This window comes from Paenibacillus sp. SEL3 (assembly GCF_054602585.1).
Map to the genome: position 1 here is coordinate 1,442,501 of NZ_CM137725.1, position 57,671 is coordinate 1,500,171.

61 protein-coding genes and 1 riboswitch (2 of these 62 running past the window's edge) are annotated in these 57,671 nt (G+C 45.7%); of the genes, 16 read left to right on the forward strand and 45 right to left on the reverse strand.

Annotated features, from left to right (window positions below; all coding sequences use genetic code 11):
• The 14 genes from ACYCS5_RS06915 to uptA all read right to left on the reverse strand — a co-directional run.
• Positions 1–829, reverse strand: the beginning of a protein-coding gene (locus ACYCS5_RS06915) for a glycosyl hydrolase family 18 protein (protein ID WP_069012010.1). 890 nt of this gene lie to the left of the window's left edge; 829 of the gene's 1,719 nt are visible here — the first part of the coding sequence; the start codon lies at positions 827–829; its stop codon lies beyond the left edge, outside the window.
• Between the two features lie 184 nt (positions 830–1,013).
• Entirely contained in the window at positions 1,014–1,445 is a 432-nt protein-coding gene (locus tag ACYCS5_RS06920) for a Fur family transcriptional regulator (protein WP_029517193.1), read from the reverse strand.
• Positions 1,446–1,553: 108 nt separating this feature from the next.
• Positions 1,554–2,957: a DUF4097 family beta strand repeat-containing protein gene (locus ACYCS5_RS06925; protein ID WP_029517192.1), complete on the reverse strand. Its 1,404-nt coding sequence runs from the start codon at positions 2,955–2,957 to the stop codon at positions 1,554–1,556.
• 7 nt (positions 2,958–2,964) lie between these two features.
• Positions 2,965–3,618: a hypothetical protein gene (locus ACYCS5_RS06930; RefSeq protein ID WP_029517191.1), complete on the reverse strand. Its 654-nt coding sequence runs from the start codon at positions 3,616–3,618 to the stop codon at positions 2,965–2,967.
• Positions 3,619–3,701: 83 nt separating this feature from the next.
• Positions 3,702–4,415 carry an MgtC/SapB family protein gene (locus ACYCS5_RS06935; RefSeq protein ID WP_029517190.1) on the reverse strand — a complete coding sequence of 238 codons (714 nt, stop codon included), beginning with the start codon at positions 4,413–4,415 and terminating at the stop codon, positions 3,702–3,704.
• Positions 4,416–4,510: 95 nt separating this feature from the next.
• A complete protein-coding gene (locus ACYCS5_RS06940; RefSeq protein WP_029517189.1) occupies positions 4,511–4,972 on the reverse strand; it encodes a GNAT family N-acetyltransferase in 462 nt (153 codons plus the stop codon).
• 129 nt (positions 4,973–5,101) lie between these two features.
• Complete coding sequence (gene gatB, locus ACYCS5_RS06945) at positions 5,102–6,547, reverse strand: Asp-tRNA(Asn)/Glu-tRNA(Gln) amidotransferase subunit GatB (protein WP_013311908.1); 1,446 nt, start codon at positions 6,545–6,547, stop codon at positions 5,102–5,104.
• A 26-nt stretch (positions 6,548–6,573) separates the two neighbouring features.
• A complete protein-coding gene (gatA, locus tag ACYCS5_RS06950; protein ID WP_023990257.1) occupies positions 6,574–8,031 on the reverse strand; it encodes an Asp-tRNA(Asn)/Glu-tRNA(Gln) amidotransferase subunit GatA in 1,458 nt (485 codons plus the stop codon).
• Between the two features lie 27 nt (positions 8,032–8,058).
• Positions 8,059–8,346: an Asp-tRNA(Asn)/Glu-tRNA(Gln) amidotransferase subunit GatC gene (gene gatC, locus ACYCS5_RS06955; protein WP_013311910.1), complete on the reverse strand. Its 288-nt coding sequence runs from the start codon at positions 8,344–8,346 to the stop codon at positions 8,059–8,061.
• Between the two features lie 304 nt (positions 8,347–8,650).
• Positions 8,651–9,037: a hypothetical protein gene (locus tag ACYCS5_RS06960; protein ID WP_025675434.1), complete on the reverse strand. Its 387-nt coding sequence runs from the start codon at positions 9,035–9,037 to the stop codon at positions 8,651–8,653.
• 80 nt (positions 9,038–9,117) lie between these two features.
• Positions 9,118–9,327 (reverse strand): hypothetical protein, encoded by a 210-nt coding sequence (locus ACYCS5_RS06965; protein ID WP_069012007.1) that lies wholly within the window; start codon positions 9,325–9,327, stop codon positions 9,118–9,120.
• A 241-nt stretch (positions 9,328–9,568) separates the two neighbouring features.
• Positions 9,569–10,198, reverse strand: coding sequence for an MBL fold metallo-hydrolase (locus ACYCS5_RS06970; protein WP_069012005.1), 630 nt, complete (start codon positions 10,196–10,198; stop codon positions 9,569–9,571).
• A gap of 3 nt (positions 10,199–10,201) precedes the next feature.
• Positions 10,202–10,771 carry a thioredoxin family protein gene (locus ACYCS5_RS06975; protein ID WP_029517186.1) on the reverse strand — a complete coding sequence of 190 codons (570 nt, stop codon included), beginning with the start codon at positions 10,769–10,771 and terminating at the stop codon, positions 10,202–10,204.
• 1 nt (position 10,772) lies between these two features.
• Positions 10,773–11,387 carry an undecaprenyl phosphate transporter UptA gene (gene uptA / locus ACYCS5_RS06980; RefSeq protein WP_029517185.1) on the reverse strand — a complete coding sequence of 205 codons (615 nt, stop codon included), beginning with the start codon at positions 11,385–11,387 and terminating at the stop codon, positions 10,773–10,775.
• Positions 11,388–11,532: 145 nt separating this feature from the next.
• Between uptA and ACYCS5_RS06985 the strand changes: the two genes are divergently transcribed.
• Positions 11,533–11,856, forward strand: coding sequence for a hypothetical protein (locus tag ACYCS5_RS06985; protein ID WP_029517184.1), 324 nt, complete (start codon positions 11,533–11,535; stop codon positions 11,854–11,856).
• Between the two features lie 80 nt (positions 11,857–11,936).
• On the opposite strand, the gene ACYCS5_RS06990 is transcribed toward ACYCS5_RS06985, so the two are convergent.
• Positions 11,937–13,151, reverse strand: a complete 1,215-nt coding sequence (locus ACYCS5_RS06990; RefSeq protein WP_029517183.1) for a class I SAM-dependent methyltransferase — start codon at positions 13,149–13,151, stop codon at positions 11,937–11,939.
• Complete coding sequence (locus tag ACYCS5_RS06995) at positions 13,138–13,764, reverse strand: DUF6483 family protein (RefSeq protein WP_245231603.1); 627 nt, start codon at positions 13,762–13,764, stop codon at positions 13,138–13,140. The genes ACYCS5_RS06990 and ACYCS5_RS06995 overlap by 14 nt, the downstream gene beginning before the upstream one ends.
• Positions 13,765–14,188: 424 nt before the next feature.
• Here ACYCS5_RS06995 and ACYCS5_RS07000 point away from each other — a divergent pair, with 424 nt between their 5' ends.
• Positions 14,189–14,755 carry a pyridoxamine 5'-phosphate oxidase family protein gene (locus ACYCS5_RS07000; protein ID WP_069011999.1) on the forward strand — a complete coding sequence of 189 codons (567 nt, stop codon included), beginning with the start codon at positions 14,189–14,191 and terminating at the stop codon, positions 14,753–14,755.
• Positions 14,756–14,909: 154 nt separating this feature from the next.
• Here ACYCS5_RS07000 and ACYCS5_RS07005 read toward each other — a convergent pair whose 3' ends face one another.
• Both ACYCS5_RS07005 and yyaC read right to left on the reverse strand, forming a co-directional pair.
• Complete coding sequence (locus ACYCS5_RS07005) at positions 14,910–15,704, reverse strand: alpha/beta fold hydrolase (RefSeq protein ID WP_165149399.1); 795 nt, start codon at positions 15,702–15,704, stop codon at positions 14,910–14,912.
• Between the two features lie 88 nt (positions 15,705–15,792).
• The gene (gene yyaC / locus ACYCS5_RS07010; protein ID WP_039273804.1) at positions 15,793–16,383 is read right to left on the reverse strand and encodes a spore protease YyaC; all 591 of its coding nucleotides are present in this window, start codon (positions 16,381–16,383) and stop codon (positions 15,793–15,795) included.
• A 120-nt stretch (positions 16,384–16,503) separates the two neighbouring features.
• Here yyaC and ACYCS5_RS07015 point away from each other — a divergent pair, with 120 nt between their 5' ends.
• Positions 16,504–16,731, forward strand: coding sequence for a DUF1128 domain-containing protein (locus ACYCS5_RS07015; RefSeq protein WP_029517178.1), 228 nt, complete (start codon positions 16,504–16,506; stop codon positions 16,729–16,731).
• Positions 16,732–16,790: 59 nt separating this feature from the next.
• Here ACYCS5_RS07015 and ACYCS5_RS07020 read toward each other — a convergent pair whose 3' ends face one another.
• Entirely contained in the window at positions 16,791–16,916 is a 126-nt protein-coding gene (locus tag ACYCS5_RS07020) for a hypothetical protein (protein ID WP_268988508.1), read from the reverse strand.
• A 7-nt stretch (positions 16,917–16,923) separates the two neighbouring features.
• Complete coding sequence (locus ACYCS5_RS07025) at positions 16,924–17,643, reverse strand: pirin family protein (RefSeq protein WP_459760991.1); 720 nt, start codon at positions 17,641–17,643, stop codon at positions 16,924–16,926.
• Positions 17,644–17,874: 231 nt separating this feature from the next.
• Between ACYCS5_RS07025 and ACYCS5_RS07030 the strand changes: the two genes are divergently transcribed.
• From ACYCS5_RS07030 to ACYCS5_RS07045, 4 genes are all read left to right on the forward strand, one after another.
• Entirely contained in the window at positions 17,875–18,579 is a 705-nt protein-coding gene (locus tag ACYCS5_RS07030; protein ID WP_069011993.1) for a phosphatase PAP2 family protein, read from the forward strand.
• Positions 18,580–18,714: 135 nt separating this feature from the next.
• Positions 18,715–18,972 carry a GlsB/YeaQ/YmgE family stress response membrane protein gene (locus ACYCS5_RS07035; RefSeq protein ID WP_013311925.1) on the forward strand — a complete coding sequence of 86 codons (258 nt, stop codon included), beginning with the start codon at positions 18,715–18,717 and terminating at the stop codon, positions 18,970–18,972.
• 41 nt (positions 18,973–19,013) lie between these two features.
• Entirely contained in the window at positions 19,014–19,415 is a 402-nt protein-coding gene (locus tag ACYCS5_RS07040; protein ID WP_029517175.1) for a YtxH domain-containing protein, read from the forward strand.
• A gap of 95 nt (positions 19,416–19,510) precedes the next feature.
• The gene (locus tag ACYCS5_RS07045; protein WP_049816975.1) at positions 19,511–19,987 is read left to right on the forward strand and encodes a DUF5665 domain-containing protein; all 477 of its coding nucleotides are present in this window, start codon (positions 19,511–19,513) and stop codon (positions 19,985–19,987) included.
• Between the two features lie 114 nt (positions 19,988–20,101).
• On the opposite strand, the gene ACYCS5_RS07050 is transcribed toward ACYCS5_RS07045, so the two are convergent.
• The 11 genes from ACYCS5_RS07050 to ACYCS5_RS07100 form a co-directional block, all read right to left on the reverse strand.
• Complete coding sequence (locus tag ACYCS5_RS07050) at positions 20,102–21,061, reverse strand: magnesium transporter CorA family protein (protein ID WP_029517173.1); 960 nt, start codon at positions 21,059–21,061, stop codon at positions 20,102–20,104.
• Positions 21,062–21,182: 121 nt separating this feature from the next.
• Complete coding sequence (locus ACYCS5_RS07055; protein WP_013311929.1) at positions 21,183–21,956, reverse strand: sigma-70 family RNA polymerase sigma factor; 774 nt, start codon at positions 21,954–21,956, stop codon at positions 21,183–21,185.
• Positions 21,953–22,405: an anti-sigma B factor RsbW gene (rsbW, locus tag ACYCS5_RS07060; RefSeq protein WP_013311930.1), complete on the reverse strand. Its 453-nt coding sequence runs from the start codon at positions 22,403–22,405 to the stop codon at positions 21,953–21,955. The genes ACYCS5_RS07055 and rsbW overlap by 4 nt, the downstream gene beginning before the upstream one ends.
• Positions 22,406–22,423: 18 nt before the next feature.
• On the reverse strand, positions 22,424–22,762 hold the full coding sequence (locus ACYCS5_RS07065) for an STAS domain-containing protein (protein WP_023990272.1): 339 nt from the start codon (positions 22,760–22,762) through the stop codon (positions 22,424–22,426).
• 99 nt (positions 22,763–22,861) lie between these two features.
• Positions 22,862–24,532: a response regulator gene (locus ACYCS5_RS07070; protein WP_459760992.1), complete on the reverse strand. Its 1,671-nt coding sequence runs from the start codon at positions 24,530–24,532 to the stop codon at positions 22,862–22,864.
• Between the two features lie 19 nt (positions 24,533–24,551).
• A complete protein-coding gene (locus ACYCS5_RS07075; RefSeq protein WP_029517171.1) occupies positions 24,552–25,421 on the reverse strand; it encodes a CheR family methyltransferase in 870 nt (289 codons plus the stop codon).
• A gap of 79 nt (positions 25,422–25,500) precedes the next feature.
• Complete coding sequence (locus ACYCS5_RS07080; RefSeq protein WP_459760993.1) at positions 25,501–29,220, reverse strand: response regulator; 3,720 nt, start codon at positions 29,218–29,220, stop codon at positions 25,501–25,503.
• Positions 29,204–30,385 carry a PP2C family protein-serine/threonine phosphatase gene (locus tag ACYCS5_RS07085; protein ID WP_029517169.1) on the reverse strand — a complete coding sequence of 394 codons (1,182 nt, stop codon included), beginning with the start codon at positions 30,383–30,385 and terminating at the stop codon, positions 29,204–29,206. Before ACYCS5_RS07085 ends, ACYCS5_RS07080 begins: the two co-directional genes overlap by 17 nt.
• 234 nt (positions 30,386–30,619) lie before the next feature.
• Complete coding sequence (locus ACYCS5_RS07090; protein WP_023990277.1) at positions 30,620–30,961, reverse strand: YflT domain-containing protein; 342 nt, start codon at positions 30,959–30,961, stop codon at positions 30,620–30,622.
• Between the two features lie 96 nt (positions 30,962–31,057).
• Positions 31,058–31,576 (reverse strand): hypothetical protein, encoded by a 519-nt coding sequence (locus ACYCS5_RS07095; RefSeq protein WP_029517168.1) that lies wholly within the window; start codon positions 31,574–31,576, stop codon positions 31,058–31,060.
• A 51-nt stretch (positions 31,577–31,627) separates the two neighbouring features.
• Complete coding sequence (locus ACYCS5_RS07100) at positions 31,628–32,149, reverse strand: DUF948 domain-containing protein (protein ID WP_029517167.1); 522 nt, start codon at positions 32,147–32,149, stop codon at positions 31,628–31,630.
• A 260-nt stretch (positions 32,150–32,409) separates the two neighbouring features.
• Between ACYCS5_RS07100 and ACYCS5_RS07105 the strand changes: the two genes are divergently transcribed.
• A complete protein-coding gene (locus tag ACYCS5_RS07105; protein WP_029517166.1) occupies positions 32,410–32,577 on the forward strand; it encodes a DUF1328 domain-containing protein in 168 nt (55 codons plus the stop codon).
• Positions 32,578–32,703: 126 nt separating this feature from the next.
• On the opposite strand, the gene ACYCS5_RS07110 is transcribed toward ACYCS5_RS07105, so the two are convergent.
• Complete coding sequence (locus ACYCS5_RS07110) at positions 32,704–33,870, reverse strand: C40 family peptidase (RefSeq protein WP_459760994.1); 1,167 nt, start codon at positions 33,868–33,870, stop codon at positions 32,704–32,706.
• 191 nt (positions 33,871–34,061) lie between these two features.
• Positions 34,062–34,931 (reverse strand): cation diffusion facilitator family transporter, encoded by an 870-nt coding sequence (locus ACYCS5_RS07115; protein ID WP_029517164.1) that lies wholly within the window; start codon positions 34,929–34,931, stop codon positions 34,062–34,064.
• Between the two features lie 454 nt (positions 34,932–35,385).
• On the opposite strand from ACYCS5_RS07115, the gene ACYCS5_RS07120 reads away from it, so the two are divergent.
• The gene (locus ACYCS5_RS07120) at positions 35,386–35,571 is read left to right on the forward strand and encodes a hypothetical protein (protein ID WP_029517162.1); all 186 of its coding nucleotides are present in this window, start codon (positions 35,386–35,388) and stop codon (positions 35,569–35,571) included.
• 182 nt (positions 35,572–35,753) lie between these two features.
• Here ACYCS5_RS07120 and ACYCS5_RS07125 read toward each other — a convergent pair whose 3' ends face one another.
• From ACYCS5_RS07125 to isdC, 8 genes are all read right to left on the reverse strand, one after another.
• Complete coding sequence (locus tag ACYCS5_RS07125; RefSeq protein ID WP_013311942.1) at positions 35,754–37,382, reverse strand: ABC-F family ATP-binding cassette domain-containing protein; 1,629 nt, start codon at positions 37,380–37,382, stop codon at positions 35,754–35,756.
• A 283-nt stretch (positions 37,383–37,665) separates the two neighbouring features.
• Positions 37,666–38,445, reverse strand: coding sequence for an ABC transporter ATP-binding protein (locus ACYCS5_RS07130; protein ID WP_029517161.1), 780 nt, complete (start codon positions 38,443–38,445; stop codon positions 37,666–37,668).
• Positions 38,435–39,418: a FecCD family ABC transporter permease gene (locus ACYCS5_RS07135; protein WP_241113419.1), complete on the reverse strand. Its 984-nt coding sequence runs from the start codon at positions 39,416–39,418 to the stop codon at positions 38,435–38,437. The genes ACYCS5_RS07130 and ACYCS5_RS07135 overlap by 11 nt, the downstream gene beginning before the upstream one ends.
• A 14-nt stretch (positions 39,419–39,432) precedes the next feature.
• Positions 39,433–40,392, reverse strand: a complete 960-nt coding sequence (gene isdE / locus ACYCS5_RS07140) for a heme ABC transporter substrate-binding protein IsdE (protein WP_459760995.1) — start codon at positions 40,390–40,392, stop codon at positions 39,433–39,435.
• Positions 40,393–40,672: 280 nt separating this feature from the next.
• Positions 40,673–44,656: an NEAT domain-containing protein gene (locus tag ACYCS5_RS07145; protein ID WP_459760996.1), complete on the reverse strand. Its 3,984-nt coding sequence runs from the start codon at positions 44,654–44,656 to the stop codon at positions 40,673–40,675.
• Positions 44,657–44,754: 98 nt separating this feature from the next.
• Positions 44,755–45,252, reverse strand: a complete 498-nt coding sequence (locus ACYCS5_RS07150; protein ID WP_039273678.1) for an NEAT domain-containing protein — start codon at positions 45,250–45,252, stop codon at positions 44,755–44,757.
• Between the two features lie 32 nt (positions 45,253–45,284).
• On the reverse strand, positions 45,285–45,752 hold the full coding sequence (locus tag ACYCS5_RS07155) for an NEAT domain-containing protein (protein WP_029519187.1): 468 nt from the start codon (positions 45,750–45,752) through the stop codon (positions 45,285–45,287).
• A gap of 72 nt (positions 45,753–45,824) precedes the next feature.
• The gene (gene isdC / locus ACYCS5_RS07160; protein ID WP_069012154.1) at positions 45,825–46,340 is read right to left on the reverse strand and encodes a heme uptake protein IsdC; all 516 of its coding nucleotides are present in this window, start codon (positions 46,338–46,340) and stop codon (positions 45,825–45,827) included.
• 397 nt (positions 46,341–46,737) lie between these two features.
• On the opposite strand from isdC, the gene ACYCS5_RS07165 reads away from it, so the two are divergent.
• The 4 genes from ACYCS5_RS07165 to isdG are packed head-to-tail and all read left to right on the forward strand — an operon-like array spanning position 46,738 to position 49,866.
• Positions 46,738–47,718 (forward strand): ABC transporter substrate-binding protein, encoded by a 981-nt coding sequence (locus tag ACYCS5_RS07165; protein WP_459760997.1) that lies wholly within the window; start codon positions 46,738–46,740, stop codon positions 47,716–47,718.
• A gap of 9 nt (positions 47,719–47,727) precedes the next feature.
• Positions 47,728–48,726, forward strand: coding sequence for a FecCD family ABC transporter permease (locus tag ACYCS5_RS07170; protein WP_459760998.1), 999 nt, complete (start codon positions 47,728–47,730; stop codon positions 48,724–48,726).
• Positions 48,723–49,514 carry an ABC transporter ATP-binding protein gene (locus tag ACYCS5_RS07175; RefSeq protein WP_459760999.1) on the forward strand — a complete coding sequence of 264 codons (792 nt, stop codon included), beginning with the start codon at positions 48,723–48,725 and terminating at the stop codon, positions 49,512–49,514. The genes ACYCS5_RS07170 and ACYCS5_RS07175 overlap by 4 nt, the downstream gene beginning before the upstream one ends.
• A gap of 1 nt (position 49,515) precedes the next feature.
• Positions 49,516–49,866 (forward strand): heme oxygenase, encoded by a 351-nt coding sequence (isdG, locus tag ACYCS5_RS07180; RefSeq protein ID WP_029519194.1) that lies wholly within the window; start codon positions 49,516–49,518, stop codon positions 49,864–49,866.
• Positions 49,867–49,987: 121 nt separating this feature from the next.
• Here isdG and ACYCS5_RS07185 read toward each other — a convergent pair whose 3' ends face one another.
• The 4 genes from ACYCS5_RS07185 to ACYCS5_RS07200 form a co-directional block, all read right to left on the reverse strand.
• On the reverse strand, positions 49,988–50,998 hold the full coding sequence (locus ACYCS5_RS07185; RefSeq protein ID WP_459761000.1) for an MBL fold metallo-hydrolase: 1,011 nt from the start codon (positions 50,996–50,998) through the stop codon (positions 49,988–49,990).
• A 211-nt stretch (positions 50,999–51,209) separates the two neighbouring features.
• A complete protein-coding gene (gene cydS / locus ACYCS5_RS07190) occupies positions 51,210–51,320 on the reverse strand; it encodes a cytochrome bd oxidase small subunit CydS (RefSeq protein ID WP_007432143.1) in 111 nt (36 codons plus the stop codon).
• A gap of 6 nt (positions 51,321–51,326) precedes the next feature.
• Positions 51,327–52,358 (reverse strand): cytochrome d ubiquinol oxidase subunit II, encoded by a 1,032-nt coding sequence (locus ACYCS5_RS07195; protein WP_029519198.1) that lies wholly within the window; start codon positions 52,356–52,358, stop codon positions 51,327–51,329.
• The gene (locus tag ACYCS5_RS07200; RefSeq protein ID WP_069012158.1) at positions 52,355–53,701 is read right to left on the reverse strand and encodes a cytochrome ubiquinol oxidase subunit I; all 1,347 of its coding nucleotides are present in this window, start codon (positions 53,699–53,701) and stop codon (positions 52,355–52,357) included. The genes ACYCS5_RS07195 and ACYCS5_RS07200 overlap by 4 nt, the downstream gene beginning before the upstream one ends.
• A gap of 351 nt (positions 53,702–54,052) precedes the next feature.
• Between ACYCS5_RS07200 and ACYCS5_RS07205 the strand changes: the two genes are divergently transcribed.
• The 3 genes from ACYCS5_RS07205 to ACYCS5_RS07215 all read left to right on the forward strand — a co-directional run bounded on the left by ACYCS5_RS07205 (position 54,053) and on the right by ACYCS5_RS07215 (position 57,354).
• Positions 54,053–54,607: a MarR family winged helix-turn-helix transcriptional regulator gene (locus ACYCS5_RS07205; protein WP_029519201.1), complete on the forward strand. Its 555-nt coding sequence runs from the start codon at positions 54,053–54,055 to the stop codon at positions 54,605–54,607.
• A 91-nt stretch (positions 54,608–54,698) separates the two neighbouring features.
• Entirely contained in the window at positions 54,699–55,931 is a 1,233-nt protein-coding gene (locus ACYCS5_RS07210) for an MFS transporter (RefSeq protein WP_459761001.1), read from the forward strand.
• Positions 55,932–56,220: 289 nt separating this feature from the next.
• Entirely contained in the window at positions 56,221–57,354 is a 1,134-nt protein-coding gene (locus ACYCS5_RS07215) for a virulence factor (protein WP_318628076.1), read from the forward strand.
• 121 nt (positions 57,355–57,475) lie between these two features.
• A riboswitch (Lysine riboswitch) is annotated at positions 57,476–57,671 on the forward strand (it continues 7 nt past the right edge of the window).

Below are 57,671 nucleotides of genomic sequence, written 5' to 3' on the forward strand. Positions count from 1 at the left end.
GATCAAACTTGGAAGGATCGGGCTTGCGATTATAGACGGCTTCCCAAGCGAGATTCACTGGTCTACCCTCCCAATGCTTCTCCGATATGGACAAATCGTCCTTAACCGAAGGAATCACAAGCTCTTCTCCTTCAGCGATATGGTCTGATTTAATGTATCCTGCATAGCCATTGTCTAACTGCACAAAATACCAATCACCCTGTTGGGACCAGATACGTACTTTCGTCCGCTGAGGTACATCTGTCAAAATAAAAGATAGGCTAGAGGCTTCTTTACGTAAGGCAATTCTAGCATCCTGTTGCCCATCCTTCTTTTCTACATTACCCAGCCTGACCTTCTCGCCGGCCTTCATCAAGATAACGGCACCCGTTACAGAGTCTTCGTGTATAGAAACGCCGTATACTTCACGTACAGCCTCTATCGGGATATATACCTCTCCACTGATCACCTGGGGGGCTGCGCTCAGCGCATATGTTTTACCATTCAATTCCCCTTGTGCCTTCGAAACCTTCATATAGAGCAAGCTTTGTCTCGTCGCCATAATGACGGTTTGGCTGTCATCCTCATAGCGAACCGAAGGATCAATTTGACTTTGCACCAATTTAAGCGGCATCAGCATGTTCTTGCCGGAGCTTTGAGCTTCATACCCAGTCAACTTGCCCTGCATAAAAATAGGACGGACACTGCCCTGCCAATCGGGTTTCTCATGAAGGGGATTACCAAACCATACGACAGTAATTGCGCATATAATCGCTGCAAATAATAGCAGGCTTGCCGCTCCTTTGAATCGTGAACGTTTACGGCGGCGTCTGGAATGATTTCTGGCCAATATTGAACCTCCATTGTATGAACTTTGAATTCCGTATTTTGTAACCTCAACAGATTACTTGAAACAAAAGTAAAGTGATTTAAACAAAAAAACGCGGTAAATCCCCGCTTACGGAGAATTGCTCACGTTTCCAATCCATTACAATATATACATACCGCACAAAAAAACTCTATTCCTTGTTTCGTTACGTTTGTTTGTTACTACAAGTTTTGCATACTCCGTGTAACTCCATACGATGTCCATGCACTTCGAAGCCTGTTTCCAACGCAGCATGACGTTCCACATCAGCCAAATAGGGATAACTGAAATCTTCAATTTTTCCGCATTTTTCGCAAATGATGTGATAGTGCTCCGAAATATTGGCATCATAACGACTGGCGTTATCTCCATAGGTCAACTCATGTACCATACCCGCTTCTATAAACATCTTTAAGTTATTATAAACCGTAGCCACACTCATACTTGGAAACTTGGACTCAAGCGCTCGATATATTTCATCTGCAGTCGGATGCCCCATGGTTTCCATCAAATAGTTTAATATGGCATGACGCTGGGGTGTTATGCGTACACCTGTCTTCTTTAGAAGTTCCAAAGCATGCTGGACGCGTGCTGCCATATATGTCCACCGCCTTATCCCTTACTTACGATCCTATCAATTACCACGCATCTATTTACAACTTACTTCTAAACCTACTCACATTGTACGGTCTACTCAAGTTTCTTGTCAACGCGCCGTATTGTCGCCGGATGCTCCTATAGAGGTATCTGTCTCGGGAGCTCTAGGTTCAGCCGGAGAGATTTCAGATGTATCGGGCGCAGTCGTACCCCCGGAATCTTCCAAGTCGGGTAACGACGGCATCAGTAACTTTTTAATGGTTAAATTACTGTTGCCCTCCACGTTGATCGCATACTTGCCTGTCCCGTTTTGGCCTGAAATACTTTTACTGTCTATTTTAAATGGAAAATCGGATTGAAGATTACCATAACTGCTTGAACCCTCTAACTGAAAATCTCCATTCGACGGAAGATCCAATACGATATCACCGACAGCACTGTATATTTTCCAATCTCCGCTCACCTGTTCGCTATGCACTTTGATAGAGCCATTAAGCGAATTAGCATTCAGCTTGGCTGTAGAATTCAACACATTCATGTCCCCATTCTGAGTATCAACAGTGATATCTCCTTCCGAACGAGCAAGCTGAATGTCACCTACCATGGTATGTAGTGTGACAGCTCCCTCAATATCGCCTGCCTGCATGTCGCCTCGGTTCGTGCGCACATCCACATCTCCAGAAATCCGATGCAATTTAACCTGACCGTTCAGCGTGCCTCCCTTGACATTGCCGATAGCGTCATTAACGATGAGATTTCCATTACCGCTCTCGAGTCTAATGCTGTCAATAGCATCAACTCCATTCAAGGTAATATTCCCGTTGGAGGTTCTAATCTGCATATTGAACCGTCGGTCCTCAGGCACGGTGATCAGCATGTTCACACGGGGCTGACGTTTGCTTGATGCTCCGTATGACTGTGCCTCCGGACGAATCTGGATAGTCTTGCCGTCGGTAGAAGTCAGTGAAGAAGCTTGAGCAATCTTGTCCGCTTCGGCAGCAGGCGCTTGATCCACCCATAGAGTCCCTCGTACCTCTATATTGGACACAGGTCGTCTGATCAGTGTTACATCACCATTAACCGAATCAACTATTAAATCGGACGTCTGCATAGTTACAGGTACCAGCACACCACCCATATCATACCGATTCTCTTTAGCCTGGCTAAAATCCATAGAGGCTGACGTCAGATTGAGACTGACCCGATTCCACAGATACATATAATGATTTTGCTGGGTCACGATAAAAACCGAGGCTGCCACTACCAAAGCGGACAGAATCCCCTTTAGGTCAGGTCTGAATCGCCTTCCATTGTCAGACTTGCCTTCTTTCCGAAAGTACACAGCAAAAAAAATTAGATACTCCAGTCCCCAAAGCACGAAGATTACGGGCCACCAAACGAGGAGTTGAAGCATATATTCAGTATTTTGAAACACATCTACAATAAGCAAAATGCCTACAGCCATCAACAGAAGCGAAGAGGTGTAGCGCCCGACTCTTATTTTACGGTGCACGCCAGCTTCACCCTCTTTCTTTCAACTTTTTACGCTTAAAGGTCAGAAAGGCTTCCCTTAGAAAAAGGAATAAACCGATCATCATTAATAAAATAGCCAGCGTAAGGAATCCATAATCCTCAAAGAAATTGCTCAACCAGCGAGGTTTCATGCGAAACAAAATCATAAGCCCACCGCCTGCCACCATCAGCACAGCAAAAGCAAAGCCTCTCTCCCACGCATAAAAAGGACTACTTTGCTGGCCTCTAGCATCCATTCGTACATAACGATCAGGCTTACGTCGATAGCGAACCATATAATCTGCAGACTGTAAGACATCATATACATTATAAAAATATAAAACAGGTATGAACAATCCAAGCAAAATAAGTAATGGAATGTTGATCCTTAAGCCGTCAGAGGAAACATACAGCATCGCAAAAATATCTAGCAGGAGCAATACAATAAAACTAAGCCCCCTGATAAACAGTCCTAAAAAAAGATGTCCCAGTCCGGGTAACAATGCCGCCATGATAATGGCAATCACTTTGCGAAATTTAGCGTATTTTAGACGCTTCCCCTGTCTGGGTTGTTCCAGCTGTTCCGATGCTTGTAGCTGTCCAGCCTCTCCAGACGGTAACGGTTGTTCCGAGTTCATGCCATCCTCCCCTTTGAATCCCATACGTGGTTCCGCTGAAAAACATTTCAATGCTTACATAGTACCCCAATCAGAGTTAAGAGTAACTGTTAAAAAAAGGTACCCTATTACTCAACAGAGACTGCAGCTATATCTTCCCATTGTCGTAAATCTGCTGCAATACGTACAGGATTAAAATCATGACGGGCCAGCACCTCTAGGGAAACCTCCATACTCTGCCGATCTGGATGTAATTCGTGAAATGGGACATTTTCATGTTCTTTAATCATTATTTTACGTATTTCCACTTTTTCTTGCTCTAAATAAGTCGAAATCTGATCCAGCAATCCGTGAGAGGCCAATCCGTACAATGTAATAAGATGGCGCTTGCGTCCACGCATATACCGAAGTTCAACTTTGTTAAACACCCATAAATTTAAAAATACGAGCACTGTCGCCGCTATAGATGGGAAATAAAACCCTGCTCCAACCCCAAGGCCAATAGCAGCCACGACCCAAATGGAAGCCGCAGTCGTTAGTCCGGTAATGGATTTACCTGTGAACATAATCGTTCCTGCACCCAAAAAGCCTACGCCAGTGATCACAGCGGTAGCCAAACGAGCGGGATCTATGCGTACATTAGCTTCTTTAATAAAATCGGCAAAGCCGTAAATGGAGAGTAGCATAATCAGCGTCGAACCAAGGCTGACCATAATATGAGTCCTCAAACCAGCTGCGTGATTGGAACGCTCGCGTTCAAACCCAATGAATCCACCGAGAAGCATGGACAGTAAAAGCCGTAAAATGATATGTGAATCGTCTATAATCCACGGATTATTCATTCGAGTCTCTCCTCCCGGTTATGTCGTGCTTCCCACTCCGGGTGCGCGGTTTGTGGGCTTATGTGCATTTTTAATGTCAATTTGATACCTCAATGCTATTCCACCTTATGCAGATGGTAGGTAGTTAATTCCACGCCTGGAGCGACCTCAGCCGCAGATACGGGACGAAAGCCATGTTTTCGATATAACGCCACCGCAGGAGTATTTAGAGTTCCTGTAGAGACGATAAACAACGGGATATTTTGATATTCATTCAAAACATGCTTCATTAAAGAATCTGCAATGCCTTTACGAAAATGATCTGGGTGAACCATCATACGTGTAAGGGTAAGCGAATCGGGCGATTCGGACTGCACAGCCAGTGCTCCTAGCAATTCACCGTCCTCCAGCCACCCATAAAAAGACTCTCCACAGCTTCTCAGCGTATCCAATGTATCCATCAGTGGAGGAATTTCATCAAACCCAATCAGCTCAGCTTCCAGCCTATAGGCAACATGCTGTAGACGCCATATCTGACTGACGATATCATCATCTTCCAATGAACATAGGGTAACCATGCTGTTTTCCCTCCTAAGGAAACTCATAAAATGCCATCAGGTTCTAAAGCTTGTTCGCGCCAACCATTCTTAGCGGCTATGCAAAAGGGGCCTGTCCCTAAAAGACAAGCCCCTGTCAAATCTATGCCATTAGCGGTTCAGCACTTCCGTCAGCAACTTATTAGCAAGGCCAGGGTTTGCCTTCCCCTTGCTCTCCTTCATCACTTGACCGACTAGGAAGCCGATGGCCTTTTGCTTGCCAGCTTTGTAATCCTCGACCGATTGCGGGTTAGCTGCTACAACTTGTTCGACAATTGTAAGAATCGCACCCTCATCACTGATTTGTACAAGCCCTTTTTCTTCGACAATTTGCTGTGGCAGTTTATCACTTTCCAGCATTTCCTTGAAGACCGTTTTAGCGATTTTGCTATTGATCGTTCCCTTCTCCAGCAGTCCGATCATTTCACCCAAGCCCCGACCGGTCAATTTAACCTGCGACAGTTCAACACCGGCACTGTTCAAATAACCGAGTAGATCCCCCATAATCCAGTTGGATACTGCTTTGGCATCCTTGGTGAATTGAAGGCTATCCTCGAACAAATCGGCCAATGGCTTGGAGGACGTAATCACCTGGGCATCATACTCAGGTAATCCATATTCGGAAGTGTAGCGTGCTTTACGCTGGTCAGGCAATTCAGGAATCGAAGCACGGATGCGCTCTTTCCATTCCTCGTCTATATGAAGAGTAACGAGATCCGGGTCTGGGAAATAACGATAGTCATGGGCCTGTTCTTTACCACGCATGGATAAAGTTTTACCTTGTGCTTCATCCCAACGACGTGTCTCCTGTACAATTGTTCCGCCTTCGTCCAGCGTCTGCTCCTGCCTGAACTGCTCATATTCCAGTCCGCGCTGTACGCCACGGAAGGAGTTCATGTTTTTCAGTTCCGCTTTAGTTCCTAGCTCTTTTTGTCCATGCGGACGAAGACTGATATTCGCGTCGCAGCGAAGTGATCCTTCCTCCATCTTCACATCGGATACGTCACAATACTGCATAATGGCACGTATTTTTTCCAGATAGGCCTTGGCTTCTTCCGGCGAAGATATCTCCGGTTCCGAAACGATCTCGACCAATGGTGTGCCGACCCGATTAAAATCGACCAAAGATGCGTAGCCACCATCAACATGTGTTAATTTCCCTGCGTCCTCTTCCAGATGCAGTCGAGTAATACCGATACGCTTTGTCTCACCATTCACTTCAATATCAATCCAGCCATTTTCGCCAATGGGTTGATCGTATTGTGAGATTTGGTAGGCCTTAGGTGAATCGGGGTAAAAATAGTTCTTGCGGTCAAACTTGCTCACATCAGCAATGGTGCAATTCAGCGCCATTGCTGCTTTCATCGCATAATCAACGGCCTGACGGTTCAATACCGGCAATACCCCTGGATGACCGAGACAGACCGGACATGTATGAGAGTTGGGTGGTGCTCCGAAGGATGTCGAGCATCCACAGAATATTTTAGACTTCGTATGCAATTCCACGTGCACTTCAAGTCCGATGACCGTCTCATACTTGGATGTAGTTGTAGACATGAATAGGTTCCCTCCTTTTTGGCAAATTACAGCTGCGGACGCTGCTTGTGAAATTCGGTATTTTGTTCAAAAGCATGAGCTACGCGTAGCACGGAAGACTCGTCAAAGGCTTTTCCGATGATTTGTAGTCCGACTGGCATTCCATCCGCTAGACCACACGGAATGCTAATGGCTGGCACACCAGCCAAGCTCACCGGAATCGTCAAAATATCGTTCAAATACATTGTTAATGGATCGTCCACTTGCGAGCCGATTTTGAAAGCAGTTGTCGGTGCAGTAGGTCCGATAATCACATCATATTGTTCAAATACACGATCAAAATCCTGTTTAATCAGTGTGCGCACTTTTTGAGCTTTCAAATAATAAGCATCGTAGTACCCAGAGCTGAGCGCATAGGTACCTAGCATAATCCGACGCTTCACCTCAGGACCAAAACCCTGCGTACGGGACTGATGGTATAGATCAAGCAGGTTGTCTGGATTGTCAGAACGTACACCATAGCGCACGCCGTCAAAACGTGCCAGATTGGATGACGCTTCGGATGAAGCCAGCAGGTAGTATGTCGCAACCGCATATTCCGTGTGTGGAAGAGATACCTCTTCCCATACAGCGCCCAATCCTTCCAGCGTTTTCAGTGCATCCAGCACCTTCTCCTTGACCTGAGGATCGACGCCCTCACCAAGATACTCTTTAGGCACAGCGATACGTAGTCCTTTTACATCCCCGGTTAAAGCGTTCAAATAATCAGGAATGTCTACCTTTGCAGAAGTGGAGTCCTTCTGGTCATAACCTGCAATGGCTTGTAGGACATAGGCCGAATCCTGAACATTTTTAGTAATGGGTCCAATTTGGTCTAAAGAGGAGGCAAAAGCCACCAGTCCAAAGCGGGATACTAGACCATAGGTTGGTTTCAGGCCAACTACTCCGCAGTAAGAAGCGGGCTGGCGAATGGAACCCCCTGTATCCGAGCCGAGCGTGAAATAAGCCTCACCCGCTGCAACAGCCGCAGCCGAGCCGCCACTGGAACCACCGGGAACACGTTCTAAATCCCAAGGGTTACGTGCAGGGAAAAAGCTGGAGTTCTCGTTAGAGCCGCCCATGGCGAATTCGTCCATGTTCATTTTACCGAGTGTCACGGTTTGCGCTGCGCGTAACTTGCTAACAACTGTGGCATCGTAAACGGGATCAAAATTTTTCAAAAACTGACTGCCACATGTTGTACGCAGCCCTTCTGTCACAATATTATCCTTAATGCCAACTGGCAGGCCAAACAACAACCCTCTTTCCTCTCCGGAAATCAGTTGATCATCCAGCTGACGTGCGGATGCACGGGCCTGTTCCTCGTCAACGGTAATATAAGCTCTGATCTTGTCTTCCCGCGCACCAATTGTCTCCAGAGCGTGTCCTACCAGATCACTCACGGAAATTTCCTTTTGATGCAGCTTGTTATGTATCTCGGGCAATGTGTTATTGAACAAGCTCAATTTGCATCCTCCTTTCAAATATGAGATCTATTCCAGAACAGCAGGAACCTTAAACTGTCCGTCTTCTTCTTCAGGTGCATTGCGCATCACTTGCTCATGTGTCAAACTTTCGCGAACTTCGTCGTCTCGCATGACATTGCTGACGTGCAGCACATGAGTGGTCGGCTTTACCTGCTCCGTATCCAGCTCATTCAGCTTCTCCGCATAATGGAGAATGGCGTTTAATTGTCCTGTCATCGTTTCTTCCTCAGCCGCGGTCAGATTCAACCTGGACAGCTTGGCTACGTGACGGACATCTTCCGTGGAAATGTTCATACAAAACCCTCCTCATGTATATGAGGATTTTGCAAAAAATCCAATAAGCGACTGAAATCGAATTTTGCAAAATCCTGATATTAAAAAATGCTGCACCGAACTTTGAAATAACGTTTTTAATTATAGGATAGAACCCTTTACAATTCAATCTTTGACGCGGTACAGAAGCAAACTGCACTTCGATGAGGTAAATGTTGCTAAAAGAATATAAAAAAAGCACCTTTCGGTGCTCTTTCGTGAAAACTATAGGAGCTGAGATTGTGCCCTTTATATATTCTTAAAAAGAATCGACCGTAGCCGACTTCTATATCCAAGCACGCAAATTGACTTGTCTGATAAAATCAGCCTGTGACAACAACTCCGCCGCGGTTTCTTCTTCCTCAGTCTCTACCGAATCAATACCACCGTTCATCACATGCATGAACAGTTGCTCATTATGGGTAGCAAGGGCGTAATCTATCAGCGCTTCACGCTCAATCCGCTCGGCTTCCAGCTTGAGAATACTCTCTTCCAGCTCGATGTCTCCGGATGGTACAAAAAAATTGCGGTTCACCTTCGGTACGCGAATGACATAGTCAAAAGCATTGTCCGCATTACGGTCGTAAGCAATGATATAACCATGTTCGCCCACAGGAAGATTCTGCTCAAAAGCATCCGCGACGATCATAATTCTAGCTCCTAAATGATGCATCGTTAGCCCCCCCGTTTGTCTGAACTTATCTGCTAAGTCTACTAAAAAAAAAGTAGCTTGTCTATATCATCTATGTATCTTCATAATCGACCGTCTCCACGTCCCAACCTGTGTTCATTCAGCCTCACATGCCAGTTTTGTGTAGGGATTCCGCCCCGTCGTTTCACCTTTTTCCAAGTTATGATCTTCGGCTCGGAATCTGCCACAGAATCTTCAATATCTATTATATTGGGAACCCGGAAACTACCTCCAATCTCACGTTGTACCCCATATATATGTTTTCTTTTCATTCTTGCTCCCCCTTGTGATCTGACGGCATCATGCCTCTTTATCCTCTTAATGGGCAAAAAAAAGAACGCAAACCGGGATTCATCCACAGCTTGCGTGCTTCGCGAGTTTAGTATGTAACTTCAATAAATTTATGTTAACAAAAATAAAAACCTTTGTCTATACATAATTTATAATTTGTTGTCGAAATGGGGCAAAACCTGTCACACCTTTGATTTTGCCCCTACTGAACATTCATCACATTTACCGGATATACGGATTGTTAGCTTTCTCATAACCGATGGACGTTTTGGGACCGTGACCGGAATAGACTGTAACGTCATCTCCGAGTGGAAACAATTTGTTCTGAATAGAATCGTATAGATCCCGTTCGCGGCCGCCCGCCAGATCCGTGCGTCCAACGCCCTGACGAAATAGCACATCCCCGGAAAAAAGATCTTTGCCGCATAAAAAGCTGACACTTCCGGGTGAATGGCCCGGTGTATGGAAAACCCGGAACGTGTGACCGATCAGGTTCAATTGTTGACCTTCTGCCAAGTCATATTCGGCTGGTTCCGTCGAGATCGGAGGGGATGCCTCTGGCCACATCAAGGAGCCATTCAGCTTAGGAGATGTAAGCCAGTCTTGCTCCAAGGCGTGCAGATAAACCGGGCAGTCTTTGGCATTGCGAATCTCCTCTACTCCTCCGATATGGTCAAAATGGGCATGCGTCAGCAGGATAGCTTCAATCGTCAGTGGCTCAATGGCTCTCAGCAAAGGACCCGGATTCATCCCTGGATCAATAATAACAGCGCGCTTCGGATCATCTCCTTGAAGCAAATAAGCATTCGTCTGGAGCGGGCCGAGATTAAAACTGCGAATAGATAATGTCATAAGTTAAAATCCCGAGATCAGCTCGCGTAATTCCTGAACAATTACAGGATGGACCTCGGTTCCCTCCCCATATTTTCCAGCCATTTCTTTACGAGCAACTGCGATTTTTTCTTGATAATCATCGGCTTCCCGATCTGGATTTTCACGTTTGAATGCGATCATAATTTGTTGAACATGTGCAGGGCGTGGTCCCCAGTGGCCAAGTACATGACCTCCCGTATCCGCAAAAATCACAATCGGCACAGCACGTCCGCCCATTGTCAGGAAGTCGTCCATCAGCGCCTGATGATTTTCCAGAATCAATACTTCGGTTGGAATCCCGCTATTCTCCAACGCGCGGAACACAACTGGCACATTGCGTACTACATCCCCACACCAGTCGGCAGCCAATATAAGCACACGCAGATCATCACGATGGTTCAGGCTTTCAAAAAACTCCCGATCCTCTTCGCTGCTCCACACAAACTGATCGTATCCAGAGCGGAAGGCTTCTTTGTTCTTTTCCATGCCCTCCATAAATTGTTCAGGACTCAAGCCCTTTCCGAAATATTGCGATACGTTAGTACGGCTCATGTTATACACTTCCTTTTTTGTTTTTGGCTACAATCCATTTGATAACAAAATAAATGATCAAGAGCGCAAGAGCAACCAGCAAAATCGGTTTGATGTAAGGTGCTGCCACTTCGTCAATTTGTTCCCACTTGTCTCCCAACAGCATACCTAAATATATAAACAAAACAGACCAAGGTATAATCGCCAGCGTTGTCAAAATAATAAAGCGCCATACGTTCATTCGAGCCAACCCGGCAGGGATTGAGATCGCGTGACGAACAACAGGGATAAAGCGAGCTGTAAAAATGACCCCTGTGCCATATTTATTGAACCAGGCTTCAGCGTGGTCAACATGACTTTTTTTGATGAGTATGTATTTCCCATACTTATCTAAAACGGGTCTGCCGCCATAGCGTCCAATCCAGTAAATGAACAACTGGGCCAGCACCCCGCCAATCGTTCCAAACACGACTGCGCCAAAAAAATTAATATGACCCGAGGACACTAAAAAACCGCCATAAGCGAGGACTATTTCACTTGGAATGACCTCCACCATCAAGCCTAGCATAATACCAAAATACCCAAGACTACGAATGATCTCAAACAAATAATTAATGATACTAGATATTTGGTCCATCTCTCTTCCCACTCCCTGCCTGTTTCTCTATTTTCATTTAGTGTATCACAGCGGCAGAACAAGTCGCCACTTCGTCCAAAAAGGGAAGTCAGTGACCCCGGATCCTCTGCCCGCATAAGTTGTGAGAGAGAGGAGGGGGTACAATATGCCTCCCGGCAAATTCCCCAAACATGACAATTCACAATCCCGATTACCCACGGCTCGTGGTATCCGCCGCGCATGTACCAAAGAGTTGTATCGAACCTGCAAACGTCTGCCTGTTCACATTGCTCCTGATCTGGTCAAGCAGGGCGAAGAACTATACTGCCGCAAGGTCGTCGGACACCTTATCTGGATTGCGGAAAACCATAGTAATCGCAAACTACTGTGCGACTGGTGGGATGAAGATGTCAGCGAGGAGCTCGCGGCATTGTGGAAGGTGGATCGCGATGTCTTGTGCACCGCTTTTAGAAATGCCTATGGCGGATAGATGTTTGTGTACTGCAATCATGAACTGTGAACTACAAAAAAGTGGAGCCACCCCGCAGTGGCTCCACTTTTACTATATTCCTAGCTATGTGTCTGCTTTTTCCCCGCTCCTTCGGGAAGCAAGTCCGCACAAGCGCGTTCCAAATAAGGATCAGCATGAATAAAATCCCGAAATGCTGTGTATTCACGCCACAGAACGGATTGTTCTCCCGCTTGCCCTTTGACGGCACGAATCAGAATATTTTTAGGTGTATGCTCCATGTCGATAAATTCCAATAGCTGTGTCCGATATCCCATCATATCCAGCAGTTTGGCCCGGATTCCATCCGTTGCCAGTGCAGAAAAACGCTCCTTTAAAATGCCGTGGGAAAGCAACGGCTCCAATACCGGATTTTCCAGTTGGTTAAACAGCTCATGCTGGCAACACGGAACCGACAAAATGACGGAAGCACCCCAGCGAACAGCCTTTTCCAGCGCCGCATCTGTTGCAGTATCACAAGCGTGCAAGGTAACAACCATATCCACCTGTTCCAGTTCGTTATAGTCTGCGATATCACCGACCAGAAACTCCAACTGTCGATATTGCAGCTTTTGAGCCAGAACATTACAGGCTTCAATGACATCTGCCTTCAAGTCCAAACCAACGATCTGCAATGGTCGCTTTTGCTGTACAGCCAAATAGTGATACAACGCAAAGGTCAAATACGATTTGCCACAGCCAAAATCCACAATCGTCAATGGGCGGCCTACCGGAAGGCTAGGTAATACATCCTGCACCATTTCGAGAAACCGGTTAATTTGACGAAACTTATCATACTTGCGGGCCAGTACCTTACCATCCTCATTCATAATCCCCAGCTCAATCAGGAAAGGAATTCGTTCCCCTTCTTCGAGCACATATTGCTTTTTGCGATTATGAGACAGGTCCGCTTTACTTTTGCTCGGTGACTTTGTCAGAATGGATACTTTATATTTTTTACTGATCAGCACTTGGTAGTCTGCATCCTTGGCGCATAAAAGTCCTTGGCGGAACGTGTCCTCAAACAAGGCAGTCATACGCTCGTTAGCTTCGTCAGGGGTCAGATTTTCATGAATGACTTTGTTGCTGTAATGAAAAGCAAACTGGTAATGCAGTTTGTTTTTCAATTCTACAGGTTTAATTTGTACTTTAGTAAAAGAAGCATCCTCCCGTTTGCGAAGCTGACTCAGCGTCGCTGTTATGAGGGATCCTCCCGTGGTCAATTGGTATATAAGTTCGCGCAGTGAATCCAAAAGGTACATCTCACTTTCTTTCATGTAATTGGGTGATCTCGGTCAAACCCTCGGTGACTTCCTGGCGTGAAATTCCACCCAGCTCCAGCTCTGCATTGGTCTTATCCAGTAATTGACTATAAAACGTCTCCGCTTCCGCTAGCAGCTCTGGCTGCTCCCATGCCAATCCAAACCAGACATCGGCGGCTTCGTCCAACCTGTTTTCTCGCTCGTAATGAACAGCCAGCAGCTTGCTGGTTTCAGGGGGGAGCTCATATTCGCGCACCAGCTTTACGATACACGCTATTCGTTCAGGCAGGACCTGCAGATCACGAGTCGCGCCATTCGTATCGCTGTACAAATATAAATGAAGAGATTTCATCAAGATTCGTATACCTTCGTCTGTTCTGCTGGTTTCCAGGTAAATCGCGGCTTCTTCCTCCAAAATGCGAGCCACCTGCTGAAGCTTATCCGCTTCAATTCCAGGGCCCAATCGGAAAAGCTCAATAATTTGTTCCGGCGGCAATCGTCTGAGCAGATCTGAACGAAGACGAAACTGCTTGTTGAGCAGGTCATCTAGCTGTTTCAGCGCTTCGATGTGTTTATTTTCGCGCCTAAGACCGAGCACCGATGCTACTGCGGATGTCAATTCTTCCATCATACTGAGCAAATAGTCTTTTCTAAGCAAGCCGTTCCCTTCCTTTCATCCCGATGCCTAGACAACCAGAAACTTCTGTCTTCTGATTGTATGACATCCTTGTCTAAAAGCCAAATGCCACCGCCATGCCGCAATTTCATTTAACACAATTACAAATACTTTATAGCATCAAAGATTCGACACTCAGAAATCACGTATGGCACGTAACATTCCGTTAGTACAGTGTTTTGTAGCCGATCATGGACTAACGAAATAGAGTATTTGAAAATTTGATATTGATTCTCCGTTAGTCTCGTGTTATTTTTGTTTCATACGAAACAAAAATAATCTTTATTATTTATTGATTCATATAATAAAATAAAATATTTATTTTCATTCGAAACAAAATTATGCATTGATATTTTACAGGGGAGGACGTTTAAGTATGGGAAAAAAATTCAGTGCGATACTACCGGAATATAAAGAGTTCATACAGCGACAGCATATTTTCTTTGTAGGATCAGCACCGATATCCGAGACGGGGCATGTGAATATTTCCCCCAAGGGATATGATTCCTTTCGTATTTTGTCAGATCAGGAGGTAGCCTATCTCGACTTGTCGGGAAGTGGCAACGAAACAAGTGCGCACATTATAGAGAACGGACGGGTAACCATCATGTTCTGTGCATTTGAAGGCGAGCCCAGTGTATTAAGACTCTATGGTACTGGCACAGTCGTGTTGCCCAATACAAAGCGTTGGAATGAGCTGTATCCTCTCTTTAATCCACTTCCTGGAGCAAGACAAATCATAGTAGTTGATGTTCATATGGTGCAGGATTCATGTGGTTTTGCAGTTCCCTTCATGACTTACACGAGCGAACGGGAAAAGCTGAAGGACGTGGCGATTCAGATGGGCGAAGAAGTACTTAAAAAGTATGCATACGAGAAAAGTTTAGAGAGTATTGATGGTTTGCCGACGGCGTTTGCCTTGAACAAAAATAATATGACTTAGGTATTCTGCACATTAACCGATATGATACAACAAGTCAGCAAAATTCAAATAAACTGAATGTATAGTGACCACATCTAAAAACAATTTGCATACAAGAAACCGGAACCTTCTGACGATCACATCAAAGGGTTCCGGTTTTTGGGCTTACCTTAGTCTACTTTTTCAAGTTTTGCTCCAAAAACGCCAAGATAGCATTAGCTAATAGCTCCGGTGCCTCAAACAGGCTCATGTGACCTGCTTCCGGCAGGGTAACCTGAGTTACTCCGGCCCGATCTGTTGTAAACGTCCGCGCTGGAGGAACCGCCTGATCCTGCTCCCCCGCTACTAAAAGAGCTGGCAAGGCAGAAGCCGACAACACATCCCGTCGGTCAGGACGCTCGCGCATAGCCAATGATGCTCCTACAGCTCCTTGCGGAGGTGTTTTGTAGCCAATTTCTTTGACTTTAAGTAATTGGCTGGACATCGACTCCACATGATCAGGAGCAAACAGTCCCGGTACGAGTCCATCTACAAAGTTGGTAATCCCCTCCGTTTGGATGGTAGATACAGCCTTGTTACGCTTTTCTTTACCTTCGTCCGTATCTGCATAAGCTGTGGAATGAATCAGTCCAAAGGCTGTAAGGCGCTCTGCATGTCTCTGCACTGCCGAAAGGGCTAAATAGCCTCCTAGGGAGTGACCAAACCAGGCAGCCTGAGGGATGTCCAATTGTTCTTGAAGTTTAAGCATATCATCTGCCATTTGATCAATCGTATAGGCTCCTAGTGGAGCATCGCTGCGTCCGTGTCCACGCAAGTCTGGAACAATACAACGATAGCTTGGGGACAGCAAGGGAACAACCTCATCCCAATAGGAGGAGCTTCCGCAAAATCCGTGCAATAGAATGATCGGATCTCCTTTTCCCTGTTCGGCATAGCAGATCGTCGTTCCTTCGCATAATACCTTTTCCATGTGGAACCCTTCCTTCTCTGTATATAATCTATTGGATCTGAATATATTAGTGAGTAGAACATGCTGATGTATATTATTAAGCAGACGATCAATATCTGAAACGGTAACCCTCTGGAAAATCTTGCGAAGCTGTTTTTAAGCCAAATTCACAAGCCGCCGCATTAGCAATATGCGCAGCCATTGTCATGACCAAGTGAAGCGAAGTCATTTGGAGTGTCCAATAGGGTTTGGGACTGCGCTCATTCACAATCGCTGCAACACTATAATGACCCACAGACGGCAGAGACAGCCCTACCGATCGCGCAGGAGTTAGCGGTTCACACGCAATAAGAAACATTCCCGTTGAGCCGTGCTGTCCAAGACAAGCATCTATGGCGATCACATGATGATCTTGGGGAATGCACTCCAAGTATGGAACCAGATGATCCGCATCACAGGGCTCCGACATTGTCCCAATCACGTGCGGAAAACCTTGCTCCTTGAGCATGGTGCCTACCAGTGGCCCCAGTGAATCACCCGACGAGCGATCTGTACCGATACAAACAAAAGTCAACTTATCTATAGCATGCTGATGATGAATTTCTCGGAAAAACGGCGCGAGTCCATCTCGATCTGTTTTCTTTACATTATGTTCTAAGGACGAGCGTCCGGGTGCGGAAGCTCGATTATACAAAGACAACTTTGCCCATCCTCCTTGATTCGGTTGTATATTGGTAATCTGGCTTTCAGTACATTCTACAACAAAAACATGATACAATACAGGCAACTTCCCCTGTTATGAAAGGATGGAAAATTAACGATGGATTTGTCTGTACCGTCTCATGCCAACATTGAGTATATGATTGAGGGCATTAAAACCAAGCTCCGTATGGCGAGTGGTGCTGCTATGCAAGCTTCCGCTTTCTCGCTGGAGCAATACGAGGACATCCATGATGTCTATGATATGGTGATAAACAAGCCTAACCTGAGCATTTCCGAGGTTGAAGCTATTGTTTCTGAACTGGGTAGATTGCGTAAGTCCTCCTGAATCAGCCTATAGGAATACAGCTTAGCTGTATTACAACCTATCATCATGAGCAACAGCCTTCATGCCAGTGGCCCTGTCACCGTAAATAAAGCTCGTACCTCCGCTCGCTTCAACAGACGCGCAACGGGGATACGAGCTTTATTTTTCGATTGCATATACGCATTTTCATACACTTCTTCACTCAAGGATGCTTCAAGGTAAATCTGCTAACACCAGTTCAGATATATCCTCATTACCTGTAGCTAGTATCTTTAATGCACAACTTTTTTGAATTCGTGCAGCATCACCAGGCCCTAACTGAAAATCTCCATCCTGGCACGTAACTTCCACATGACCGCTAACTACATAAATGTGGGTGCGGCGCTCCTCTTGCTGCGGATATTCAAGCTGCTGGCCTTTTTCCAATCTGCTCAGATACAGATTTATATCCTGCGCGATGGATAACGTTCCCTCCACTTCTGAACCAGACACAACAGGCTGAAGCCGATTTAGGTGTTCACTGTGCTTGAATCTTTGCACCTGATAAGAAGGCTGAATGCCAGGGCTCTCGGGTAAAAACCACATTTGCAAAAAGCGAACCGATCTTTCATCCCCAGTATTTCGCTCTTCATGTTCAATCCCGATGCCTGCACTCAGAACCTGAATCGAGCCGCTTTTTAAATCCTGCTCATGTCCCAAGCTGTCGCTATGATGCAATTGGCCTTCAATTACATAAGTGACGATTTCCAAATCGTGATGCGGATGTCTTTTGAAGCCTTGCTGCGGTTCAAGTTTGTTATCATTATGGGCTAGCATACAACCAAAATGGGCATTGCTCGGATCTTCATAATCGGCAAATGAAAAGCTAAACTCACTATGAATCCATCCTTTATTTGAGGTATGTCTTTCTGCCGATGTCACTATTTTAATCATCCTTAACACCTCCATGGATTACAGTTCCGTAAAGCAGCCTTGCTTCGTGATGATTATTCCACTTTCGGCCCTGGCATTACAAACACTGTGATACGATCCCTTTACCCCGGGCTTAAATGCCTCAATCAGCCTGTCGTCTCCGTCGAGTTTTGCTCTTAAGTTCATTATTAGTTAAGTTAATAGTACGAAAAATTAAATCTATTACAGCCATAAGGAGGAGATTTATTACATATGCTATCCCATAAACCCCAACCATCCCGGTTCCTACCAAGCTATTTGCGTCGTAGTCTGTATGCATCTATTATCATGATCGCTGTGATGCTTCTCATCGCCTACTCTGTGCAATGGATTGGCACGGCTCCTTTTCTATATTGGGATGAGCGTATACAGGATGCTATTTTTCCAGACACAGCAGCTACTCATGACCAATTGCTAACCATCGCTATATTCATTACGTCTTTCGGTTCATTCAGCATGTCGTTAATTATCGCCCTCGGTGCTGCTACCTTATGCTGGGTCTTTCTTCGTTCAAAAGCTTATTCCTTTGCGATCCTAAGCAGCTTTACGGCGATGTGGGTGCTGAATACGCTCATTAAAGAAATTCTGCAACGGGAACGCCCGTCACTTCAACATTTGGTTGAAGCCGGGGGCTACAGTTTTCCCAGCGGTCATGCGATGATTTCCATGGGATTTTACGGCATGATATTTGCCATCTGGGCTATAGAACGAAAGATTCGTGAGCGTTCGCTCTTCCTCCCGTGCGTTCTTGGTGCACTGCTCATTATATTGATTGGACTAAGCCGTATATATTTAGGAGTTCACTTTCCTACAGATATTGTGGGTGGTTATATTGCAGGCATCATTTGGCTGGCGTTTACCGTTCCTATGATCTATTGGCGAGCGAAAATGCAACTTTCTTCTCCCCCCCGCCCATAACGTCCGATTCGGCTTTTTGTTTCACTCCGGGTCATGACGTTTATATACGAAGTAAGCAAGGCACAGCAATATCGAAGCTCAGCATTTATCAAAAACGTTATCGTTTGTGAACTTAGGATAAGGGAGGCGATCCTTGTGTGGGGAATTGTACTAAGTATTGTAATGGCCATTATTATCGGATTGATTGGCGATGCACTAGCTGGACATGAAATGCCTGGCGGCATTGCAGGCTCTATGATTGCTGGATTTGTAGGAGCTTGGCTAGGTGTCATGCTGTTGGGAGACTGGGGCCCGGTCATCGGAGATTTTGCAGTCATTCCAGCCATACTTGGAACCGCATTGTTCGTATTCTTGCTCGGACTTGTGTCCAGGCTATTGAGAAGGGCTACCTAACATTTATATATATTTTTATTCTATAAAAGGAGTGATATATCATGAGTAACATTGACAATCAAAATATGGCAAGCACTTCAGGTTTTGCAAAGGGTTTATTCATTGGAGGTTTGATTGGTGCTGCGGCAGCCCTGCTGTTCGCTCCAAAGCCGGGTCGCGATTTACGTAGTGATCTGTCCGAAAAAATGACTGTTGTCTCCGATAAAACGAAGGATGTCGCATCTGTAGTTAGCAGCAAAGCGACAGATTTGGCCAAAACCGTTTCCACTAAAACAGCAGATGTAGCCAAAACGGTATCCGAGAGTAAAGACAACATCGTATCCAGCGTAACCAAAGCTTCTGCCGATGTCGCTAATGAAGCGGCCAAAGCGGATAAAGAAGTTATGGATGCAACCGCTCAAGCAGCCAAGGACACTCAAAAACAATTAAATGCAAATTCCTAATAGGAACACATTCCGATTACAACCAAAATAATATCCAAACACTGAACAGCCAGCATGCAAGAAGCTGGCTGTTTTTAAATGATAGAAAGGCTGGGATGACAATGAACAAACCAAACTCCTATGGAGATGATCTTGCTCGGAACAACAAGAGAACCTTTCACCCCCTCCAGGCTCAAGATCAGCCAGATGAGATTTCATCCAAGCAGACCTCTTCTACTCATCATCATGTTAAAACACATGATCCGGAGAGAGACTTTGATGTAAATGAGCATCCTTTTGAACTTCGCCATGAGGTCAAGCGGCTTAACAAACGCCTAGATCAAATCGCAGATACATTGGAAAAAGCAGAATTCAAAGATATTATAGAGAACTACTCCAGCACGAAAAGAAGAATTATGAGCAATCTGACTGCAGGGATTGCACGTGGTCTCGGCCTTACGCTGGGTACAGTGGTCATACTCGCCTTGCTCGCTTGGTTGCTCAGTTTCCTGGTACAGTTAAATCTTCCGGTCATCGGAGATTTCATCGCCGAATTATTAGGATATATCAAAATGAGCCAAGGTACTAAGTAATTGTCCCTATCTCATTTAAAAACGATCCATCGTAACCGATATAGACTCCCCAAAGAGCCTCCTGTTACGATGGATCGTTTTTTATTTGTAAATTATAACAGCCGTAATCAGCCGCTACAATTTGTTGCGCTTGTTAGTTTTCAATAAGTCACCTGTCCACCCCTTCATCATCAGCCAGCCGTACATTCCCGCCATACTTAGCAATGTGGCAATAATCACGGCGGTAAAACCCCAGCCTGTTTTAATCCAAGGCAGATTTTCAAAGTTCATGCCCCAAATGGCCCCCACTACAGTGGCAGGTGTAAAAACGGCGGTCACAATGGTGAGCGTCTTCGTAATCTCATTGCCCCTAAAAGCGGAAATGGCCTCGTCAATAGAGATCAGGGTGTCGATTTCCTTTTCATAATGCAGGAAAAGTCCTTCCATCCGAGTCACACGGTAAAGTAACTGCTTAAAAAAGCGATTCTCCTCCAGTTTATCCAAATATGCCTCCCGAGAAGCCGTTACCAGCTCTGAAAAAGGAATGAACATATTGCTCCAATACAACAGCTCGAAACGTGCATTCAATATAGAATCCATCAGTGTACGGGCATTTCTTTTCTCCATGTCCTCTTCCAGTCTTCTCAGGTTGATCTCGAACTTATCCATACCTGTATGAAAATAATGAAGCACGGCTCTCGCCAATACAAACATGCCGTCAGCTGCATCCTCACACTGTTCCAGCATTTTTTGGCGTTCCGCGGTGTGCATAATTTCACGGGTATTTTGATCCAAATTTAACGTCACCAACTTCTGGTTTAGAACCAGAAAATAAAACTTGTTGCAATTGCGTTGACTATCGATTTCCTCTTGAACGGAGTAGATCAGCGACCCGTACATTAAGGGCTGATTGCCATCTGGAAAGCGCACAGATATAAAGCTGGATGGAATGTCCTCTACCTTGTCCAGCCATTCTGCGGCTTCTGGGAGCTTCTCCTTCAAGTGCTGTATGACCGAATCTTGCCAATTCCCAGCACTGATGTCCCACCATTCCCATCCTCCACGAAAGGAAGAAATCTGTTCAAATGCTGTCATGGATTCCAACCTTCCTCCCAACCTTTTTCGCTTTATAAAAAGGACACGTTTCCCCAAATCGGAATAACGTGTCCTTACGATGTGACATCAAATATGTTAAACCAAGAATTCCGCGTTTTTCTCATGAAATAGAGGAATTAGACATAATCTGCTTCAGCTTTTCCGTAGCCCGCTTCTGAATACGGGAAACGCTCATCTGTGATACGCCCAACGTCTGGGCAATCGCACGTTGAGATTGACCGTCCTGAAATGCCAGAAGAAGCACCTTCTGTTCCTGCTCCTTCAGTTGGCTTAAAGCCTGCTGCAAATCCATTCGTTTTTCCACAGTGTCATAATCGTTAGCATCCGAGCTAATGAGCTCGCCTAACGTAGCTGCACTCTCTTCCTGGGATAAAGGCGAGTCCAGTGAAACATAGTGATAGCACTCACGACCAGCAAGCACCTCGATCGTTTCTTCCACGGTTAGATCCAAATAGGTCGCAATCTCGTCCACATTGGGTGAGCGTTCCAACTTAACGGTCAGTTCATCAATAGCATGTTGAACAAGCGCACCCTTTTCCTTAATGCGGCGAGGAACCTGGATGTACCAGGATTTGTCGCGCAAATAATTTTTCATATGTCCCAGCATACTTTTCATAGCGTACGGTTCAAATGGGATACCCAAGCTGATATCGTATTGCTGAAGCAGACGTATCAAAGCCATCTGACCGGTCTGATATAAATCCTCGTATAAGTCCGGACGGTTACGGGAGATTTTCCCGGCAGCCATCTTGACCATCGGCTCATACTTGCGGATCAGCACGGTAGCAATCTCGTTATCCTTGGTTTGCTGGTACTCCCAGATTAGACCAACGGCTTCATCCATCGACTCCGGGGGAGTTACCTTTTCATTCATACTCTTTCCTCACTTCTGGTCAAGCGCTTTACCAGCACCACTTCGGTGCCTTTTCCTGTCTCATTCAAGATATGGACATCGTCCATAAGCGCCTGCATGAGATAAAAGCCTAATCCGCCTATCTGTGCATCATTCAACTCCTTGTCATGCAAGGATGCGATACGGGACGGGTCCTCCACGCGTTCAAAGCTCTCCCCTTCATCTTTGACACGAATGGACAGCGAAACTTCATCAAATTCGAATGTCACTTCCACGACTCCCCCCTCATGACCATATGCATAAAGGACAGAGTTATTACAGGCTTCCGATACAGCCACTTTCATGTCTTCAATATCCTCATAAGAGAATCCCATTTTCGCGGCAATACCGTATAAATTTAATCTTACAATATCAACAAAGTCAGCAGTTGCCGGCAAATTAAGAACTACTTTTTGAATTTGAGCGTTCATTTCTTTTTCTTTCCTTTCCTATTGGGAATTCTCCTGGGGGACAAAGAATTTGGCAATACCAGTCATATCAAATAGCTTTTGAATTTGAGGCGGTACCTCTTGAACAGCAAAGCGAGACTCCATCCCATGCCTTGCTTTTAAAATGGATAACAAGATTCCAATACCTGTGCTGTCAATGTATTTAAGGTCTCTCAAGTTAATAATCAAATCTTGGCTGGATTCCCCCACCAAAGGCTCCATCACCAGACGAAAATCAGGTGCTACCGAAAGATCCAACTCTCCACTCAGATAAACGGTATTTACGCCATCGGTTGTTTCCGTAATTGCATTAAACTTCTCATTTTTATTTGTATTCATAGGCCTACTCTCCCAAAAAAAGATTTCCCTACATACTAACCCATTATACGAGCGTTTGAATCACGGTATAACTTTTTAAACACTACCAAATGCCACCATCTAAGCTTCATTGATCTGATCTTTACCCGGTTGCATTGGAAAATGGTCCGGAGAATGCCGTAGCAATGCCTGTTTTACACTGCTGATTTTAACGGGCTTACTAATATAATCGTTCATCCCCGCTTCAATACATCGAGGCTGAATACCCTCCATCACATTAGCCGTCATGGCGATAATGGCAGGTTGCGATCTTCCCGCCAATTGTTCACGCACTCTACCCGTACACTCCAGACCGTCCATCACAGGCATCTGCAAGTCCATAAAGATATAGTCATAGTCCTGATTAGCCGTGACCATATCAAGCGCCTGCTGTCCATCTGCTGCCACATCTGAAGCCAGACCGAGCTTATCCAGTATATTAACCATCAGCTTCTGGTTAATCGGATGATCATCAACGACCAGTACAGGTCTACGACTTGGAGATTCCTGATGTGGAATTTCCCAATCGTGGCTGGACTCTCCCTCCAGTTCATTTTCCTGAGCAAAGCCAAGCTTCATTGTGAAATGAAACGTCACGCCCTGTTCTCCGCTCGTATCTACACGGATATCTCCGCCCATCATATTCACTAAGGTTTTACAAATGGCGAGTCCTAACCCGGTTCCACCATATTTACGTGTCATTGAAGAATCCAGTTGGGAAAAGGGCTGAAACAACCTTCCAACCTTAGCCGGATCAATACCAATGCCTGTATCCTTCACAGAAAACTCAACGGTAAGTCCATTATCGCTTTGCTCTTTGACAGATGCGAAAACATACACCCCGCCCCGGTCTGTAAATTTGACAGCATTGGATATAAGGTTAATCAGTACTTGACGCAATCTTCCCATATCTCCATATAACACAGGAGGCATCTGTTCATCGAGAAAATAAACCAGTTCCAAGTTCTTTCGGTTCACTTCTACCGTAAATAGGCTGAAAACTTCCTTGATACAGGAAACCAGATCAAAAGGATATTCCTCTACCTCCATTTTGCCTGACTCCAGCTTAGTGAAGTCCAGAATATCATTAATGACTGCTACCAGTGCATCTGCACTACGACGGATGATATCGGCATATTCCTGTTGGTCGCTTTGCAGCTCCGTCTCCATCAGCAAATCAATCATTCCAATGACGCCGTTCATAGGTGTGCGGATCTCATGGCTCATCATCGCCAGAAATTCCGTTTTGGCATTGGCAGCAATCTCCGCTGCCTCCTTGGCGGCAATCAGTTCGCTGTTCATCTTCTCCAGCTGCCGGGTCTTCTGATGAAGCAGATGGGACTGTGTCTTCAAACGCTTGTTTGTCAGATACATTTGCACGAAACCTTCAATTTTGGACTTGAGAATTTGAGGGATGAACGGCTTAACCATATAATCAATACCGCCTGCTGAATATCCCGCAAATAAATGCTCCGCTTCCTTGCTGTTAGCTGAAATGAAGATAATCGGAATATCCTTCGTTTTCTCTCTGGCCTTGATTAGCTTTGCGGTCTCAATACCATCCATACCCGGCATCTGCACATCCAGGACTACGAGTGCAAATTCATCTTTTAATAGACATCGCAGCGCTTCTTCCCCGGATGTGGCCTTTACCAGATTATATTGTTCACTCTCCAGCACCGCCTCAAGAGCGAGCAGGTTCTCAGGTCTGTCATCTACCAGCAATATATGAATCGGTTCATGAAGCCCCATGGAATCCTCCTAAGCATCTCTATTTAATCTTCCGGTATATTTTTTCTATCCGGTCCAGCGGCTCGTAGGAATCACTATAATCGGTAAAATGTATGGATTCCTTGGCCCCAAGCACCAACACGCCAAAATGACTCAAGCTATCATAAAACAACCCATGTACATGGTTGCGAAGTTCGTCGTTAAAATAGATCATGACATTCCGGCAAAAAATAACATTGAACTCGTTAAAGGACCGGTCTGTCGCTAAGTTGTGCTCCGCAAAAATAATATTTTTCCGTAAAAAAGGATGAAACATCACTGAATCATACTTGGCTGTATAATATTCAGAGAACGATTGTGTGCCCCCGGACTCCAAATAATTTTTGGTATACAGCTTCATTCGGTCGATCCCATATACGCCTTCCTTCGCCTGCTGTAAAGACAGGTTATTCATATCCGTCGCATAAATGCGGGCCTTATCATATAAGCCTTCCTCATGCAGCAAGATCGCCATAGAATATACTTCCTCACCCGTGGAGCAACCTGCATGCCAGATTCGAATGTACGGATACGTTCGCAAAATAGGAATGATTTTCTGTCTAAAATTCAGAAACAGCTCCGGGTCACGGAACATCTCGGTCACCGGAATGGAAAGGCTCTGTACCAGCCTATCGAAGGCGCTGCGATCATGCAGCACCTTCTCCTGAAGTCCTGATATCGTGCTTACATTCTCGGACTGCGCATGATAATAAACACGCCGCTTAATCGAAGGCAGAGCGTAGTTACGAAAATCGTAGCCGTACAGCCGATGTATACCTTCCAGCAACAGCTCAATCTCAATCAATTCCCGCTCAGCATCATTCGATTTCACTTCATTAGCAGCATTATCCGCCATATCCTTAGATGTCATAATCTCTCTCCAATTCCTAAATAGGTTTTGCCTGTGCCGCTCCCATCATGTGTCGATTTATATTACCCATTTTTTTGGGTTACGAATACAACCACACCCGCATTAATGATAAAAGTTGTTCGGTTTGAATCGGTTTTTTCACATAATCGGAAGCGCCTGCCTCAATACACTTGGAACGATCATCCTTCATGGCCTTGGCTGTCAGGGCAATAATAGGCATCTTCTCGAATTGTGGCATTAGCCGGATACGTCGCATCGCTTCATATCCATCCATTTCCGGCATCATCATATCCATCAGCACCAGATCAAAATCAGGTGTCTGTTCCAGTAGTTCCAGTGCTTCTCTTCCATTTTCTGCAAAGGTAACATCCATACGATAGCTTTCCAGCACACTGGACAGAGCAAATACATTGCGAATATCATCGTCTACCAACAATATTTTTTTGCCTTCAAACAGCTCTTCCTTGTTGTATAGCTTTTGCAAAATTTTGCGTTTGTCCTCAGGAAGATTCGCCTCTACACGATGCAAGAACAGCGTTGTTTCATCCAAAAGCCGTTCCGGCGATTTAACATCTTTAATAATAATAGACTCTGCATATTTGCGAAGTTGCGTTTCTTCTTTGTTATCCAAATCTTTGCCTGTATAAATAATGATCGGCAGATCAGTTAGCTGCTCATTCTCTCGAATACGATCCAGCAGTTCAAAACCAGTCATGTCGCTCAGCATCAGATCCAGTACCATGCAGTCATACCGCTGGGTAGCCAGCTCATTTAGTGCTTCCTGACCTGTTGACACCGCCGTAATGGCAACATCATCATGATCGATCAGCTCAATAATGGATTTACGCTGATTATCGTCATCTTCAACCACAAGAAGACGTTTGACCATTTGGTCTGTATACGATTTTATATGTGAAAATGCCTTATCCAGACTTTCCTTCGAGGAAGGCTTTTTGAGATAGGCAATCGCGCCCATCATTAAGCCCTGCTTCACATCATCTATGACTGAAATAACATGCACTGGAATATGACGTGTCGATGAATTTCCTTTTAGCTCGCCTAAAATGGACCAGCCATCCATCACAGGTAATTGAATATCTAATATAATAGCGTCCGGCAAATAAGACTGAGCCATGTTGAGCCCATCGTCTCCTTGGAGAGCGATCAGTGCCTTAAAGCCCCGGCTACGAGCCATATCGTACAAAATATTAGCAAAATTAATATCATCCTCAATAATCAGCAGCACTTTATCCTGCGAGGTAATCTCGTTTCGGTCGTCCCCTGGATGTATAATGTCCTCCGCTTTGTTTTTCGAAGGTATCTGATATAATGGCAACTGTTTAGCAGGCATAATCATGGGAAGGTCCGTTTCTGCCGAGGCTGCAACATTCTCAAAATTCGAATTCACATCCGTACCGTTAAATTCCTCTCTCGAATGAGAATCCATATCCTCAGCCGTAGGCGTTTGTTCCGGCAAATACAGTGTGAAGCAACTGCCCTGTCCCTGCTCGGATTCCACCGTAATCACACCGCCCAACAATCTGGAAAGCTCGCGGCTGATTGACAGACCTAGTCCTGTCCCCCCATATTTCCGGCTGGTTGTACCGTCTACCTGCTGGAAGGCTTCGAAGATCAGATCCGTTTTATCGGAAGCAATCCCAATGCCCGTATCATGCACAGATAGAGCCAGATAGGATCTTCGTGGATTTAGCAGACCCGGAAGCTGTTCTCCATTTGCCCGAGATACACTGAAACGAATAGATCCTTCCGTGGTGAACTTGAATGCATTGGACAACAAATTACGTAAAATTTGTTTGAGACGATAACCGTCACTGATAATGGCATCTGGCAAGTTCTCTTCGATCTCGGTATGCAGTTGAAGCCCACGTTGGGCTGCGACCGGAGCAAAATTCTGCTCCACAAACAGTTCCAGTTCCTTCAAGTGGACCGCTTCATGGTTAATATCCATTTTTCCAGCGTCCACTTTGGATAAATCCAGAATTTCATCAATCATTTTCAGCAAATCCGCGCCTGACATATAAATGGTTTGTGCATATTCCACCTGCTTCGGCTTGAGATTGCCCTCCTTGTTCTCAGACAAGAGCTGAGAAAGAATGAGCAAGCTATTTAGCGGAGTACGCAGCTCATGAGACATATTGGCCAAAAACTCGGATTTGTATTTGCTTGTGATTCCTAGCTGCATGGCCTGTTGTTCCAACTGAGCTCGTGCATGTTCAATCTCGTCGTTCTTTTCTTCCACTTCTCGTACCTGTTCTTCTAGCGCTCTGGTTTTGGCAATCAGTTCAGTATTAAAATGCTCCAATTCTTCTTGTTGACGCTGTAACAATTCCTCTGAACGCTTGAGTTCCTCTGTTTGCTCCTCCAAATTTTCGTTGGAGCGCTTGAGTTCCTCTTGCTGAGTTTGTAGCTCCTCGGACTGGCATTGCAATTCCTCAGTAAGTGCCTGGGACTCGCGCAGCAATTGCTCTACACGCATCCGTCCCTTGATATTGTTCAGAATAATCCCCATGCTCTCTACTAATTGAGCAAACAGCTTCGTTTCCAGATCACTGAAGCGATCCAGTGACGCTATTTCTATAGCACCGATGCACTCATCTTCGAACAAAATAGGGAAAATCATAATTCCCACTGGCTTACTTTCTCCTAAGGCAGAGCCTATGGACAAATATCCGTCAGGAGCCTCTGTAATCAAGATCGGCTTACGATCCAAAACACATTGTCCGAGCAACCCTTCGCCTACCTGGATAACGTCTCTAATCGAATTTTCGCCAGTCACCTTTGCATAGGAGCCGTATAACTTAAATCGGTTGTCTTCTACATCTTTTCCTTGCAAATAGATGGCTCCATAACTGCCTCCCAAGATGGGCGTAAACTCACTAATGAACATCTGAGCAACTTGCTCCAGTGAATTTACGCCACGGAACAACTCAGTCACCCGAGCAGTATTGGCATTAAGCCAAGTTTGGTCCTTCTGCGTTTGAAGAACGGAATGTTCAAATTTCCGCTTTTCTTCCAAGTCTCCGGCCATTTGTTGAAATACACGAGCGACCTCACCGATTTCATCTTTGGAGGCAACACTCATTCGGCTGATGGCCCTGTACTTTCCCTTGCCAAAACCATTAATCATGAGATTCACGACATTTAGACCTTTGGCAATACTTGGGAGCACCCACAAAATAACCAGTAAGCCCATGATCAGGCCGGCGGCCATCAGAATTGTGGTAATCTGCACAGATTCTTCATACGCCAAATTAGCTTGCTTCATGTCGCTATCAATTTCCCGATCCTGAAAAACGGCAAGGGCATTAATACTATCCATCGCCTCCTCTTGGGCAGGCAAACCAGTACTATTGCGGAAAGCGTTAGCCTCATCAATACGATCTTGCCCCAACAAAGAGACCAGTCTTTGTTCGTAACTTAAAAATTCATTCCACGCGACGGCTACCCGATCAACCTGCTGTTGCTCTTCACTGGTGCCGGAATTCGTTTGCAGACTAGCCAGCACTTTCGTTCCAGTAGCCGAAATATCGTCCAGCTCGCGTTTGGCCTCACTAACGGAGGAACCTGGATTCAAGATCAGATTGGCCATCACTTTGGCCATATCGTTCACCTGCCCGCGAATAGCTGTTGTTTTCCGGACTTTCATATATCGATCCTGATAAACCTGATTCAACTGCTCATTCAGGCTCCCCATCCGGTCATAGCTGATTAGTGTCAGCACAAGGAGGATCGCCATAAGCGATCCAAAGCCAATCAGCAGTTTATTTCTGATTTTCATGCAAGCTCTCTCCCTCTTTCAACGAAATCCAGATCAGGCATTTATCATCATCACGATCTTGTGGCGCCTCTTTACGAAAAAAAGCATCCAGCATCGCTTCTTCATTCCATTGCTCATATTTACGCAGACACTCAGTCAGATACTCCAACTGCTCCTCATATTCACCTTCCACCGCCTCCAGCAAGCCATCCGTATACAAAGCGATATGCCCTGTTCCTTCATAATGAATCGTGTGCATTTCTGCATCAATCTTATCAAATAAACCAACCGGGCTGCATGCACGGTCAAATTTGGTAATGCTACCATCCTGGTTGAACAACAAACCGGGAGGATGTCCCGCATTTACATAGTCAATTCGCCGTGCACGGGTATCAATCACCATATAAATCGCCGTAAAATAATACTGTACCAGCTGTTTGCCCAGATCCAGTTGATTAAAACGACGATTCAGCTCTTGTATGACCTTCTCAGGCTCCACATACGTGGTCACCGTGTCCTTAAGTACAGATGCAATGAACATGCAGAACAGCGAAGAAGAAATGCCATGTCCCATCATATCCAGCAAAATGATGGCATATCGCCCCTCCCCTAACGGATACCAAGAATATAAATCCCCTGCCAGTTCAAAGGAAGGCTGATAGAGCGCATTTACTTGCAGCACCGGGTCCTGAATGGCAGGACTAAGTACCGCTTGCTGCACCATCGCGGCCAGCTTCAACTCATCCTGAATTCGCTGATCCCGATCCTTATGCCAGTCCTTCTCCAATTTGAGACGCAAGGCAGATCGGATTCGCGCCATTAGCTCTACCTTGTTGATCGGCTTCGTGACGTAATCGACGGCTCCCACATCCAGAGCTTCAGCCAATTTTTTAGAATCACCTACAGCCGTTACCATAATAATCGGGATATCTTTTAAATGCTCATATTCCTGCACAATACTGCAAGCTTCAATGCCGTCCATTTCAGGCATCATCATATCCAGCAGCACCAGATCAATATCTGAAGGACGGGGCCTGAGACTAATGGTACGATCGCCTATTCCCAGATGCTCTAACATTTCTGCGGCCGAGTTAGCAGAGATCACATCCCGATAATTTTCTTTTTTTAGTATCTCACGAATAATAATGATATTCGTCGGGTTATCGTCAACAATTAGAATTCTCATTGGCTTCTCCTTATCTGTAACTCATGTATTATACTATACCTACTTAAACGGCAACACCCTTGTTGATTAGTAGTAGTGTTTCCGTAAGAAGGCATTCCAAAAACATAGATAAGGAATGAGGCTGAACCCCATTCCTTATCTATGTTTTTGGAGGACCCGCGAAACACTTGTGCTGCGGTCAGCTTCCTCTTTTTCGAATCTAATGTCACGCTGCTCTTATAGTGAACAGCGATATCACGCTTTTTTAGCAATGACCAGCACTTTCCCCTGATCCAGTTCTTTTTCATAAAAGTCAGCTTCCGTATCTGTAAATCCCAAGGAAGTAATTTTAGCGCGAAGCTCATCGCCGCGGGAACGGAACAAGTTGGCTAATGAATCGAAAACGCCCTCTTCCTTAATCCCGATTTCCTTGGCATCCACCGTATCGGCAATACGATCTGTCCGATCCTGATCATGAGCGAGCACGAACACATCCTCATAACGATAGCCTGTGTTACGCAACTCATTTACTGCTTCAACGGCTTGTACACCGTTATCTACCACTTTGGCATAAGATTTATGATTGGTCTGATTCATGTTTCTCACGCTCCTTTAAGGATTGACTTCTCTGACTATTACACTTCACATATCCATTTGAAACTTCCATGTTATGTCATGCCTTAAAAAAATCAATTACCATTCCGTTTCATCAAAAAACTCAACATACTTAGGTTTATCAGACGTCTCATCCATAAACACTTTGATTGCACGTTGTCCGCGTACATATACCTCTCCGTCTTCCGCCGTGAATTGCGAGCCACCCAGCGCCTGATCGAGCGTTTTCCGTTGCAGCGGCAGCCACTTATCATTCACCTTGATTCGACCGGCAGCAGGATCTACATGCACATAAGAAACGACGTCCTCACGCATACCTACCACAACATCTGGATATTGGTATTCTGTAGAAAGCAGCAACTTATCCTTTTTGACTCGCTGTGGCTTGCCCAGCTTTTTCAATACATCAGCACGTGTATCATCCAAAGATATGCCATTTAAGGTATGAAAATCTGCTGGTACAGCATGTGGAGCGGGTATCGTCTGCACAGTCCTAACCACATGTCCCGCTATTTGCGGGGAAACGGTTTGCTGAACCGTATCCTGTCCGGAAAAGGGAGTGAGCAAACCAGCAGCTAGTAATAACGTCTTCATCATAAATCTCACCCTTTCAATGAATTTCCTGTAGTTTACGGTTCAGCCACTATGCTACTGACGCATTTTCTGCCACACCCCAGCAGCGATGTCTACATAACCCAACCAGTTTTTACCTGGCTTGGCCGCAGGCTCCTCATAAGTCGCATTGTAGCTCTGAACCGTCCGCTCCGTTGCGGTCAAAGGTCTATTCGATGTCGTTGCCTTGATCGCGTTATCCGTTCTGGAAGTATTACTCGCAGCGCTATGCGATTTCTGAAACCGTGTCATTAACGCTGTTGAAGCCTGCTTGGCAGCCAACGTCACTTCGCTGAGTACCTCCCCCAAATTTCTAACCGATTCCATCACTGGCTCCACTTGCTTCAATTTATGATCAACATCTGCGGTGATGTCATTCGCATGTCGAACCGTTTGTTTTACTTCATAACTCAGTTCATCAATCGTTTTTTGTACATCCTGCAAGGTTTGAGTCACCTTATCCAAAGAGCCTTGTGCTGCTTTCAACGTTTTAATGAGGAAAATAACGAGAACTGCAAATGCGATAGCAATAATAAAAATGCTGACCTGTGTTAACATAGCGTAACCTCTCTTTCGTCTTTCACGATGATGTTTATGATTACTGCATAGTTACCCTTTAGATTCAGACACGAAACAACGTCCAGGCTGGCTTCTTCTCCGCTCCAAACGTTATGATTCACGGACTCTCACACCGTTTAAAACAACGTATAACGATGGCACAGACACGAATATTCTATAGAAGTCTCCATCATCTGCAACCATGCTCTATCGGGGCGTGAGTATGCCACATTATATACAATTAAAGGAGGATACAGAACATGCTAAAATGGTCCGCTTTATTCTTAATTTTTGCTGTGATCGCCGGTATCTTAGGTTTTTTTGGTATCGTCGTGTCCGTAGCTGCTACAATCGCTAAAATATTATTTGTGATATTTCTGGTGTTGTTCGTCATTTCACTCTTCACCAGAAGAAAACGGGTTTCATAGTTATCGGATGCTAGCTGCACAAAAGCAATATTCTAAATGTCTATAAAAAAAGGATGTTCCCACCCTGGTCAACAGGGCTGTGGAACATCCTTTTTTGATGCAGCTTTTTAACAGTTAGCGGCGCTTTTATTGAATCACGCTGCCCCCAAACAGGAAACGGTCCTGCCAAGGCTTGCTGAAATCCGTAACTTTTACACCGCCACCCGCTACAGAAAACGTATGGAGAAGCTTGTTGTCTCCCAAATATACAGCTACGTGTGTAATCGTTTGGGAGGAGTTATCCAAGGACGTGTACGCCCCGGAAGATGCATTATAATTTGTAAAGAAGAGCAAATCGCCACGCTTCAGCGTAGTCATGTCCGTATTCGGCTGACTGTTTTGCTTGATCCACTCACCCTGTGAACGAGAATCTGCCGGAAGCTGGATACCTACAGCCTGACGGAAAATTTGACGGGTAAATGCCGAGCAATCAAAAGTAGCCGTACTGCTACGATCCGAACCATATTCATATGGAGTTCCGAGATAAGTCATCCCCGTGTTAATAACCTGCTCTATTGCAGCCGCTGCATCACCGGAAAATATGTTCATAGTTGACGCAGGAGAGGCTGTCACAGGTATTGCAGTAGTATCAGGAGTGGTTGTCACCGGAGCAGACACAGGCTGCTGCACAACAACGCCCTCACCAATACGAATATACTGTGGAGACGAGCTGACGTAACCCACCGTACCACCAGCATTGGTAACCTTGAACCAATAGGCATTACTTGGATCGGTAATCGTAACGACATCCCCTGCATTCAAATAGCCCAAGACCTCGGAAGAAGTGGATGCCTCCGCCCGCAAACGAACGGACGTTTGAATCGTAGCTTTCGTTTGACCGGCAGAACTATTCACTGAGGCCACAGCCTCTTTAGCTGAAACATTTTCAACTGGCTCTGCGGCTTCCGATTTACGGCTGGCAGATGAGGTGACAGCAGCAGCGACGCTGGTAGCGCCAACTTTTATGTACTTGTCGGAGCTGCTAGTGTATCCGGTTACTCCATCAGAAGTCTTGATCTTATACCAATAGCTGTTTGTTTTCTCCAATACCGTTACGGCCTCTCCCTGCTTCATAAAGCTGACTACATCCCCTGTAGTCGAAGGACCGGATCTAAGCTTTACAGCCGCCTGAATAACCGCCTTCTGTCCTGTGGATGCTGTTGATGCCGCTGCGTCAACCTGACCCGGCGCCACATGAATTGCTGCCAACAGCGCGGCTGACGTCATGAGCATTCCCATCACGCGTCTTCTCAATGTTGCACCTCCTGGCTGTTTTTACGAATTTGAAGAGCATATCAAATTCCGACGAATATAGCCGGACATGCCTTCATTATAGTAAAAGCAGCAGGAAGAGAGATATAATCCAAACGTCACAAAAGGAAGCGTATACGCCTTTTACATATAGGTCTAAAGTCACTTTTAATACTAACTATTTAATAATTAATCTATAATTTGGGTTCTACATGGACATGGACATGCATCGTATTATGAACCTCTTGTAGGCGTTCCTCAATCCGGTCGCTGATCCGATGCCCTTCAATCAGGCTGAGTTGCGGATTCACCTCAATGACCACATCCACCAGTGCATGATTGCCGTGTACACGTGCCTTAACGTCCCGAATCCCCTCTACTCCAGGTATACGGGCAATCGTACTTCGTAAGTCAGACAGTTCTTGCTCATCAAATCCATCGGTCAAGCTGTGTGTGGAATCCTTAAAAATATCCCACGCTGTTTTGCAAATGATACATCCTACCGCGATCGCAGCTACAGTATCCAGCCAGGGTAGCCCGAACTGTGCGCCGATAATGCCAACTGCTGCCCCAACACTGACAAGTGCATCCGATAGATTATCCTTGGCCGCTGCCAGCAAAGCCTTATTGTTAATTTGCCGTGCCAGCCTGTTATTGTACAAGTACACTCCCAGCATAATCACGGCACAAATCACAGCTACACCCGCGGAGGTGATATCCGGTATTTGCTTTCCGCCCTTGAAAATGCTGCCGATCCCATCAATAAGCACCTGCAAACCGACGACAGCCATAATAAAGGACGCCAGCAGCGCCGCGATCGTTTCTGCCCGAAAATGTCCATAGGCATGGTCAGAGTCCGGTGGCTTTTGGGAAATTCTCAGTCCAACCAGTACAGCAACCGACACTACAATATCGGTAACATTATTGAAGCCATCCGCCCGCAATGCGCTAGAAGCAAATATATACCCGCTAATCAGCTTAAAGGCGGACAGCAAGAGATAAGCAGCAATGCTTACCCACGCCCCACGCTCACCTTTTCGGATTTCATCATAGACATTTACCACAACGTAGGACACTCCTTCAAATATATAGTTCCCAGCAGAACGACCTCACCGGGCCCAAAAATAAAAATAGCAGCATCGCTGCCTTGAACCCTCAACATTAACTTTTCAAACAAGCAGCGTAGCTATCCTGAAAATAACAATTCACCTTTGGGTAACTGTTATTTTCAGGATAGCAGACGAACTTTGTGTGGGTCTAGAGAAACAGTCTTTCCGCTCTGCATCGCTGTAGGAACAACGAAAAAGTATTGCCAGGCCCCATTCCTGTAGGTTACACAAAACATTTTTTCCTTCACACAAAAAACAGACGTTTTCTCTCCCGCCCCACCCCAGATGGGTGTTATCATTGTTGCCCTTGTCCCTTCTTTTAAAAACGTATAAAATGAGGACACAGCCGCGTTTTTCTTCAATCCAACATGATTGACATGAATCTGGCGGCAACAGGAGGAATTTATTCATGAGCGATGCCAATGAACCACGTAAAGTTAATCTCGCAGATGCCATTCGGGAAAAGCTGGCACAAAAAAAACAGCAGTCCGGCGCTTCACAGCAGGGCGGCTTTCAAGGCGGTTCCACCAAAACACTTAAAAGCCAAAATACGAAGAAGCCGAACAACCAACGCCGTCGTACAGGCGGATCATAAGCCACCTCATAGCCTTTATAGGGTACCAAAGGTCTGGCGAGGTCTATCTTACCTCACGGCCAGAGCCAGGTAAGCTATGGGCATGGCACAAAAACGAAAAAGAGGAGTCTCCCTGCCATCTCAATGGCCTAAAGGAGCTCCTCTTTCGTTTATCTAGTTGTTGAAGATAGCCGGTTGGAATTTTAGCCGATTTCTACCGGATACATACGTTCACGCAATTTCGCGATTTCTTCATTTTCCAAGTATTCATCATAGCTCATCGTACGGTCGATTACGCCGTTTGGTGTAATTTCCACAATGCGGTTCGCAATCGTTTGAATAAACTGATGGTCATGAGATGTGAACAATATAGTACCGTCAAAATCAATCAGACCATTGTTCAGCGCTGTAATGGACTCCAAATCCAAGTGGTTGGTCGGTTCTTCCAGCAACAGCACATTGGCACCGTTCAGCATCATTTTCGCCAGCATACAGCGAACCTTTTCGCCCCCGGACAGTACACTTGCTTTCTTAAGTGCTTCTTCACCAGAGAAAAGCATACGTCCCAAGAAGCCACGCAGGAACGTTTCGTCCTGATCCTTGGAATATTGACGGAGCCATTCCACAAGATTCATGTCCACACCTTCAAAATAGGTGGAATTATCTTTCGGGAAATAAGCTTGGCTAGTTGTAATCCCCCAAGAAAATTCTCCGCTGTCTGCTTCAATCTCGTTCATCAATACTTGGAAGAGCGTCGATTTAGGCAAACCGTTCGGCCCAACAAACGCGATTTTATCGCCTTTGTTCACAACCAGACTGAACTCATTCAGCACTTGCTCGCCTTCAACGGTTTTACTGAGGCGGTCTACTGTCAAGAGTTGTTTGCCTGCTTCGCGTTCAGGCTTGAAGTTCAGGAAAGGATATTTACGGTTCGATGGACGGATGTCGTCCAGCGTAATTTTATCCAGTTGTTTTTTACGTGAAGTAGCTTGTTTGGACTTGGAAGCATTCGCGGAAAAGCGCTGAATAAAGGCTTGCAGTTCCTTGATCTTCTCTTCCTTTTTCTTGTTGGCATCACGCGTCAAGGCAAGCGCAAGCTGGCTGGACTCATACCAGAAGTCGTAGTTGCCGACGTACATCTGGATTTTGCCAAAATCGATATCCGCAATATGCGTACATACCTTGTTCAGGAAGTGACGATCATGGGATACGACGATGACGGTGCCTTCATAGTCCATCAAGAAATTTTCCAGCCATTGAATGGATTCGAGGTCCAAATGGTTGGTAGGCTCATCAAGCAGCAAATTGTTCGGACGACCAAACAACGCTTGAGCCAGGAGAACACGTACCTTGTCATTACCACTCAGCTCAGACATGTTCTTGTCATGCAGGTCGCGAGGAATACCAAGACCGATCAGCAAGGAAGCTGCATCCGGCTCAGCATCCCAACCGTTCAGCTCCGCAAATTCGCCTTCCAGTTCACCGGCACGCAGGCCGTCTGCTTCAGTAAATTCTGTTTTGGCATACAGCGCATCTTTTTCCTTCATGATTTCATACAGACGCGTATGACCCATAATAACGGTTTCCAGAACCGGGAATTCATCGTATTCATAATGGTTCTGCTTGAGCACTGCCATCCGTTCGCCCGGTGTCATGTGAACCTCGCCTGAATTGGCTTCGATTTCACCGGAAAGAATTTTCAAAAAAGTGGATTTGCCCGCGCCATTCGCCCCAATCAGGCCGTAGCAGTTCCCAGGAGTAAATTTGATATTTACGTCTTCAAAAAGTGGGCGTTTCCCATAACGAAGCGTTACGCCGCTTGTACTGATCATATAAGCATACCATCCTTATCATTAGTTAAGTGCTAAACACAAAATTACCGACGGCAATAGTATAACACACAAAAGATCGGATTCGAACCGTAGTATAAGCATAACCGTCCCTGAATCTCATCCAATATCTTATAAATAAAATAAAAAATGCTTCTGTCTCCACGGTTGTCACCTGACAAAACACATGGACCAGAGCCATTTTCATGTTTTAAATTCGTTGAAATGCCGTGAGGACAAACGCGTTATTCAGTCGCAGCAATAATGTTCCGTATGCTTGTAAATGTCAGGAAGCCCCGACTCCTATCGGAATGAGATACATGCCCGCTTCATCATCCTGTTTGATTACGACCTCCACATCATAAACTGCCTGGATCAGTTCAGATGTAACGACCTCTGTAGGTGGGCCGTTCGCTATAATACGCCCTTCCTTCATGGCAATCATTACATCGCTATACCGAATAGCCTGATTGATATCATGCAGCACCATCACGATTGTCAGTCCATGTTCCTGGTTTAACTGCCGAATGAGCTCTAAAATTTCAAGCTGGTAGTACATATCCAAATAGGTGGTCGGCTCATCCAAAAATAAAATGGGAGTCCGCTGTGCCAAGGCCATTGCAATCCATACACGCTGCCGTTCTCCTCCTGAGAGTTGATCCAACGTGCGAGTTCTACGTTCGTTCAGGTTAGTACAGGCTATCGCCCACTCAATCGCCTCCTCATCCTCGTCACGCCTCGCTGTGAACATGTTCTTATGCGGCAACCTGCCGAAGCTTACGAGCTTTTCTACAGTCAGGTCGGAAGGTGCCTCGTTCTGCTGATGGACTACCGCCAATTGACGGGCCAGCTCCTTGGGCTTGTAGTGGGCTATTTCTTTGCCGTCCAGAATCACCTGTCCCAAGCGGGGAACAGCATTGTTGGACATCACGCTGAGCAGCGTCGATTTGCCGCATCCGTTGGGACCAATAATGGTCGTAATCCGTCCTGACTCAATAACAGCATGAATAGCGTGCAGACGATCTGTTTTCCGATCATATGAGAAGGTTATATCCTTAATGTCCATAGCTGCGATCCGCCTTTCTGATCAGGAATATCAGGAACGGCCCGCCAATGACGGCCATAATAATAGAAGCCGGGATTTCATTGGGAGCAAGCACCGTCCGCCCCAGAGTATCCGCGAGCAGCAGCAACAAGCCACCGCATAAGGCTGAAAATGGAATCAACCACTTATGATCCGAGCCAACTAGGTAGCGGGCACAATGCGGAACGAGCAGGCCGATAAAGGCAATCACTCCTGCGATGGCTGTAGCCGTTGCTGCAAGCAGCACTGCAATCACAGAAATCAAAAGTCGTGCGCGTGTTACATTGAATCCCAGATTTTTAGCTGTTTTATCTTGAAGGGACAAGAAATTGCACCAAGAGAACACGAGCATGGCCAAAATTAGTCCAATCCCGCCATAGGTCACAATAACCTCGACATCTACCCATTTTTTCATAGACAAGGTTGAAGTAGTAACCTGGTTAATGCTGGTGACCGCATAGCTGCCTCGATAATTAAATGACTGACCTAAACCAGAAAAAATGGCATTCACAGCTACCCCGATCAGAATGAGACGAATCGGATGCAAGCCGGATCTCCATGAAAATCCATAAACCATTAAACAAGCTATCGCACCGCCAATAAATGAAAAGAACGGCATCCAGAAATAAAGCATTGGAAAGACCGTCACCGCAATCAGCGAGATCAATGCTGCTCCCGAAGAAATGCCGATAACTCCGGCATCTGCCAGCGGGTTTTTCATAACAGCTTGCAGCAAGACACCCGCTACTGCAAGGGCTGCACCTGCCATCACGGCTACGATAATTCTCGGCAGCCTCAGGTCCTTGACCACATTCACCTGATCATCTGTACCTGTCCACAATCCGGTGACCAACTGACTCAAATCCACCTTGAGACTACCTGTCATCGCTGAATATAACATGACGCCGACGAGCAAGACCATTACAACAATAAGACTCCAACCTTTTTTGGACATGTCATCAGCTTCCTTTAATTCGAAGGATACAGCATTTTCATCAGCTCATCTAGCGCCGAGTTTGCCGCTAGATTCCCTGTTGTGCCAAACAACGGTTCAGGCAGATCATAGACATGCCCATTTTTCACAGCGTTGAAATGCTTCCAGATATCGTTGGTTTTGAACTCTTCATCGAACATTTTCACTACTTCATCCGGCATCCCGTGTGCAGCGCGCAAAATGATATCAGGGTTGGATTGCTGCAAGGCTTCGGTATTGTGGGCAATGAACTCCACCTTCTCGCCCTGAACCACATTTGTTCCGCCTGCAATTTTAACCAGATCCCCAATATAGGAATGCTCGGTAGCCACCAGATAGCTTCCCGGTACTCCCAGCAAAATCAATACTTTAGGAGATTTCTTCCCTTTGATCTTTTGTTGAATCTCAGTTACTTTGGCATCCAACGCTCCATTAATCTCTTTGGCCTTATCGGCTTTGCCAAACGTGTCTCCCAGCTTTTGAATTTCTTTTTGCATATTCGCGAGACTTTCAAAATTCAAAAATTCGGCATTGATTTTCAAATCTTTAAATTTAGGCTCCAGATCATATTTCAGTGTCGTCACCGACAGTACATCCGTCGGCTTCAGTGACATCACTTTTTCCATGTCGGGACTCATCGGATTACCCACATCAGGCACATCCTTGTAACGGTCAGGCAGCACTTTCGTGCTTGTCGGCTTACCAGCCAAATCCAGGCCCAGCGCATCCGTGATTTCCGCAATGGCTACCGTAGTCGCCACAATCCGAGGAGCTTGAGCTTTACCGTCAGACGACTTTCCGGTTGCATCAGATGTTGCCGCTGATTTCGAACCATCGGTCTGATTCTGTCCAGCCTGTCCTCCTCCCGAACATCCGGCCAGCAACAAGATCACGATGCCGATTAACATATACAAACAAAACGATCTTCCTTGAGCCCATGCTATATATCGTTTCATGAAAATCCAGTCACCTCAATTCAAAATATAGAACTGCATTAGGAACCCTAACTTTTCGGGTATCAGGATTTAGCAAAATTCGACTCCAGTCGCTCCAAAGTGCAATATATAGACGAACTAGACTGTTTGATCTACATATTGTTCACTAGAAGTCGCTTATTGGATTTTTGCAAATTCCTCGGGTATGTAAATGCTGACAAGTCTTGACGCCGAGGCACCAAGACTTGCTCGCATACAAACTTTGCTGTTATTCGGGCTTCATTGACGTCACAACCTGAGGCTACTTCGCTTTCAGGCTTGCTTCATCAAATTGGAACTGAACTGTATACCAGTGATCATACGGCACTCCGCCAAGAACCAAGCCAGGCACAATAACGTGTGTGTAAGCACTGATTTTCTGGGACAAGTCCCCTACCTCGAATTGAACGACACGTGTATCGCCGGATGTCGAGATCACTTCTACATCTTTCAGGGTACCGTTTTGCTCCACTTGTAGAGTTGGCATCCAAGAGCTATTTTTCAAAGTCACTTGGATATAGCGCTTGTCTCCCTTTTCAATCAGTGTGGCTGGCTTGTCGAGATAACCGTCCATAACGGAAGCTTCACTCGTTTTGTCTTTAAATACGTTGTAATTAATCGTGTATTGCTTCTCGGAAGCCATTTGAACCGGTTGCTCAACTACTGGTTTGGTTTCAGCTACAGATGCAGTTGTTTCTGCTGCCTTGTCCGTAGAAGCTACTATCGGTTCAGTAGGGGTTACGGTTGTAGCTGTATTGACTCCCTCACCTTTGAGCGATGCACGGTCAAATTGAATCTGACCGCCGAATTTCTCATTTAGAATGTATTTCTCAGGCAGATATACCTGTGTGTACACACTCAACTTTTTATCCAGATCAGGTACTTCGAACGCAATCGTGTGCGTGTCACCTTTAGTGTCCGAACCCATAATCGTCGGATTGGCATAACGACCTTCAAAATCCGTTTGGAATAGCTTCAAAGCCTGGTTGTTCGTAACGGTTACATGAGCCTGAACCTTACCGTTTTTCACAATCAACTTCGCTAGACTCTGTACAAAAGGAGCCACTAGAGAATCCTTATCCGTTCCGTTCGCCAGCACACGGAAGTTCGCAGTGTACTCTCCATCGGCCAAGTTATTTTTCCCCTGTTCTACTTCGTCTGCTTTGGTTTCGTTGTGATAAGATACATTACTGGTATCGAATTTAAATTCAAAATCATATACCTTTTCTACTCGATCCTCCGCCTTGAAAACCATCTGAGCGCTACTTGCCACTTTAGGAGCTTCGTAGACAACCAGTTGGCCTTTTACATTGCTCTTAAAGTCACTTACGCTAAAACGAACATGCTTCGTATTGCTTGCTGCATCTTCCTGGGTCACTTCTGCATCTCGGTAGTCCCCGCTTGCGTTGTCCCAAATGCGCAGCGCCTTCACTTCATTGCTGTTTTGCAGCTTCAGACCTACAAACCGTTTGTCGCCTTCCACGACCAATTGCGCCGGTTCGTCAGTGATGAAGCGTTGAGCCTGTGAATCTGCTGCTGTTGAGCCATCTGACAAAACAATACTGAATTTCAAAGCATATTTACCATTGGCAAGCTTGTCAAAATCCAGTTTAATCATGGGATCAGCCGCCCCTGAAGAGGTAGGCTCAACAAAGCTTCGAATGGTAGCAGGCTCGAATTGGAACTGCACATCATACACGTGATCATATGGGATGCCACTCAAATCCAATCCAGGTACGATGACATGCGTGTTCACTGTCACTTTATCCGACAGATTTGGCACTTCAAATTGTACTGTTCTTGTATTTGCGGAGCTCGATTGATCGACAACCTGAGCCTCTGCACCATTTACTTTGAACGTTTTGATCCAGCTGCTCTTGTCCATTTTGATCTGAATGATATTTTTACCAGACTGTTTTAACAGTGTGGCTGGCTTTTGCATATATCCATCCATCACAGATATTTCATTGCTTCCGTTTTTGAGTACGGAGAAATCAATGCTGTATCTGCCATTTTCAACTGGGGTTGTGGTTCCGTTATCCGGTCCTTTAGCTGTAATGCTACTGCGGTCAAATTGCAGACGAAGCTTATGATCCATCTCATAAACCCCACCTGGATAGGTCGTGCTCACATGTACCTGTGCATTCAGAATAGCGTCCAAATCCGCCACTTTGAATTTCACAACACGTGTATTAGCATTCCTGTCCTCACTAACGATATCTGCATCCGTAAGTGTCCCGCTTTGTTCTGTTTTAAACTCTGTCACGGTGGTGCTGTCTTTGATGGTAAAGGAGGCTTCATACTTGCCTTTTGATACCGTCAGTGTGGCCGGAGACAATAAATATTGCGCCATGGCCGATTTTTGATCTTTGATTGCGTGCAGCGCATCGAAGTTGATTGAATACGTTCCATCAGCTAAATTCTTTCCGGGCGTGCCTGGTGTGCCTGGCGTCCCAGGATCAACCGGGGTTGTTACCGCTCCTAATTGAAGATCGACATCATAGGTTTCTACATAGTTCAGCTCAGGCCAGTTGATGCTTACCCATGCATTCAGTTTGGCAGGCACTTCCTTAACCTCAAATTCGATAACACGTGTATTCGCCGTTTGATCTTCACTTACTACGGTCGTGTTGGTCAATACTCCATTTTGTTCTACTTTAAAGCCGTCAATTTGTTTGCTGTTTTTCAAAGTGAACTGTACATATTTCTTGCCTTTACGTTCAACCAGAGTACCCGGTTTTTCTGTATATCCATCCATCATAGACTTTTCACTTGAACCGTCTTTTAACAGCGTGAAGTCCAGATTTGACGTTACTGGAGTTGAACCGTTGTCCGTTCCCGAGATACTGTTTTTATCGAACTGAAGACGAAGTTTATGGTCCATCTCATAAACCCCACCTGGATAGGTCGTGCTCACATGTACCTGCGCATTCAAAATCGCGTCCAAATCCGCTACTTTGAATTTCACAATACGTGTATTGGCGGTCTTGTCCACACTTACAATATCTGCATCCGTCAACGTTCCATTTTGTTCAGTTTTGAATTCCGTCACTGTAGTGCTGTCTTTAATGGTGAAGGAAACTTCTTTTTGTCCCTTCGCTACCGTCAAAGTTGCCGGAGACAACAGATACTGTGCCATGGCTGATGGCTGATCTTTTGTGGCGTGCAGGGTATTAAAATTAATAGAATACGTTCCATCCGCCAAATCTGATGGGGCGGGTGCAGAAGACATCTGAAGATCTACATTATAAGTATGCACGTAGCCCAGCTCAGGCCAGTTGATGCTCACCCATGCGTTGAGCTTGGCAGGCAGTTCTTTCACTTCAAACTCGATCACTCGTGTATTCGCAGTTTGATCTTCACTTACAACAGAAGTGTCGGTTAACACCCCATTTTGCTCTACCTTAAAACCATCAATCTGTTTGCTGTTCTTTAATGTAAACTGGGCATATTGTTTACCTCCACGCTCAATTAGTGAGCCTGGTTTCTCCGTATACCCATCCATCATAGACTTTTCATGGGTTCCATCTTTCAAAAGGGTAAAGTCCAAATCAGAAAGTTTTTCTCCTGCATTAGGAGGCGTCACCGGTGGTGTTACAGGTGGAACCGTTGGATTCTCCGTTGAGTTTTTAAGTCTCAAGCTGGAAGGATCAAACTCAATCCATTCCTTCACCGAACGATCTGGATCGGTATCTACATACCACGGAGAACTGCTATTAAATCCAAACTCCGTATTTACATTTTGATGAAAATCATAAACATCGAAGCTTACAGTCCCGGAAGCTTTCCCAGAATCCACCTCTATTTTTGCGGGAACTGTTTCCCCGTTTTGTTCTACTAAAAATTTCGATAGCCCTTGAGTTTCTGCAAACTTAAATGAAAAATGGTATTTTCCATCCTTAATGATCAAATCTCCAGGATAGGTATAGTTTGTTTTGAAACTCGAATCTCTGGTGTTACCGCTGACTGTCTTTCTTAAAGGTTTGTAATCAATCAGGTATTCTCCATCTGCATAGGTCGCATCTGTGGTAGTTACAGCATTGGTAGGCTCAGCATATGTGCTAGGTACTTCTACCGGCATCTCATAAGTAGCATAAGTAGCACTAGTGACTGTAGTGCTTGAATCGGGCAAATTTTGGAAAGTGGAATCAACTTCAGGGGTTGCTCCTACGTATGGTGAAAATAAAGAAAACAACATTAGAATAGCAGCGAATGTCGTAATGTATTTGTTAAATCGGCTTTTCAAGGTGATGTATCCCCCTACTTAAAATATACTCATTTGGGGCATTGAAAGTAAGCTCCAAATGAGTATTCAATTCAAAATTATATTTTCAAAAAGAAGCCTTAGATATCGCTGTCGTCGAATTGGAATTGAACAACATAGTCGTGATCGTACGGAATACCACCAGTGTATTCTGCAGGCACACTTACATGCAGTTTAACGTTCAATTTTTGAGACGGGCTAGTTACAGGGAATTCGACTATTCTTGTATCCCCTGATGTGCTTACCACAGTCGCATTCACATACTGACCGTTTTGTTGAGTTTTGAATTCAGTAACCCATGCACTCTTGGTAATAGCTACTCGCACTTTATATTGACCATTCGTAACAATCAGTGTGGCTGGTTTTTTCACATAACCATTTGTATCCATGTAAGATGGCTGAGTGGTTCCATCTTTATAAACGGTATAAGGCAATTGATACGTTCCATTAGGCAAAGCCGCATTCGCCTTATTGGCAGAAAATGGAGCCAGTACCACAAAAACAAGCGCTGCCATCAGTACAGTAAGCATTACTTTTTTCAAAGACAATTTTTCCATACGATTCATAATCATGTTCATGTTCTTAATCTCCTTTACGTTTTATTTTTGGATTATATTTCGTCGAATTGCAGTTGTACATCATACTTGCCTGTGTAGCCGATTACTGGGATTGTGATTTCAGCGTAAGCATTCACTTTTGCATTCAGATCAGCAACCTCGAATTCCACTACACGAGTGTTGCTAGCAGTATCTGTGCTCACTACAGTCGCATCTTGCAGTACGCCATTTTGCTCTACTTTGAACGTTGTAATCAGATTGCTGCTTTTCACAGTCAGACGAACGACATTTTTGCCGTTAGCTACCGTAACCTGAGCAGGCTTCGTCAGGTAGCTATCCAATCGAGAAGTCTCATTGGTTTGATCCTTCAGAACGGTGTAGTCTACGTTGTACGTGCCGTCGGCTGCTGCCGCTTTAGCTGAGAATGGAGCAACAAGTGCAAAAACAAGCGCTGTCATGATCAATGCTACGAATACCTTCTTAAAAGAAAATTGCTCAAAGCGATTCATTACCATATTCATATCTACACACACTCCTCCATTTTTTATGCTTGAATTTGTGTTGATTTTATGAACGATAGAGATGGCTTGAATTTACTTCTTGGAAGATTTAGTTGATTTTGCTGACTGGACGGCTGCTACTTTTTTGACACTTTTGGAATCAAAAGCGAAACGGATCGTATAGTCATGATCGTAGTTATACGCAGGGACAGTAACATGGATTTTAGAGATTAGCGGGCTGTTCACACTCGTAATTGGAAATTGTACGGTGCGGGTATCGGTTTTGGCATCCTTATGGATGACCTTGGTATCGATGATTTTGCCTTTGTAATCTACTTTAAACCCAGTTGTCCATTCGCTATGATTCAGCTTAATTTGCATGGTCATTTGACCTTTTTTCACATACAACTTAGCTGGTTTTTCAAAATAATCATTAGCCATGGACACCGAGTCATTTTCTGCCTTGAGGATATTGTATTTGAGCGTGTATGTACCATCCGCCAATTTTGGAGAAGCCGCAGCGGCTCCTACAGATGACGAAGTTGGCCAAAAGCTCAGCACACTCACCAGCAGAAACACAGCAATAATTGCAGAATACCCCTTCTTCATTTTGACAGCAGTCCCTCCCCACGAGAATAAACTAATTGATTATCATTCTCAATTGATAATTTAAAAAAATAGCTCTTTTCGAGCTTGTCTCCCCACCTCTCTATTCCATAATTTCGCAAAATAAAGTAAACCCATCACCAATATATCTTACACTTTTCGAAAATGTCAATATGTATTTGCGTGTACGCAATCCCTTGATATATGCTATTTTTTAAGAAAAATTTGTAGTTCCTTCTTCTTTAATTCGAATATATCCCTTTTATTTTTAGTTCAAAATTTATTTAAAAATTTTGTTTTTTCAATTGACATTGCCCAGTGATATTCATTATCATTCTCTTATATATAATTGAAAATGATTATCATTATTGTTTAACTCGAAAATTGCAGGAGGAATAACATGAAATCTTATATGTTGTGGTCGTCCGCAGTGCTTTTATTGGCAGTTACCGGATGTAGTAATGGTACCTCGACCACAGATCATAAACCAACCAGTGCCTCCGTATCTGCCACTTCTGGCACGACAAGCAGTGCAGCCATCCAAGTTACTGATTTTTCAAAACGGACGTTGGCGTTTCAAAAGGTTCCTCAACATATCGTTGCGCTCAGCAATGGCGATCTGGATATTATATACGCATTGGGCGGGACAGCCGTAGGAAGACCCAACTCCAATGGACCTGTCGTCGTACCTGCTGCTGAGAACGTTCAGCAAATAGGCTCCACTCATGAAGTAGATTTGGAGAAAATTACGATGCTCAAACCGGATGTCGTGCTAGGCAATTATCCTATGAATGAAAAAGACATTCCAGCCATTGAAGGAGTAGGTTCACAGCTGCTGCTGACTGGTGCCAATTCAGTTCAGGATATCCAGACACAAATTACACTGTTCGGACAATTGCTACAAAAGCAAGCCGGGGCCGTAAAGCTGAACCAGCAAATTGACCAACAAGTAACCAAGCTGCAAAAGGAAACCGCTTCTACCTCCAAACCGAAGGTGTTGCTGGTCTATGGAGCCCCGGCCACGTACATGGCGGCACTGCCGAATTCACTGAGTGGAAACATTCTGGAAGCTGCGGGTGGCTCTAACATCGCCGCTGATTTTCCGGGCCTGCAAAATTTCCCGCAATATGCGCAGCTGAACACAGAACGCATCATACAGGCTGACCCTGACTACATCTTCATCATGACTCATGGCAATACAGAAGATGTTAAAGCTGCATTTATAAAGGAAATGCAGGAAAATGCAGCTTGGAACGGAATCCGGGCAGTCCAAAACAATCAGGTCGAGGTTTTACCTTCAGATCTGTTCGGTACGAATCCGGGCACACGGGTCACTAAAGCGCTGGATTTGATGCATCAAAAGCTGTATCCGGCGAAATAGGCGATGGCAATGAACAAACTACAGCGCGCCAGAAGACGCACCATCGCCTGGATTACTCTTCCGATTCTACTGCTGACCGTCTCTGTGTACGGTCTGGCCTACGGTTCGGTGTCGATTCCACTTCAAGAAATCAATCATGTTTTGCTACATAATGATGAATCTACATATCGCACGATCCTGATGGATCTCCGGCTACCCAGAGTATTAGTAGGTTTACTGGTAGGAGCTTGTCTTGCAGCTTCCGGAGCCCTTCTTCAAGGTGTCATGAAAAATCCATTGGCTGACCCTGGCATTATTGGTGTATCGGCTGGAGGTGGACTGGCCGCCGTCATTACGATGGTGATGCTTCCCCAGCTTAGCTACCTTCTTCCGATAACCGCCTTTTTGGGAGCCTTTCTGAGCGCAATCGTCATTTATCTGCTGGCTTGGGACCGAGGGGCGTCGCCTGTCAAAATTGTGCTGGCTGGCGTTGCGATCAATGCGCTGCTGGGCGCACTCACCAACGGCGTAATGGTCATGTTCAGCGACCGCGTACAGGCCGTTCTTCCTTGGCTATCCGGCGGATTAAACGGAAGAAGCTGGCATCATCTGGAGTTCATGGCGCCTTACGCCATCATTGGATTAATCGCCTCTTTCTTTGCGATTAAACCTGCTAATTTACTGCTACTGGGCGACGATTCAGCACAGCTACTGGGCCAGCGAGTAGAGCTTCAACGTATGCTCATTATCCTGCTTTCTGCCCTGCTCGCCGGTACAGCAGTCAGTGTAGCCGGGTTGATCGGCTTTGTAGGACTGGTCGTTCCCCATGTCATACGGCTGCTAATCGGGGAAGATTATCGTTTCCTCCTTCCCCTTTCCATTGTGGGCGGCGGAACGCTGGTTGTTCTCGCAGATACGGTGGCGCGATCCTGGTTTGACCCGATTGAACTGCCTGTAGGTATTTTGCTGGCCTTCATTGGGGCACCGTTCTTCTTAATCTTACTCAAGAAACGGGGGAATTTCGGATGACAGCCATTCAGGGTGAGCATATCTCCTTACAACGTGGGTATTTCAAGCTGGTCGATGTGAATATCACCTTGCCTGCTGGTCAGCTCACCGCGATCGTCGGGCCGAACGGTTCAGGCAAATCCACGCTTTTGCGGATTATGACCCGGTTGCTCAAGCAGGATCAGGGTCAGGTTTCCGTACTGGGCAAGCCTGTGCAGGAATACAAGCGGCGTGATTTTGCCCAGACGATTACAATGCTACCGCAAATGAAGGATATGCTGCCGTTATTGACGGTCCGCGAGCTGGTCGCTTACGGAAGATCTCCTCATGCCAAGGGCTTGAGGGTACGCCATACCGGACAGGACCAGCAAATCGTAGACCATGTCATGAAGATCACGGGCATCAAGCCCTATGCAGATCGAATGTTCCATACTCTATCAGGAGGTGAACAACAAAAAGCGCGTATTGCAATGGCTTTGGCCCAACAAACAGGTATTCTTTTGCTCGATGAACCGACTACTTTTCTGGATATCGCCCACCAATTTGAAGTTATGGATATGCTGCGGCGTATCAATCACGAGTCCGGCTTGACGATTGTTATGGTACTGCATGATTTGCAGCAAGCTGCGGCCTATTGTCATCATATGATTGCGCTTAAAAAGGGACGAATCGCCGTTGCCGGCGAACCCCATGAGATTTTGACGTCTGCTTTTCTTCGCGACATTTATGAAATGAACGCTACCATCAAATTTGAGGATGGCTATCCGGTTATTATACCGACCATACCACATCATTCAGGAGGAATTTAATATGGTTATCGTAACAAATACATCTAAAATCACACCGGGCAATGCACATCTACTCATCGAAAGATTTAACAAAGAAGGAAAAGTTGAAAAAATGGAAGGCTTTCTCGGTCTGGAAGTGCTGCTGACTGAAAACACGGAGGATTATGAGGAAGTAACGATCAGTACACGTTGGAAAGAAAAAGAGAACTTCCAAGGCTGGACGAAAAGTGAAGCATTCCGCGAATCCCATAGCCATCGTCAAATTCCGGACTATATTATTGAAAATAAAATCACGTTCTATGAAGTTAAAATCGTTCGTCATCCCATCGCCAACAGCGATTCCTCTTTGGCAAGTGATTCCGAAGCCGTTTAATCCTGCATTATAGCTAAAAACCAAAAAAGGCGGCTCGGCAGGCAAAATTAATTGTCCGCCGAGCCGCTTTGTTTATCAGGATTTTGCAAAATCCTCTTATATAAGGATGATGTCGAATCTCTCAGATTGTAGTTGAGCAGCGACGTCCAATTTTCAGCGTCTCTCCGTGCCCTAGAACATGAATGCGTTCCTTCGCAATACCCATACGCTCACGCTCCGCTTCGAGACGATCCAGCGCCTCTCTTGGCGTATCATCCGCTAGTTTGAAGGCTCCGTAGTGCATCGGAATCATCTGATCTGCGCCGCAATCTACAAACCCTTGCAATGCCTCCTCCGGTGTCACGTGCTGCGAGGTCATGAACCATTCCGGTTCATACGCGCCAATCGGCATAAAGGTCAGGTCAATGGCAAAGCGCTCGCCAATCTCCTTAAACCCACGAAAATATCCAGTGTCTCCCACAAAATACAACGTCGGTGTATGCTCTGAATCTGTATTCGTATGAGGATGAGATTCCGTGACGGACGTGGCAGAGCCAATCACCTGCTGTTCACTTTGCAGAACGTATCCACCCCAATGCGAAGTGTTCGTATCAAACGGCGTGCGTCGTGTCCAATGCTGGGCTGGAACAAATGTAAATCGTACCCCTCCTACCGTAAAATGCTCCCACCATTGCAGCTCATGACAGTTACGAAAACCTTTGCGGATCATTTTTGCCTTTAACCCTGTGGGTACAAGCATCAGCGTATTGGCACGATATAATTTCCGTAAGGATTCTAAATGTAAATGATCATAGTGTGAATGAGACAGCAGAATGATGTCTAGTGGTGGTACATCCTGGATGCGAATGCCGGGCGGGGCCAACCTTTTATCAAAAGCCATACGCTCTGCCCACACCGGATCGGTGATGATATTCAGCCCAAGATACTGGATGAAAAAGGTGGAATGTCCCACCCAGGTGGCTGTCGCCATCTCCCGATTGCTATGCAGAAACTCCAGCTCCGGGGGATGGTTTGGCACAACGAACGTATAATCCTTTATTTTGCTGCGTCGCTCTTGCCGCCATTGTCTGAATTGCTTGATGGTTTTATCGGTATTTACATGATCCATATTGTTAAAGCGAACTTTGGGCATGATGCAGCTCCCTCCCTGATGAACCCGTTCTCCAAAAAATGCAGCGGTTCAATTTAACTATATATTGTCATTCGAGTGTGAACATAAAATGATGCAACATCCTGATCTATGTAAAGTATAATTCAATCACGTCTGTAAAGGAAATTCTGCGATAATACAGCAAAAACAGACCTCCCGGATCAATCAGGAAGGCCTGTTCCACCTGTTGTTGTCAATCTTGTGGATTTTTAAAGCGTGCCGAATAAATAAACAAAAACACAATCGCCACGACGATAATGATAGGTGACTCATACATAATCGTAAAATGCTCGAAAGCAGCCACTCTAACTCACCCTTTCTTCCCTTCATGTCCGCGCACATATTTTGCATCGAACAGAAACAATCTTAATATCAGGATCAGCGAAGGGATCAGCACCAGCAGACCCGCAACAAACGCCGTAATCAACGCATACGCCATCGTAGAATTTGTAAAGCTGTCGTAGACATTAATGTAGGGATACAGAACATACGGGAGATGCGAGCGGCCGTAGCCATACCAGGCAAATGCAAATTGCAGCATCACCAATATGAACGAAACCCCTAGATGCCGCCGCTGCCATACCAGATAAACTGCTCCCGCAAAGCATATGAAGGATGCGACAAACATCCAGGCTATGTTCAGCATATTGGTAAAATGATCTGGATTTTGTTTGTTAATCTGAAAAAATGCGAGCAGACTCGCAACAATCGTTGGACCGCTCCAAAGCAGTGCATATCCTCGTACGATTTCAAAAGCGACCTTGTCTCCTGCCCTTTTGGCATAATAGGCCAAAAACATCGCCGAGATATACAGTACGCTTACCAACGCCAGAAAAATAACCGCCCACGTGTAGGGATTGCTTAATAGCTGCCCCCATTGCAGGTGCACACCTGTACTGTTCTCCACAATAATGCCGCCTTCCGATATAGCGAGGACCGTCGACAGTGCCGCCGGAATCAGTAACCCTGTCGCACCGTACAACGCCATGTAGACGATATTATTGGTGCCGGAATGCCCATACGTATTGTATGCATAATACACTCCCCGGATGGCGAGAAGTACAATCGCAATACTGCCGGGAACGAGTAACGCCGTACCATAGTAATATGCCGCATCCGGGAAGAACCCGTTTAATCCCACCACAAAAAAGATGAGAAATACGTTTGTTACCTCCCACACCGGGGATAGATACCGTTGAATAATATTGTGGATTTTGTTCTGGTGGCCTGTTAACACACTGTAAAAGCTGAAAAACCCTGCACCAAAATCAATAGATGCTATAAGCAAATATCCGAACAGGAACGTCCACAAAATGGCGATGCCTACAATTTCATAGCTCACTTACCATCAGCCCCTTCCAGGCCGAGCTGTCTTATCTCTTCCACCGCATCCTTATTGCGGAATAGCTTGCTGAGTACCTTAATGGCCGAGAAGCACAACACCAGATACAAAATAACAAACAACACCAGCATCCACCCAACACTCGTAGAAGTGGTTGCTGCTTCGGACACCTTCATATATCCGCGTAAAATCCACGGCTGTCTACCGACCTCCGCGAACATCCATCCGAGCTCAATAGCTACCATCGCCATCGGCCCCACCAGAATGAGCGCCAACAGCAGCCATCTGGGGTATGGTTTGCGACCTGGCAAACGCTTGCGGATCAGATACAACAGCGGAATGACGAGAATCAGCACCCCTGTGGTGATTTTGAGGTCAAACATATAATGGATAGACAGGGGCGGACGCTCATCTACGGGATAATCATTTAATCCCTTGACCTCCGTACTGGGCAGGTTCCCGGCCAACACACTAAGTGCATAAGGCACTTTCAGGGCATATTTGATTTCACCGTTCTTATCCATGTATCCGCCATATACGAAGGGCGCGTGCGTCATCGTATCAAAATGCCATTCGGCGGCGGCCAGCTTCTCCGGCTGATATTTGGCCAGAAATTTACCGGATGCATCTCCAATCATCACTGTACTGATGGCAAACACAATGGTACAGGTGGCAGTGAGCTTCAGCGCCTTTTTAAAATAAGCGTGATTACGTCCCCGCAGCATACTGTAAGCAGCCAGTCCCATCAGCACCCCAGCGCTCAATGTATACGAGGAAGCCAGTACATGAGAAACTTTGGTCGGCGTAGCCGGATTTAGCATGGCCTCGATGGGATGAATATTTGTCATGACTCCATTTTTGAGTGTAAAGCCTTGAGGTTGGTTCATGAACGAGTTCACAGTCGTAATAAAAACCGCTGATGCAGATGAGGCAATCGCTACCGGGATGAGCAGCATCAGGTGAAAATATTTGCTTTTAAACCGATCCCAAGTATACAAATAGATGCCCAGGAATATAGCTTCGATGAAAAAAGCAAACGTCTCCAAAAACAGAGGCAGTGCAATCGCTTGTCCAGCCACTCGCATAAAGGTGGGCCAAAGCAAGCTGAGCTGCAAACCAATGGCGGTACCTGTAACGACACCCACGGCAACGGTAATGACAAACCCTCGCGCCCACCGTCGGGCCAGCAGGGTATAATGCGGATCACCAGTTCGCAGCCCGCGCCATTCTGCTAGTGCAATCATTAAGGGTACGCCGACGCCGATAGATGCAAATACGATATGAACAAACAGGGTAATTCCGGTCAGCATCCGGCTTAGTAATACAGGGTCCAGTGAAGACAAATGGGTTTCACTCCTTCATTTCACATTTTAAACATCGCGGATCACTCTGGATTACCAACTAAGGAGTCAAGCGAGCTATGCTTTTAATTACGGCATATAGCATAATGGCCGCAATTACTATACATACAATAATGAGCGTTCTTTCCTGCTTGCGGAACATCGGAACGCCTCCTTCACTTATCTATTGGCGCATTTTGGTAACCTATTCACAGTTTGGTTCATTCTTCCGAGTTTTAACCCTGCTTCTGCATTGAATATAGCCGTATTTCTTTTTAGATATTGTCTTATGCATTTCAATACGTTATATTGATATATAGTTAGATAACCTAATTATATGAAAAGAGTGAATGTATGCCACCAAAACAAAGTATGCGGGACACCGTCCAGCAACCTCTTCCCCGTCTGGGTCCAGAACCTTATCTGGAGCTAATGGATCAAACTGCTCTTGCAGAAACGAATCGACAACTCGCCCGTATTGGTCTCTTCTTGCTATGGACGGGTGATAATACGCTCGACGCAATAGATTTGGATCTAGCTGCTTATGGCCTGACAGAGAGTAAGCTAGATTTATTGTTGCTGTTGACACTACACCAATCCCAGGCTCAGATGAGCCCTTCAATGATTGCCGACCGTCTGGGAATTCGTCGTGCATCTGTTACATCTCTCCTAGACTGGACAGAGCAACGAGGCTGGATTATCAGAGAACATAATTCCTCAGATCGACGCAAAATTCATGTGCGCATTACAGAAGGGGGATCTCATCTTGTACAGCAAGTGCTTCCTGTATTTTGGTCTTCCTGTGCTTCTCTAGCGAGTATTTTGGAGCCTGAGGAGCAGGTCGTTTTTTCGCGGATTATAGAAAAAATCCATCATCATATGGAAAACAGATTGGGGGTGGGCAGATAAATTTTTTTTAAACATATAATTAGGTTACCTAATATATTTAATTTCGTGTATTACCAAGCCACTTATTTTATGATCAAGGAGTGTTCAATTGATGAGTAAATTACGAACCAATCATACCGTTATACAGAAAGAAAATGTGGCTCTCCCTTATGCATGGATGACTGTAATCCTATGCTGGTCAGCGGTTGCCGTTATGTCCAGCCTGTATGTGACGATCCCTTTGGTCCCTCTTTTTGCTAAAGTGTTTGGAAAAACGCTTGCCGAAGCAGCCCTACCGGGCAGTATCTTTTCCTTAGGCTTTGCGGCGGGATGTCTTGTTTATGGTGGATTGTCTAACCGCTTTGGACGAAAGCAGGTTATCGTCATCGGACTGCTCGCATTAACGATTATTTCGTTATCCATCAGCTTAACCAGTCAATATTCTGTATTAGTTACACTGCGCTTGCTTCAAGGTTTGGCTGCAGCCACCTTTTCCCCCGTTGCTCTCGCATACGCCGTCGATATGTTTCCGGCCGAAAAACGGGTAACAGCTATCGGCTTTATCAGCACCGGTTTTCTAGTAGCGGGTATTGCTGGTCAGGTATTTAGTATTGTCATTAGCGAACAAATGGGGTGGAATACGGTATTTCGGATGCTAGGCATTTTGTATGCAATTACCTTCCTAATCGTCCTTTTTTTCCTACCTAAAACCCCCTCCCCTCAACGAGATGTTCGCATTTGGGCAGCTTTCAGTCAGTTGGAGACCGTTCTGCGCTCGTATCCTTTATGGTTAAGCTACACGGTTGCTTTTGTTCTCCTGATGTCCTTTGTGAGCATGTATACGGTTTTGGGTAACTATCTTGGCGGCCCTGAATTTGGCCTGAATAGCCGACAGATGCTTTATGTCAGATCCGCTGGTATCATCGGCATGCTCCTTTCACCATTCGCAGGAAAGCTAGCCCAGAAATACGGTGTGCACCTTATATTACGTACAGCTCTTATTCTTTCCATTCTGAGTTTGGCGCTGATGGGAATGACACACTCTCTTATGACTATCGTGGTGTTGAGTGTATGCTTTGTCAGCGGCATTGCCCTGAGTGTTCCTTCACTCATAGCAATCGTCGGCCAGCTCGGCGGTGCAGCGAGAGCAATAGCTGTCTCACTATATACCTTCATCCTGTTTGCCGGTACAAGTCTAGCTCCTATGCTCTCCATTCGTTTGATGGGGAATGGCGGCAATCAGATGACTACATTTATGCTGCTGGCGGCAGTTCTGTCTGTGGGATTTATCGCCTCCCTGCTCATTCGGATGGTGCTTCCCATCGCCCCCAGATTTCTAGAATAAAGCCTATGATTAGGGTAGAAATCCGGGGACAAAAGCGACCGCTACGCTTGTACAGCACCATTCCGCCTACTCCGTTTCATGTTAATTTTTCGAGTTCGGCTTATATAGCATCCTGTTTTTATTAAAAAAACCTCCATATTCATCAGCCATGTTTATATGAATCATCGTGATATATGTCATTGCATTTTCCTGTGAAACGCGAACTTCTCTTTGGAGACATTCGCAGAATGAGTTACAATACAGATAAGCTATATATGGAGAACTTTTGAACAGGAGGCTGTACTGAGCTATGAAAATAACATCTATCGAGCCAACTCCCAGTCCGAACACCATGATGCTGCATCTGGATGAGCGACTGGAAGCGGGTATCCGCAGAACATATACACGAGACAATGAGCGTTCCGCTCCCCCATTTATCCGGCGCATGCTGGGCATTGAAGGGGTCAAAAGCGTGTTTCACACGACCGATTTTGTAGCCCTTGACCGCAAAGGGAATGCAGATTGGTCTACCATTCTGGGTCAAGTCCGAGATCAGCTAGGCGAGGAAGGCGCTGACGCCAATTGGGATTTGCCAGAGGAAACCTCTGGAGAAGCGTTTGGCGAGGCACAGGTTTTTGTGCAATTTTTTCGCGGCCTTCCTATGCAAATTCGAGTCAAGGCAGGGCAGCAGGAGGAACGAATCTCCTTGTCCGACCGCTTTGTGCAGGCCGTTACCCGTGTAGCGAGTGCAACGCTGATTAAGGAACGCAAGCTGAGTGATTACGGCGTCCGCTATGGTGAACTGCCGGACATTGCACGTGAGGTTGAGCAGGAACTGGAGGCAGCCTTTCCACAAGAGCGGCTGGAGCAGATTATCCAACAAGCGATTGCCCACGGTGCAAACAACAGCGAATTCGTGGAGGAACGCCGCGAGTGGAGTGATGCCGAGCTGGAGCAGGCCCTGCAGCACGGGGATTGGCGCACACGCTACGCTGCGCTGGATCGGCTGGAACCGACGCCCGAGCATTTGCCGCTTATCCGGCAAGCGCTGCATGACGATAAAATGCAGCTGCGGCGGCTGGGCGTGGTCTATCTGGGCGATATTCGCTCTCCGGAAGCGATGGAACTGCTAGCCGAGGCGCTGCGCGATCCTTCAGCGGCAGTACGCCGCACCGCAGGCGACACGTTGTCGGACATCGGCGATCCGGTCGCTACCAGTGCAATGATCGGAGCCCTGTCGGATAGCAGCAAGTTGGTACGCTGGCGGGCGGCACGTTTTTTATACGAGGTGGGAACCGAGGATGCGCGTGATGCGTTGGAGAAGGCGGTCGATGATCCCGAATTCGAGGTCAGTCTACAGGCTAAAATGGCGCTGGAACGCATCGAATCAGGCGAACAAGCCGCGGGCACAGTTTGGCAGCAGATGGCCAAGCGGAACTCTTAATTTAAGATTCTACGAGTGATTTTCAAAAAATTGTCGATTGTCAGAAGATGTACAGGTACGATATACTGTAATTCGCTATACAATAAAATATCATGTCATACACCTCATCAACCCTGTTTTATGATGAGGTAGAGGTCGCGGATGTAATCGGTACACCGGAGGAGACGATAAGAGCCGTCTGAGATTCCAGTGGAAAGGTACACCCGCCGAAGTATGCGGAGCTGACTCTTTGTAAATACTCCGAATGCTGGGGCTGCTAACCGAAAGGAGCAGAACTGTCACACGCTGTCCTAACACAGACACGTGTGTTGAGCTAT

Bases quoted from the DNA above. Each gene is read 5' to 3' on its own strand.
- ACYCS5_RS07120 (WP_029517162.1), top strand. From the start codon at position 35,386: ATGAGCGATGCCAATGAACCACGTAAAGTTAATCTCGCAGATGCCATT.
- ACYCS5_RS07050 (WP_029517173.1), bottom strand. From the start codon at position 21,061: ATGACAGCATTTGAACAGATTTCTTCCTTTCGTGGAGGATGGGAATGG.
- ACYCS5_RS07135 (WP_241113419.1), bottom strand. From the start codon at position 39,418: ATGTCCAAAAAAGGTTGGAGTCTTATTGTTGTAATGGTCTTGCTCGTC.
- ACYCS5_RS07100 (WP_029517167.1), bottom strand. From the start codon at position 32,149: ATGTTAACACAGGTCAGCATTTTTATTATTGCTATCGCATTTGCAGTT.
- ACYCS5_RS07080 (WP_459760993.1), bottom strand. From the start codon at position 29,220: ATGAAAATCAGAAATAAACTGCTGATTGGCTTTGGATCGCTTATGGCG.
- gatC (WP_013311910.1), bottom strand. From the start codon at position 8,346: ATGAACATTTCCACGGAAGATGTCCGTCACGTAGCCAAGCTGTCCAGG.
- uptA (WP_029517185.1), bottom strand. From the start codon at position 11,387: ATGGACCAAATATCTAGTATCATTAATTATTTGTTTGAGATCATTCGT.
- ACYCS5_RS07085 (WP_029517169.1), bottom strand. From the start codon at position 30,385: ATGAGAATTCTAATTGTTGACGATAACCCGACGAATATCATTATTATT.
- ACYCS5_RS06985 (WP_029517184.1), top strand. From the start codon at position 11,533: ATGCCTCCCGGCAAATTCCCCAAACATGACAATTCACAATCCCGATTA.
- ACYCS5_RS07000 (WP_069011999.1), top strand. From the start codon at position 14,189: ATGGGAAAAAAATTCAGTGCGATACTACCGGAATATAAAGAGTTCATA.
- ACYCS5_RS07210 (WP_459761001.1), top strand. From the start codon at position 54,699: ATGAGTAAATTACGAACCAATCATACCGTTATACAGAAAGAAAATGTG.
- ACYCS5_RS07055 (WP_013311929.1), bottom strand. From the start codon at position 21,956: ATGAATGAAAAGGTAACTCCCCCGGAGTCGATGGATGAAGCCGTTGGT.
- ACYCS5_RS07155 (WP_029519187.1), bottom strand. From the start codon at position 45,752: ATGAATATGGTAATGAATCGCTTTGAGCAATTTTCTTTTAAGAAGGTA.
- ACYCS5_RS07015 (WP_029517178.1), top strand. From the start codon at position 16,504: ATGGATTTGTCTGTACCGTCTCATGCCAACATTGAGTATATGATTGAG.
- ACYCS5_RS07130 (WP_029517161.1), bottom strand. From the start codon at position 38,445: ATGGACATTAAGGATATAACCTTCTCATATGATCGGAAAACAGATCGT.
- ACYCS5_RS07095 (WP_029517168.1), bottom strand. From the start codon at position 31,576: ATGATGAAGACGTTATTACTAGCTGCTGGTTTGCTCACTCCCTTTTCC.
- isdG (WP_029519194.1), top strand. From the start codon at position 49,516: ATGGTTATCGTAACAAATACATCTAAAATCACACCGGGCAATGCACAT.
- ACYCS5_RS07105 (WP_029517166.1), top strand. From the start codon at position 32,410: ATGCTAAAATGGTCCGCTTTATTCTTAATTTTTGCTGTGATCGCCGGT.
- rsbW (WP_013311930.1), bottom strand. From the start codon at position 22,405: ATGAACGCTCAAATTCAAAAAGTAGTTCTTAATTTGCCGGCAACTGCT.
- ACYCS5_RS07040 (WP_029517175.1), top strand. From the start codon at position 19,014: ATGAGTAACATTGACAATCAAAATATGGCAAGCACTTCAGGTTTTGCA.
- ACYCS5_RS06960 (WP_025675434.1), bottom strand. From the start codon at position 9,037: ATGCATCATTTAGGAGCTAGAATTATGATCGTCGCGGATGCTTTTGAG.
- ACYCS5_RS07185 (WP_459761000.1), bottom strand. From the start codon at position 50,998: ATGCCCAAAGTTCGCTTTAACAATATGGATCATGTAAATACCGATAAA.
- ACYCS5_RS07070 (WP_459760992.1), bottom strand. From the start codon at position 24,532: ATGGGGCTTCATGAACCGATTCATATATTGCTGGTAGATGACAGACCT.
- gatB (WP_013311908.1), bottom strand. From the start codon at position 6,547: ATGTCTACAACTACATCCAAGTATGAGACGGTCATCGGACTTGAAGTG.
- ACYCS5_RS06920 (WP_029517193.1), bottom strand. From the start codon at position 1,445: ATGGCAGCACGCGTCCAGCATGCTTTGGAACTTCTAAAGAAGACAGGT.
- ACYCS5_RS06940 (WP_029517189.1), bottom strand. From the start codon at position 4,972: ATGGTTACCCTATGTTCATTGGAAGATGATGATATCGTCAGTCAGATA.
- ACYCS5_RS06965 (WP_069012007.1), bottom strand. From the start codon at position 9,327: ATGAAAAGAAAACATATATATGGGGTACAACGTGAGATTGGAGGTAGT.
- ACYCS5_RS07045 (WP_049816975.1), top strand. From the start codon at position 19,511: ATGACAATGAACAAACCAAACTCCTATGGAGATGATCTTGCTCGGAAC.
- ACYCS5_RS07025 (WP_459760991.1), bottom strand. From the start codon at position 17,643: ATGATTAAAATAGTGACATCGGCAGAAAGACATACCTCAAATAAAGGA.
- ACYCS5_RS07165 (WP_459760997.1), top strand. From the start codon at position 46,738: ATGAAATCTTATATGTTGTGGTCGTCCGCAGTGCTTTTATTGGCAGTT.
- ACYCS5_RS07090 (WP_023990277.1), bottom strand. From the start codon at position 30,961: ATGAATCAGACCAATCATAAATCTTATGCCAAAGTGGTAGATAACGGT.
- ACYCS5_RS06935 (WP_029517190.1), bottom strand. From the start codon at position 4,415: ATGAATAATCCGTGGATTATAGACGATTCACATATCATTTTACGGCTT.
- ACYCS5_RS06970 (WP_069012005.1), bottom strand. From the start codon at position 10,198: ATGACATTATCTATTCGCAGTTTTAATCTCGGCCCGCTCCAGACGAAT.
- ACYCS5_RS06975 (WP_029517186.1), bottom strand. From the start codon at position 10,771: ATGAGCCGTACTAACGTATCGCAATATTTCGGAAAGGGCTTGAGTCCT.
- ACYCS5_RS07125 (WP_013311942.1), bottom strand. From the start codon at position 37,382: ATGATCAGTACAAGCGGCGTAACGCTTCGTTATGGGAAACGCCCACTT.
- ACYCS5_RS07205 (WP_029519201.1), top strand. From the start codon at position 54,053: ATGCCACCAAAACAAAGTATGCGGGACACCGTCCAGCAACCTCTTCCC.
- ACYCS5_RS07005 (WP_165149399.1), bottom strand. From the start codon at position 15,704: ATGGAAAAGGTATTATGCGAAGGAACGACGATCTGCTATGCCGAACAG.
- isdE (WP_459760995.1), bottom strand. From the start codon at position 40,392: ATGAAACGATATATAGCATGGGCTCAAGGAAGATCGTTTTGTTTGTAT.
- isdC (WP_069012154.1), bottom strand. From the start codon at position 46,340: ATGAAGAAGGGGTATTCTGCAATTATTGCTGTGTTTCTGCTGGTGAGT.
- ACYCS5_RS06990 (WP_029517183.1), bottom strand. From the start codon at position 13,151: ATGAAAGAAAGTGAGATGTACCTTTTGGATTCACTGCGCGAACTTATA.
- ACYCS5_RS07175 (WP_459760999.1), top strand. From the start codon at position 48,723: ATGACAGCCATTCAGGGTGAGCATATCTCCTTACAACGTGGGTATTTC.
- ACYCS5_RS07215 (WP_318628076.1), top strand. From the start codon at position 56,221: ATGAAAATAACATCTATCGAGCCAACTCCCAGTCCGAACACCATGATG.
- ACYCS5_RS07170 (WP_459760998.1), top strand. From the start codon at position 47,728: ATGAACAAACTACAGCGCGCCAGAAGACGCACCATCGCCTGGATTACT.
- ACYCS5_RS07075 (WP_029517171.1), bottom strand. From the start codon at position 25,421: ATGACATCTAAGGATATGGCGGATAATGCTGCTAATGAAGTGAAATCG.
- ACYCS5_RS07030 (WP_069011993.1), top strand. From the start codon at position 17,875: ATGCTATCCCATAAACCCCAACCATCCCGGTTCCTACCAAGCTATTTG.
- ACYCS5_RS07150 (WP_039273678.1), bottom strand. From the start codon at position 45,252: ATGAACATGATTATGAATCGTATGGAAAAATTGTCTTTGAAAAAAGTA.
- ACYCS5_RS06995 (WP_245231603.1), bottom strand. From the start codon at position 13,764: ATGGAAGAATTGACATCCGCAGTAGCATCGGTGCTCGGTCTTAGGCGC.
- ACYCS5_RS06930 (WP_029517191.1), bottom strand. From the start codon at position 3,618: ATGGGATTCAAAGGGGAGGATGGCATGAACTCGGAACAACCGTTACCG.
- ACYCS5_RS07065 (WP_023990272.1), bottom strand. From the start codon at position 22,762: ATGAATACAAATAAAAATGAGAAGTTTAATGCAATTACGGAAACAACC.